The 57671-nt window shown below is 72.5% G+C and carries 48 protein-coding genes and 1 pseudogene (1 of these 49 only partly in view); 30 read left to right on the forward strand and 19 right to left on the reverse strand.

The features are described 5' to 3' along the window. The first annotated feature begins 200 nt into the window (after positions 1-200). Positions 201-866 carry a TetR/AcrR family transcriptional regulator gene (locus ACGFZK_RS35080; protein ID WP_393852875.1) on the forward strand — a complete coding sequence of 222 codons (666 nt, stop codon included), beginning with the start codon at positions 201-203 and terminating at the stop codon, positions 864-866. A gap of 101 nt (positions 867-967) precedes the next feature. On the opposite strand, the gene ACGFZK_RS35085 is transcribed toward ACGFZK_RS35080, so the two are convergent. After that, the gene (locus tag ACGFZK_RS35085) at positions 968-2677 is read right to left on the reverse strand and encodes an FAD-dependent oxidoreductase (RefSeq protein ID WP_393852876.1); all 1710 of its coding nucleotides are present in this window, start codon (positions 2675-2677) and stop codon (positions 968-970) included. A 146-nt stretch (positions 2678-2823) separates the two neighbouring features. On the opposite strand from ACGFZK_RS35085, the gene ACGFZK_RS35090 reads away from it, so the two are divergent. Together ACGFZK_RS35090 and ACGFZK_RS35095 are read left to right on the forward strand one after the other, a co-directional pair. Then, positions 2824-3993, forward strand: a complete 1170-nt coding sequence (locus ACGFZK_RS35090) for a SchA/CurD-like domain-containing protein (protein WP_393852877.1) — start codon at positions 2824-2826, stop codon at positions 3991-3993. 13 nt (positions 3994-4006) lie between these two features. Beyond that, the gene (locus ACGFZK_RS35095) at positions 4007-4258 is read left to right on the forward strand and encodes an acyl carrier protein (protein WP_052873145.1); all 252 of its coding nucleotides are present in this window, start codon (positions 4007-4009) and stop codon (positions 4256-4258) included. Positions 4259-4357: 99 nt separating this feature from the next. Here ACGFZK_RS35095 and ACGFZK_RS35100 read toward each other — a convergent pair whose 3' ends face one another. The 3 genes from ACGFZK_RS35100 to ACGFZK_RS35110 all read right to left on the reverse strand — a co-directional run bounded on the left by ACGFZK_RS35100 (position 4358) and on the right by ACGFZK_RS35110 (position 7388). Then, a complete protein-coding gene (locus ACGFZK_RS35100; RefSeq protein ID WP_393852878.1) occupies positions 4358-5416 on the reverse strand; it encodes a methyltransferase in 1059 nt (352 codons plus the stop codon). 36 nt (positions 5417-5452) lie between these two features. Then, the gene (locus ACGFZK_RS35105) at positions 5453-6670 is read right to left on the reverse strand and encodes a nitrous oxide reductase family maturation protein NosD (protein ID WP_393852879.1); all 1218 of its coding nucleotides are present in this window, start codon (positions 6668-6670) and stop codon (positions 5453-5455) included. A 196-nt stretch (positions 6671-6866) separates the two neighbouring features. After that, the gene (locus tag ACGFZK_RS35110) at positions 6867-7388 is read right to left on the reverse strand and encodes a DM13 domain-containing protein (RefSeq protein ID WP_393852923.1); all 522 of its coding nucleotides are present in this window, start codon (positions 7386-7388) and stop codon (positions 6867-6869) included. A gap of 292 nt (positions 7389-7680) precedes the next feature. Here ACGFZK_RS35110 and ACGFZK_RS35115 point away from each other — a divergent pair, with 292 nt between their 5' ends. Together ACGFZK_RS35115 and ACGFZK_RS35120 are read left to right on the forward strand one after the other, a co-directional pair. After that, positions 7681-8046, forward strand: a complete 366-nt coding sequence (locus ACGFZK_RS35115) for a hypothetical protein (protein WP_393852880.1) — start codon at positions 7681-7683, stop codon at positions 8044-8046. A 159-nt stretch (positions 8047-8205) separates the two neighbouring features. After that, positions 8206-12066, forward strand: a complete 3861-nt coding sequence (locus ACGFZK_RS35120) for a helix-turn-helix domain-containing protein (RefSeq protein WP_393852881.1) — start codon at positions 8206-8208, stop codon at positions 12064-12066. Positions 12067-12120: 54 nt separating this feature from the next. On the opposite strand, the gene ACGFZK_RS35125 is transcribed toward ACGFZK_RS35120, so the two are convergent. Both ACGFZK_RS35125 and ACGFZK_RS35130 read right to left on the reverse strand, forming a co-directional pair. After that, positions 12121-12465, reverse strand: a complete 345-nt coding sequence (locus tag ACGFZK_RS35125; RefSeq protein ID WP_393852882.1) for a cupin domain-containing protein — start codon at positions 12463-12465, stop codon at positions 12121-12123. A gap of 137 nt (positions 12466-12602) precedes the next feature. Then, positions 12603-12731: a hypothetical protein gene (locus tag ACGFZK_RS35130; protein ID WP_393852883.1), complete on the reverse strand. Its 129-nt coding sequence runs from the start codon at positions 12729-12731 to the stop codon at positions 12603-12605. Positions 12732-12928: 197 nt separating this feature from the next. Here ACGFZK_RS35130 and ACGFZK_RS35135 point away from each other — a divergent pair. The 7 genes and pseudogenes from ACGFZK_RS35135 to ACGFZK_RS35165 all read left to right on the forward strand — a co-directional run. Next, a pseudogene (locus tag ACGFZK_RS35135) lies at positions 12929-13105 on the forward strand (ABC transporter substrate-binding protein); the annotation flags it as partial. A gap of 44 nt (positions 13106-13149) precedes the next feature. Beyond that, a complete protein-coding gene (locus tag ACGFZK_RS35140; RefSeq protein WP_393852884.1) occupies positions 13150-13452 on the forward strand; it encodes a hypothetical protein in 303 nt (100 codons plus the stop codon). A gap of 162 nt (positions 13453-13614) precedes the next feature. Next, a complete protein-coding gene (locus ACGFZK_RS35145) occupies positions 13615-14820 on the forward strand; it encodes an LLM class flavin-dependent oxidoreductase (RefSeq protein WP_393852885.1) in 1206 nt (401 codons plus the stop codon). A gap of 61 nt (positions 14821-14881) precedes the next feature. Next, positions 14882-16258, forward strand: coding sequence for an NtaA/DmoA family FMN-dependent monooxygenase (locus ACGFZK_RS35150; protein WP_393852886.1), 1377 nt, complete (start codon positions 14882-14884; stop codon positions 16256-16258). An 11-nt stretch (positions 16259-16269) separates the two neighbouring features. Next, positions 16270-17406, forward strand: coding sequence for an LLM class flavin-dependent oxidoreductase (locus tag ACGFZK_RS35155; protein ID WP_393852924.1), 1137 nt, complete (start codon positions 16270-16272; stop codon positions 17404-17406). Between the two features lie 304 nt (positions 17407-17710). After that, the gene (locus ACGFZK_RS35160) at positions 17711-18262 is read left to right on the forward strand and encodes a streptavidin (RefSeq protein WP_393852925.1); all 552 of its coding nucleotides are present in this window, start codon (positions 17711-17713) and stop codon (positions 18260-18262) included. Positions 18263-18469: 207 nt separating this feature from the next. Continuing rightward, entirely contained in the window at positions 18470-19717 is a 1248-nt protein-coding gene (locus ACGFZK_RS35165; RefSeq protein WP_393852887.1) for a cytochrome P450, read from the forward strand. 51 nt (positions 19718-19768) lie between these two features. Here ACGFZK_RS35165 and ACGFZK_RS35170 read toward each other — a convergent pair whose 3' ends face one another. From ACGFZK_RS35170 to ACGFZK_RS35185, 4 genes are read right to left on the reverse strand one after another with little or no spacing between them, the layout of a single operon-like run. After that, positions 19769-20935, reverse strand: coding sequence for an 8-amino-7-oxononanoate synthase (locus tag ACGFZK_RS35170; RefSeq protein ID WP_393852888.1), 1167 nt, complete (start codon positions 20933-20935; stop codon positions 19769-19771). A gap of 15 nt (positions 20936-20950) precedes the next feature. After that, the gene (locus ACGFZK_RS35175; RefSeq protein WP_393852889.1) at positions 20951-22165 is read right to left on the reverse strand and encodes a beta-ketoacyl-[acyl-carrier-protein] synthase family protein; all 1215 of its coding nucleotides are present in this window, start codon (positions 22163-22165) and stop codon (positions 20951-20953) included. Continuing rightward, positions 22162-22404 carry an acyl carrier protein gene (gene acpP, locus ACGFZK_RS35180; protein ID WP_393852890.1) on the reverse strand — a complete coding sequence of 81 codons (243 nt, stop codon included), beginning with the start codon at positions 22402-22404 and terminating at the stop codon, positions 22162-22164. The genes ACGFZK_RS35175 and acpP overlap by 4 nt, the downstream gene beginning before the upstream one ends. A 40-nt stretch (positions 22405-22444) precedes the next feature. Beyond that, positions 22445-23668, reverse strand: coding sequence for an MFS transporter (locus ACGFZK_RS35185; RefSeq protein ID WP_393852891.1), 1224 nt, complete (start codon positions 23666-23668; stop codon positions 22445-22447). A gap of 786 nt (positions 23669-24454) precedes the next feature. Here ACGFZK_RS35185 and pabB point away from each other — a divergent pair. From pabB to ACGFZK_RS35255, 14 genes are read left to right on the forward strand one after another with little or no spacing between them, the layout of a single operon-like run. Further along, on the forward strand, positions 24455-26464 hold the full coding sequence (gene pabB, locus ACGFZK_RS35190; protein ID WP_393852892.1) for an aminodeoxychorismate synthase component I: 2010 nt from the start codon (positions 24455-24457) through the stop codon (positions 26462-26464). Then, the gene (locus ACGFZK_RS35195) at positions 26461-26937 is read left to right on the forward strand and encodes a GNAT family N-acetyltransferase (RefSeq protein WP_393852893.1); all 477 of its coding nucleotides are present in this window, start codon (positions 26461-26463) and stop codon (positions 26935-26937) included. Before pabB ends, ACGFZK_RS35195 begins: the two co-directional genes overlap by 4 nt. Further along, positions 26934-27869 carry a hypothetical protein gene (locus tag ACGFZK_RS35200; RefSeq protein WP_393852894.1) on the forward strand — a complete coding sequence of 312 codons (936 nt, stop codon included), beginning with the start codon at positions 26934-26936 and terminating at the stop codon, positions 27867-27869. Before ACGFZK_RS35195 ends, ACGFZK_RS35200 begins: the two co-directional genes overlap by 4 nt. Further along, positions 27866-28195, forward strand: a complete 330-nt coding sequence (locus tag ACGFZK_RS35205) for a chorismate mutase (protein WP_393852895.1) — start codon at positions 27866-27868, stop codon at positions 28193-28195. Before ACGFZK_RS35200 ends, ACGFZK_RS35205 begins: the two co-directional genes overlap by 4 nt. After that, positions 28192-28779, forward strand: a complete 588-nt coding sequence (locus ACGFZK_RS35210; RefSeq protein ID WP_393852896.1) for a hypothetical protein — start codon at positions 28192-28194, stop codon at positions 28777-28779. Before ACGFZK_RS35205 ends, ACGFZK_RS35210 begins: the two co-directional genes overlap by 4 nt. Next, complete coding sequence (locus ACGFZK_RS35215; RefSeq protein WP_393852897.1) at positions 28776-29936, forward strand: hypothetical protein; 1161 nt, start codon at positions 28776-28778, stop codon at positions 29934-29936. Before ACGFZK_RS35210 ends, ACGFZK_RS35215 begins: the two co-directional genes overlap by 4 nt. Then, entirely contained in the window at positions 29933-30745 is an 813-nt protein-coding gene (locus tag ACGFZK_RS35220; RefSeq protein ID WP_393852898.1) for a class I SAM-dependent methyltransferase, read from the forward strand. Before ACGFZK_RS35215 ends, ACGFZK_RS35220 begins: the two co-directional genes overlap by 4 nt. Further along, on the forward strand, positions 30735-31982 hold the full coding sequence (locus ACGFZK_RS35225) for a GNAT family N-acetyltransferase (RefSeq protein WP_393852899.1): 1248 nt from the start codon (positions 30735-30737) through the stop codon (positions 31980-31982). The genes ACGFZK_RS35220 and ACGFZK_RS35225 overlap by 11 nt, the downstream gene beginning before the upstream one ends. Further along, positions 31979-34078 (forward strand): aconitase family protein, encoded by a 2100-nt coding sequence (locus tag ACGFZK_RS35230; protein WP_393852900.1) that lies wholly within the window; start codon positions 31979-31981, stop codon positions 34076-34078. Before ACGFZK_RS35225 ends, ACGFZK_RS35230 begins: the two co-directional genes overlap by 4 nt. Next, positions 34075-35145: an isocitrate/isopropylmalate dehydrogenase family protein gene (locus tag ACGFZK_RS35235; protein ID WP_393852901.1), complete on the forward strand. Its 1071-nt coding sequence runs from the start codon at positions 34075-34077 to the stop codon at positions 35143-35145. The genes ACGFZK_RS35230 and ACGFZK_RS35235 overlap by 4 nt, the downstream gene beginning before the upstream one ends. 3 nt (positions 35146-35148) lie before the next feature. Then, positions 35149-36057, forward strand: coding sequence for an aminotransferase class IV (locus ACGFZK_RS35240; RefSeq protein WP_393852902.1), 909 nt, complete (start codon positions 35149-35151; stop codon positions 36055-36057). Beyond that, complete coding sequence (locus ACGFZK_RS35245; RefSeq protein WP_393852903.1) at positions 36054-37388, forward strand: hypothetical protein; 1335 nt, start codon at positions 36054-36056, stop codon at positions 37386-37388. The genes ACGFZK_RS35240 and ACGFZK_RS35245 overlap by 4 nt, the downstream gene beginning before the upstream one ends. Beyond that, positions 37385-38653 carry an MFS transporter gene (locus ACGFZK_RS35250; RefSeq protein ID WP_393852904.1) on the forward strand — a complete coding sequence of 423 codons (1269 nt, stop codon included), beginning with the start codon at positions 37385-37387 and terminating at the stop codon, positions 38651-38653. Before ACGFZK_RS35245 ends, ACGFZK_RS35250 begins: the two co-directional genes overlap by 4 nt. Before the next feature lie 52 nt (positions 38654-38705). After that, positions 38706-39902, forward strand: a complete 1197-nt coding sequence (locus tag ACGFZK_RS35255; protein ID WP_393852905.1) for a 3-deoxy-7-phosphoheptulonate synthase — start codon at positions 38706-38708, stop codon at positions 39900-39902. Between the two features lie 14 nt (positions 39903-39916). Here the strand turns inward: ACGFZK_RS35255 and ACGFZK_RS35260 are convergent, their stop codons facing one another. Beyond that, a complete protein-coding gene (locus ACGFZK_RS35260; RefSeq protein ID WP_393852906.1) occupies positions 39917-40654 on the reverse strand; it encodes a 4'-phosphopantetheinyl transferase in 738 nt (245 codons plus the stop codon). A gap of 131 nt (positions 40655-40785) precedes the next feature. Between ACGFZK_RS35260 and ACGFZK_RS35265 the strand changes: the two genes are divergently transcribed. Beyond that, a complete protein-coding gene (locus ACGFZK_RS35265; RefSeq protein WP_393852907.1) occupies positions 40786-42141 on the forward strand; it encodes a cytochrome P450 in 1356 nt (451 codons plus the stop codon). Positions 42142-42161: 20 nt separating this feature from the next. On the opposite strand, the gene ACGFZK_RS35270 is transcribed toward ACGFZK_RS35265, so the two are convergent. From ACGFZK_RS35270 to ACGFZK_RS35300, 7 genes are all read right to left on the reverse strand, one after another. Then, positions 42162-43850: an AMP-binding protein gene (locus ACGFZK_RS35270; protein ID WP_393852908.1), complete on the reverse strand. Its 1689-nt coding sequence runs from the start codon at positions 43848-43850 to the stop codon at positions 42162-42164. A gap of 17 nt (positions 43851-43867) precedes the next feature. Then, the gene (locus ACGFZK_RS35275) at positions 43868-48595 is read right to left on the reverse strand and encodes an amino acid adenylation domain-containing protein (RefSeq protein ID WP_393852909.1); all 4728 of its coding nucleotides are present in this window, start codon (positions 48593-48595) and stop codon (positions 43868-43870) included. Positions 48596-48638: 43 nt separating this feature from the next. Beyond that, positions 48639-49463, reverse strand: a complete 825-nt coding sequence (locus ACGFZK_RS35280; protein WP_393852910.1) for an SDR family NAD(P)-dependent oxidoreductase — start codon at positions 49461-49463, stop codon at positions 48639-48641. A 30-nt stretch (positions 49464-49493) separates the two neighbouring features. Next, entirely contained in the window at positions 49494-50645 is a 1152-nt protein-coding gene (locus tag ACGFZK_RS35285; RefSeq protein ID WP_393852911.1) for an MFS transporter, read from the reverse strand. A gap of 224 nt (positions 50646-50869) precedes the next feature. Further along, complete coding sequence (locus ACGFZK_RS35290; protein ID WP_393852912.1) at positions 50870-51457, reverse strand: streptavidin; 588 nt, start codon at positions 51455-51457, stop codon at positions 50870-50872. Between the two features lie 200 nt (positions 51458-51657). Next, the gene (locus ACGFZK_RS35295) at positions 51658-53223 is read right to left on the reverse strand and encodes a hypothetical protein (protein WP_393852913.1); all 1566 of its coding nucleotides are present in this window, start codon (positions 53221-53223) and stop codon (positions 51658-51660) included. 126 nt (positions 53224-53349) lie between these two features. Next, on the reverse strand, positions 53350-53544 hold the full coding sequence (locus tag ACGFZK_RS35300; RefSeq protein WP_393852914.1) for a hypothetical protein: 195 nt from the start codon (positions 53542-53544) through the stop codon (positions 53350-53352). A 470-nt stretch (positions 53545-54014) separates the two neighbouring features. Here ACGFZK_RS35300 and ACGFZK_RS35305 point away from each other — a divergent pair, with 470 nt between their 5' ends. Next, entirely contained in the window at positions 54015-54971 is a 957-nt protein-coding gene (locus ACGFZK_RS35305; protein ID WP_393852915.1) for a fibronectin type III domain-containing protein, read from the forward strand. Between the two features lie 62 nt (positions 54972-55033). Then, a complete protein-coding gene (locus ACGFZK_RS35310) occupies positions 55034-57130 on the forward strand; it encodes an ATP-binding protein (RefSeq protein ID WP_393852916.1) in 2097 nt (698 codons plus the stop codon). A 152-nt stretch (positions 57131-57282) separates the two neighbouring features. Here ACGFZK_RS35310 and ACGFZK_RS35315 read toward each other — a convergent pair whose 3' ends face one another. Continuing rightward, on the reverse strand, positions 57283-57468 hold the full coding sequence (locus ACGFZK_RS35315; RefSeq protein WP_393852917.1) for a DUF5999 family protein: 186 nt from the start codon (positions 57466-57468) through the stop codon (positions 57283-57285). A 155-nt stretch (positions 57469-57623) separates the two neighbouring features. Here ACGFZK_RS35315 and ACGFZK_RS35320 point away from each other — a divergent pair, with 155 nt between their 5' ends. Beyond that, positions 57624-57671 carry the 5' end (the start) of an SRPBCC family protein gene (locus tag ACGFZK_RS35320; RefSeq protein ID WP_393852918.1) on the forward strand. It continues 390 nt past the right edge of the window, so only the first 48 of its 438 coding nucleotides appear in the window; the start codon lies at positions 57624-57626; its stop codon lies off the right edge, out of view.

Below are 57671 nucleotides of genomic sequence, written 5' to 3' on the forward strand. Positions count from 1 at the left end.
CCCGCGGGGGGGGGCCCCGCCCCCCGGGGGGGGGCCAACCCGCCGGGCGCCCGGCGGGGGGGGGGGGCGGGGGGGGGGGGGGCCCCCCGCCGCCCCCCCCCCCCCCCCCGGCCGCCTTCCCCGGCCCCACGCACACCGCACACCGCACACCGCACACCGCACCCCGCACCCCGCACAGCACGGAACCGGAAGGAGCGCCCATGGCACGGATGCCGTCGGCCGAGCGACGCCGGCAGCTGACCGAGGCCGCGATCCGCGCGATGACCCGCGACGGCGTCGCCGGGACGACGACCAGGTCGATCTGCGCCGAGGCGGGCGTCTCGCTGAGCGTCTTCCACTACTGCTTCGACTCCAAGCAGGCCCTGCTCGAATCCGTGATCGGGGCGATCACCGATCACAGCGTCATCCGGGTGCAGGAGGCGATCCAGCCCAGGGCCACGCTGCACGAGACCGTCCGGGCGGGCTTCCAGGCGTACTGGGACCATGTGTCCGCCCATCCCGGCGAACACATGCTCACGTACGAGCTCACCCAGTACGCGCTGCGCCGCCCGGGCTTCGAACACCTGGCGCGACGGCAGTACGAGCGGTACTGCGACACCTACACCGAACTCATCGAGCAGCTCCGGGAGCACGTGGCCTTCGAACTCCGCGTGCCCGTGAGCGTGCTGGCCCGCTATCTGGCCGCGATGACCGACGGACTGACCCTGAACCACCTCGCGCTCGGCGACCCCAGGATCTCGGCGGACATCCTCGACATGATCACCGACCATGTCGCGGGCCTGATCGGCAAGACACCCCGCACGCACCTGCCGGGCCGCCTCGACCAGGTTCCAAGGGCGAACCAGCTGCCCGGCCGGAGTGGATGACGCTCGCCCCGAACTCCCACGAACATCGAAACTCGGCGCCCCGAAGGCCGAAGGGCGCCGTCCCGTGCGGTGATCCACGGGGCGGCGCCCTTCGCCGTCCGTCAGGCCCGGTCCAGCAGCGTGGTCAGGACCTCGTGGAGGACCGCTTCCGGGTCCGCCACCGCCTGCGACGAGCGCCAGGCCACGAAGCCGTCCGGGCGGACGAGGACCGCGCCCTCCCGGGTCGTGCCGTGTACCTCGGTCCAGTCGCCGCCGTTCGCGGGGATCAGGTCGGCCTCCGGCCCGGCGCCGATCGCGTACGCGTCCAGGGGCAGGCCCAGTTGGTCGGCGACGGACCGCGCCGCGGCGCGCCACGGCGTGTCCTCGGAGCTGAGCAGGACGAAGGAGCGCTCGTAGAGGTCCACGGTGGACTTCGGATCCGGGTCCCCCGGTCCGCAGAGCCACATGTGCGGAGCGCGCGTGCCCGGCTCTCCGCAGAGCCGCATCCGTTCGGGCACGACGGGCTGCTCGGGGTCGGCTCCGAGCACCGCGCCCCGGGGGTAGCGGTAGCCCATGGCCACGGAGAGGACCCCGCCCTGCCGGCCTGCGGCGCCGCGCGGGGCGGAGTCGGCCGCGGCCTCGGGCTCGGACAGCGGGAGGGGCGCCGGAACGGCCTCGGGAATGATTTCGGGGTCGGGCTCGTACCCCGGGTGACTGTGCTCCGCGGAGCGGGCCGAGGCGCGCTCGCCCGTCGCCCGGGCCACCGGCAGCCGCTCCGCCTCGTAGGTCTGCAACAGCCCCGGCCCCGCCGTACCGTTCAGCACGGCTGCGAGCTTCCAGGCCAGGTTGTGGGCGTCCTGGATGCCGGTGTTCGAGCCGAACGCCCCGGTGGGGGACATCTCGTGGGCGGAGTCACCGGCCAGGAAGACCCGGCCGGCCCCGTACCGCTCCGCGACCCGCTCGGCCGCGTGCCAGGGGGCCTTCCCGGTGATCTCGACGTCCAGGTCGGGCGCGCCGACGGCCCGGCGGATGTGCTCGACGCAGCGCTCGTCGGTGAAGTCCTCGAGCGTCTCGCCCCGGTCCGGGTGCCAGGGCGCGTGGAAGACCCACCGCTCGCTGTTGTCGACCGGCAGCAGGGCCCCGTCGGCGTCGGGCTTGGTCAGGTAGCACACGATGAAGCGCCGGTCGCCGACCACGTGGGCCAGCATCCGGGACCGGAAGGTGATGCTCACGTTGTGGAACAGGTCGCCGGAGCCGCTCTGGCCGATCCGGAGCTCCTCCCGTACGGGGCTGCGCGGCCCGTCGGCGGCCACGAGGTAGTCCGCGCGCACCGTGCTGTGCTCCCCGGTGTCCCGGTCCTTCACGATCGCGGTGACCCCGCCCGGATCCTGGTCGAAGGAGAGGAGTTCGGTGGAGAACCGCAGGTCGGCTCCGAGGGAGGGGGTCACGGACATCAGCACCGGCTCGATGTCGTTCTGGCTGCACAGACACCAGGACGACGGGCTGAAGCGCGCGAGCGCGCCGCCCGGGTCGATCTGCTCGAAGAGCCACTCCTGATCGTCTCCGGTCAGCGAGCCGCCCTGGAGGATGCCGTGGTTGTCCGCCAGGACCGAGGCGGCCTCCCGGATCCGGTCCTCGACGTCGGCGACCCGGAACAGCTCCATCGTCCGAACGTTGATACCGCGTCCGCGTGGGTGCATCGAGGTACCCGCGTGCTTCTCGACCACCATGTGTCCGATGCCATGCCGGCCGAGGAAGAGCGAGGTGCACAGACCCACCAGCGAGCCGCCCACGATGAGGACCGGGACGTGGTGGTCGACGTTTTCCTTCATGGCTCTTCCATGCCCTGTACGAGGCCGGTTCCCTCGCCCGTTCACCCGCTTGGTTCTCTCATCTCGCGCCGCAGGGATTACGGGACAACGATCGGTTCGGGTGGCGCCGCCCGTGGCGACCGTGTGGTCTCGAAGGAGTGTGAACGATGACAACCTTGTCGGAACGGATATCCCAGTCCGCCTTCGACGGCTCGAGGCTTCGGGTCGTGCTGCTGCTGGATCTGTACGACGGTGCGCAGAATCAGTTCCTGGAGGTGTACGAACATCTCCAGAAGCAGGTGTCCTCCGTCCCCGGACACATCAGCGACGAGTTGTGCCAGTCGATCGAGAATCCGTCGCAGTGGCTCATCACCAGTGAGTGGGAGAGCGCACCGCGGTTCCTGGCCTGGGTCAACAGCGAGGAACACGTCGCGTCGGTGCAGCCGCTCCACGGCTGCGTACGGGACACCCGCTCGCTGCGTTTCAGCGTGCTGCGGGAGACCGGCAAGAGCCCCAGCCCCGATTCCGCCGCCCTGACCGGCGCCCTCGCCTCCTCCGCCTTCCCGGGGGCCGCGGACCGGGCCCGGGGCCGCCTCCAGGCCGCACCGCGGCGCGGGGACGGCGTGGTCCGCCACGCGCTGACCTTCACCGTGAAGCCGGGCAGCGAGCCGGTGGTGGCGGAGCTGCTGGCCGGATACGCCTCCCCGCAGGCCCAGGTCGACGAGAGCACCCGGCTGCGCCGCACCTCCCTGTTCATGCACGGCAACCGCGTCGTCCGGGCGGTCGAGGTCGAGGGCGACCTCCTCGCGGCCCTGCGCCATGTGGCCCGGCAGCCCGGGGTGCGGGCGCTGGAGGAGGCCATCAACCCGTACCTGGAGCAGGACCGGGATCTCAGCGACCCCGGATCGGCGCGGATGTTCTTCACCCGGGCGGCCCTCCCGGCGGTGCACCATGTGGCGGCGGGTGGCCGCGCGCCCGCGGACGTCCGGCGGCACGCCCTCTTCTACCCCGCGAAGGACGGATGCGGCATGGCGCTCGCCCGGCTGCTCGCCGGGCAGGACGAGGCGGCCGTGGACGACCCGACGAGCCCGATCGTGGGCAGCACCGTGTTCCAGCGCGACGACATCGTCGTGCGGCTCCTCGATCTGCGCGGCCCGCTCGACGCGCGGCCCGCGCTGGCCCTCGGTGTCGAGGGCGGCCACAAGGCGGCCGTGCTCGCCCGGCTGCTCGACAGCGCCAAGGACGGCGTCCCGACCACGGACCAGGAGATCTCACGCTTCCTCGCGCGCTCTGAAATGCGCCTGATCACCGACCGGCGTACGCCGGCCCAAGCCTGAGGAGTTGTCCGACATGACCGCTCGACTGACCATGGAAGAACTGGCCGCCCTGATGAAGAAGGGTGCCGGGATCACCGTCGATCCCGCGGCCATGGCGAGCCGCCCCGACTCGGGCTTCGACGAGTGGGGGCTCGACTCCCTCGGACTCCTCGGCATCGTCGGTGAGCTGGAGAACCGGCACAGCCGGCCGCTGCCCGCCGACGCGGACCGGTGCAAGTCGCCGCGCGAGTTCCTCGACCTCGTCAACAACGCCCTGGCGGCCTGAAGACCAAGCGCCCGCACACGCCCTCGAGACCGGCCCGGTGCCGGTCCCGAGGGCGTGCCGCGTCGTGTCGCGCCGTGCCGAGTCCTATGCCGGCCGGCGTCACCCGGGCACGGTGCACTCGAAGGCGTGCAGGTACGCGTTGACCGGCCGGATCTCGCCGATCACCAGACCGGCGTCCTCCATGCGGGCGCAGAGGCTGGCCTTGGTGTGCTTCGCGCCACCGACGTTGAGGAGCAGCAGCAGGTCCATGGCGGTGGTGAACTTCATCGACGGGGTGTCGTCGACCAGGTTCTCGATGATGACGACCCTGGATCCGGGGCGGGCCGCGTCCACGACGTTCCGCAGGGTCCTGCGGGTGCTGTCGTCGTCCCACTCCAGGATGTTCTTGATGATGTACATGTCGGCATCGACCGGGATGGCCTCGCGGCAGTCCCCGGGAACGATGTCGGCCCGCCCGGCGAGCGGACCGCCGTCGCGCAGGCGGGGGTCCGCCTTCGCCGCCACGCCCGGCAGGTCGAGCAGGACGCCTCGTAGCGTGGGGTGCTTCTCCAGCAGCCCGGCCAGTACGTGCCCCTGGCCGCCGCCGATGTCCGCGACCACCGAGATCCCGGTGAGGTCGAGGAGTTCCGCGACGTCCAGCGCCGACTGCATGCTGGAGGTGGTCATGGCCCGGTTGAAGACGTGGGCCGACTCGTGGGCGTCCTGGTGCAGGTAGTCGAAGAACCCCTTGCCGTACAGCTCCTGGAAGACGCTGCCGCCGGACCGGACGGCGTCGTCGAGCCGCGGCCAGGCCTGCCAGGTCCAGGGTTCCGTGCACCACAGGGCGATGTAGCGCAGGCTCTGCGGGTCGTCCTCGCGCAGCATCCGCGACATGTCCGTGTGGACGAACTTGCCGTCCTCCGTCTCCGCGAAGATCCCGTAGCAGGACAGGGCGCGGAGCAGCCGTTGCAGGGGCAGCGGCTCGGAGTTCACGGCCACCGCGAGCTCGGCCGCGGTGGCGGGCGACTCACCGAGGGCGTCGGCCACCGCGAGCCGGGCCGCCGCTCGTACGGCGGCGGCGCAGGCCGCTCCGAAGACGAGCTCCCGCAGGCGCATGGCCGGCTGCGGGGTGTGCTGGGGAGCCGGGATCGGGGTCGGGGTGGGACTTACCGTGGTCATGAGGCCTCGATTCTGCTGATCGGAGGGAACAACGCGTCAGCACATCCCGGCCGGTACGGAGGATCCGCACCGGTTGTTGACGAACCGGTTGCCCGTTCCGGTCCCCTGGTTGGCCAGGTCCGCCGGCTTGTTGTCCCGCACGTCGTTGCCCTGGATGACGTTGTCGGTGTTCGTCGCGCCCACGAAGCTCTTGAACAGCAGGATTCCGCCCGACAGCGGGGAGGCTCCGACGTTGCCGCGGATGGAGTTCGACCGCACCACCGTTTCCTCCGCCCCGGTGAGGACGATGCCCACGCCCTGGATGTCGGGAAGGCGGCTGTTGCCCTTGCAGAACTTGTTGTTCTCGTGGATCCGGTTGCCGCGGATGGTCATGTCGCCGGCGCCGGGCTCGCCCTCGTCGCCGACGACGAAGACGCCGCCGCAGTTGCCGGTGACGGTGTTGCCGTAGACCGCGAGGTTCCTGACGCGCCTGACGGTGACGCCGATCCGGTTGCCGGTCAGCGTGTTCCTGCGGACCACGGCGCCCAGGGTGTCGGTGGCGCCGCCCTCCCGCTCGACGGTGTTGGCGATGAAGATGCCCGACTCGGCGTTGTCACGGGCGAGGTTGTCGCGGAAGAGCCCGCGGGTGGACCTCTCCTGGGCGATGCCCCAGGTGCCGTTCCGCTCGGAGGTCACCCGCTGGACGCTCAGCCGGTCGGTGTAGGAGGCCCAGATGCCGTTGCGCTTGAAGCCCGAGACCGTGAGGTTGCGGATGTCCACGTCGACGACGGGGTGCTCCGCCGTCCCCATGACGCAGATGCCGGTGTCGGCCTGTGAGCAGGCGAGTGCCCGTCCGGTCGCGGCCTGCGCCCCGGTCGCCACCGGTGTGCCGGGTGCCGGTGGCGTCCCGGGTGCCACCGGCGCCCCCGACGCGCCGGGTTCCGGCGTGCCCGGCGTCACGGGCGACACCGGGGTGCCCGGCGACACGGGGGTGCCCGGCGACACCGGCGTCCCAGCCGTGACCGGCGGCTTGATCACCGTCCCGGCACCCCACCCCCGCAGGGTCAGCCTCTTGGTGATCAGCACGTTCTCGTAGTAGGTGCCGGGCATCACGGTGATGATGTCGCCCGGCCTGGCGGAGTTCACCGCGTCCTGGATCGAGTCGCCCGGGTGCACTCGGCGCCCGGCGGCGGCAGCGGTCGGCGCGAGCACGCCGAGACCTGCGGCCATGACGACTGCGATGCACGTGAGGGACTTGATTTGTCGGTTCGTCACGATGCCGAAGTTATGGGCGATTCCGACCTATCGCCACACCGTGTGAGCGGATGGACACATCCCGTGGGCAAACGGCCGCATTTTGCCGTCCGGAGGAGTGGATAGTCGTACTCCGGACGACGGCCGAACGGGGTGACGCCCGATCAGCTCCGGCCCCACGGCGTGTCGCCCGGCCCGGCCACCCCCCTGGGACGCGTCACACGGCGGCGAGACCCGCCGCGCCGAAGGAGACGTCGAAGCGGTCGCACCAGATGGTGACGCTGCTGAATCCGGCCACGTCCACGTCGGCGGGGACGGCGTAGTTCTGGTCGCCCTTGTTGCCCTTGAGCTTGCCGAGGCTGACGTATTTGCCGTCGTCGAAGACGCGCCAGCCCGCCACGCCCTCCTTCACCGGAGCATCGGTCAGCCACACCCGCAGGTCCGGGCCGTTGCTGGTGTCGAGGTTCGTCAGGCGCAGGGTGTGGGACCCGTCGGGGAGCCGGATGAGCTCCACCTGGCCGGTGGTGCTGTGCTCGTGGCTGATGAGCGTCCCGCGGGCGACGGTCACCGGGGCGGCCGGGGCACCCGGTACGGCCGCGGGTGCGCCGGGGCCCGAGGGCGCGGCGGCGGCGGGAAGCGCCTCCCGGACGGTCTCGTCCTGCCACAGCTTCCACGGCTGCAACCAGTAGAGCCCCGCTGCCAGCACCACCGTCACCGCGATCGCCACTGCGGCCCACAGTCGTCCGCGCCGCCCTGTCCCTGCCACTGTCCTGGTCACTGCCGATCCCTCTTCCTCACTCTGTCCGTCCCCACGGATTGAACGCGGTCGGGACGCCGTGCGCCATGCCCGCTCCGATGAGAGAAGTCTTACGTCCCCGCCCCGGGCCGTTGCCCCCTGCTCGGCGTTCGGGCTGGTGGGACGGGGTTTCCCGGATACGCAGGGGATGGGCAACGGGCAACCCGTCGACCCCGGTGCGGGGCCGGGGCAGGCTGAAGCCGTCAGCACGAGGCAAGCACCACAAGGGGAAATCATGCGCAAGATGTTCCGCGGCGCCGCCGCGCTCGCCACCGCCGTCGTCGCCGTTCTCGCGCTCAGCGGAACGGTCGAGGCGAAGCCGGCCGACGCGTGGGCCGGCTGCCCGGACGGGGCGGTCTGCATCTACCCTCAGGACCAGAACCCCGCCGTCAAGCCGACGCACGTCTTCTACGCCTACGGGGCCCACAACCTGACCAACCAGTACGGGAACCACTGGGTCCTCAACAACCAGCACAGCGGTGCGACCGCAAATCTGTGCACGGGTTCCGGAGGCTCGGGCTGCGGCAGTCCCATCGCCGCCAAGACCGGTGTCTACGCCAACCTCACACCCGTCAACTCGGTCCGGCTGAACCGCCCCTGACCGTCCCGTCACGGCAGTTTCCGGAGCCGCCGGCCGGGCGGCTCCGCAAGCTCGTGTGCTGGTCGTACCGGCCCGAAGAGGCGGCCGTCCGTCCCACCCCCGCTGTAGCCTGGGCCCTGCCGTACCGCTGCCTGGGCGCGCGTTGCCATGGGGGATGTCGTGGGAGATCCGGACCGCCGGCGGAAGACCGGTCACCAGCACGCGTCCGACGACGCCGCGATGCCCTTTCCCGCACAGCTGAGACGTCTGCGGGTGCAACGCGGCCTGTCCCTCGCGGACCTCGCACGGCAGACGCACTACAGCAAGGGCTACCTCAGCAAGATCGAGACCGGCTCGAAGCGCGTCACCGTCGACGTCGCGCGGCGCTGCGACGACGTACTGCGGGCGGGCGGTGAACTTCTGCGGATGGTCCGGGAAACGGGTCCGCGCGGCGCCGACGGCGGCGCCGACGGCGACGGTGTGGGCATCGGCCGGGGGGACGCCGATGCCCACACCGGTCCGCAGGCGGACGGCGAATGCCCCTACCGCGGCCTGCCGGCCTTCACCGCGCGGGAGGCGCGGTGGTTCTTCGGGCGGGAGCGGGCGACGGCCGAGCTGATCGAGCGGCTCTTCGAGCGGATCGGCGACGGTCCGCTGATGCTGCTCGCCCCGTCGGGCGCCGGCAAGTCCTCCCTGCTCAACGCCGGTCTTGTACCGGCGCTGCGGCGCGGCGGCTTCCCCATGCCGGGCTCCGCCAGCTGGCCGGTGCTGCGGTTCACGCCCACCGCGCATCCGCTGGAGGAGCTGCTGGACTGCGCCGCCAAGGTCCTGGGCGGCGATCCGGGCGTCACCGCGGGTGAGGTGCGGGACCGGCCGGACGCGCTGCTCGAGGCCGTCCGGCGGCTGTCGCTCCGTCCGCCGGCGGACGGCCCGGACCGGACGTCGCCGCCCCCGCGTCCCGTGCTGCTCGTCGACCAGTTCGAGGAGCTGTTCACGCTCTGCTCCGACGAGGGCGAGCGGCGCGCCTTCGTACGGGTGCTCTGCGCCCTGGCGGCCGCCCCTGCCGAGCCGGACGGGCTCGACCCGGCCGTCGTGGTGCTCGGCGTACGGGCCGACTTCTCCGGGAACTGCCTGGACCTGCCCGAGCTGGCCCCGGTGTTCACCGGAGGGCTGTTCGTGCTGCCCCCGATGTCCCCGGCGGAGCTGCGGGAATCGATCACCCGGCCGGCCGAGCTGGCCGGTCTCACCCTCGAACCGGGGCTGTTCCCGCTGCTGCTGCGCGATGTCGGCCTGCGCGGCGTGGGCCTGCGCGACGATCCGCCCGACCGGACGCCCTCCGGGGTGCTGCCCCTGGTCTCCCACGCCCTGATGGCCACCTGGCGCCAGCGCGAGGGCGCCACCCTGACCGTCGCCGGGTACGAGCGCACCGGAGGCATCCAGGGCGCCATCGCCCGTACCGCCGAGGAGGTGTTCACCCGCCTGTACCCGGCCGAGCAGAACACCCTCCGCCGCGTCCTGGTGCGGCTGGTGCACGTAGCCGACGGTACGGGGGCCACGCGGCGCCGGATGAGCCGGACCGCGCTGATGGAACAACTGGCCGACGCGGGCCCCGCCGCGGCCGCCCTCGACACCTTCGTGCGGGCCCGCCTGATCACCATGGACAGCGACACCGTCGAGATCACCCACGAGGCCCTGCTGCACGCGTGGCCGCGGCTGCGCGGCTGGATCCGTGCCGACCGGGCCGGGCTCCTGATCCACCAGCAACTGGCCCATGCCGCGGCCGAATGGGAGCGCGAGGGCCGCGACCCGTCGGCGCTCCACCGCGGGACCCGGCTGGACACCGCCCGGGCCTGGGCCGAGGAGCACGACGGCCGGAGCCGGCTCGGCCCGCTGGAAGCCGCCTTCCTGGAGGCGAGCCGGGAGGCGCAGGAGAGCCGTGAGCGGCAGGCGGGGCGTCAGGTGCGGCTCAGGCAGTGGATGCTGGCCACGCTGGTCGTCCTGCTGGTCCTCGCCGTGGGCGCCGGGGGCCTGGCGTACCAGCAGCGAGCGGGCGCGCTCGGCCAGGAGCGCGTCGCGCGTTCGCGGGCGCTCGCCCTGCAGTCCGCGGCGCTGGCCGCGGGCCAGCCCGAGGCGTCGATACTGCTGGCCGGGGAGGCGTACCGGGCCTCGCCGACGAGCGAAGCGCGCGGGGCGCTGCTGAGCACCCAGTCCCAGCCGTTCATCGCCCGCCTGGGCGGGCACGACGGGCCGGTCAACGCGGTGGCCTTCGCCCCGGGCAACGGCGCGCTGGCGACGGCCAGTTCCGACGGGACGGTGACCCTGCGGCGGGTGGCCGACCGCCGGACGACCGCCACCTTCACGATGCCCGGGCGGGTGCGCGCGGTCGCCTTCAGCCCCGACGGCGGGATGCTCGCGGCCACGTCGACGGACGGGCCGACGCGCCTGTGGGACACCGCCGGCCACGGCACGCGGGCGCAGCTCCCGGCGAGGACGGCGGGCGCCCGGGCCGTGGCCTTCGCGCCCGACGGGCGGACGCTGGCCGTCGCCGGCGCCGACGGGACGATCGGGCTGTGGGACACGGCCGGGGAGCACCTCGCCGTCGGGTCCCTCACCGGCCACACCGGCCGGGTCAACGCCCTGGCGTACGCCGCCGACGGCCGGACGCTGGTGTCGGCCGGCGCCGACCGGACCGTACGGCTGTGGGATCCGGTGGACGCGCAGCCGCTGGCCGTCCTCACCGGGCACACCGACGAGGTCCTGGGGGCGGCCTTCGCCCCGGACGGCCGGACGGTCGCCACGGGGGGCGTCGACCGCACGGTACGGCTGTGGGACGTGGCCGGGCGGCGGACGACCGCGACGCTGACGGGGCACAGCGACGACGTCAACGGGGTGGCCTACACCCCGGACGGGACGACGGTCGTCAGCGCGGGCGGCGACGGTACGACCCGGCTGTGGGACGTGGCCGGGGGCCGGCCGACGGCGACGCTCGCCGGGCACACCGATTACGTTCTCGGGGTGGCCGTGGACAGCGGTGGCGCGGTGCTGGCCACCGCCGGGTTCGACCAGTCGGTGGTGCTGTGGGACCTGCGGGGCGCGGTGCTGGCCTCACGGCCGTTCACGGAGGTCTGGCACGCCGCGTACAGCCCGGACGGGAAGCGGCTGGCCACCGCGGAGGCCGATCACGCGGTACGGCTGTGGGACGTGGCGGGGCGCCGGGTCCTGGCCACGTTCGCGGGGCACAGCGAGACGGTGTTCTCGGTGGCCTTCGCCCCCGACGGGCGGACCCTGGCCTCGGCCGGCTCGGACGGCACGATCCGGCTCTGGGACACGGCGGCCCGCGGCCGGTCGGCCGTGCTCACCGGCCAGGGCGGGACGGTCTTCGCGGTGGCCTTCGCCCCGGACGGGCGGACCCTGGCCTCGGCCGGGTCGGACGGCTCCGTACGGTTGTGGGACGTCGCGGGGCGCCGCCCGCTCGCGGTGCTCGCCGGTCATACGGACTTCGCCAACGACGTGGCGTTCAGCCCCGACGGTCGCACGCTGGCGAGCGCCGGGGACGATCTGACGGTCCGTCTCTGGGACGTGGCGGGGCGCCGCCCGCTGACCACGCTCACCGGCCACCGGGGTGCGGTGCGCGGTGTGGCCTTCAGCCCGGACGGGCGGACGCTCGCGAGCAGCGGCAACGAGGGCACCGTGCGTCTGTGGGACGCCCGGCGGCACCGCTTCGTGGCGGCGCTGGCCGGGCACACCGGCTCCGCGCGGGGCATCGCCTTCTCCCCCGACGGCCGGACGCTCGCGAGCAGCGGCAACGACCGCACGGTCCGGTTGTGGGACGTGGCCGGGCGCCGGACGGTGGCCGCGCTGTCGGGTCACGCGAACGCGGTGTGGGGCGTCGTCTTCGCCCCCGACGGGCGGACGGTGGCCAGCAGCAGTACGGACGGCACCGTACGACTGTGGGACCTGGACGTCGGGACGCGGCTGGCGGCGATCGGCCGGCTGCGGGAGTCCGCCGGCTCCGAGGGGCGGGACGGGGGTCCGGCTTAGGCCGTGTCTTGCCGTCGGGCCGGGGGTCCGGCCTGATCGGCAGGAATCCCCGGGTCAGGCGTTCGCGATGACGAGCAGGGTGCGTGCGGCGGCCGGCCCCGACAGGCGGCAGCGGTGCGGGACTTCGCCCCGGTGGTGGGCGCTCAGGCCCGCGCGCAGGGTCAGCGGCTCCTCGCCCTCGATCTCCAGGACGATCTCGCCCTCCAGGACGTAGAGGAGGTCCTCACCGGGGTGTTCGAACCAGCCGCGCTCGCCCCGGCCGGGCTCGAAGTGGTGCTCGTACGCCTCCATCAGGGTGCTGCGCCCGCCGGGGATGAGCACCTGGGCGACCTGGCCCGCGGCCTCGTCCACCCGGATCACCTGGGGGTCGCGCAGTCGCCCCGGGACTGCTTCCCACACCGGGCGAGACCGCGGCGGCCCTGGCGGACAGCGCCCGCAGCGGCGCCCTGGCCGCCGACCTCGGCCAGCCTGGCCCGGGCCGGACAGGGCTTCGCGCTGGGCGCCGTCATCGGCAGCGCGCTCGGCTTCACCACCGGCTACCTGCCGAAGGTGTCCGCCGCCATCACGCCGGTGGTCTCCTTCCTCCGGCCGATCCCGGCCATCGCGCTGGTGCCGCTCGCGACCGCCTGGTTCGGCATCGGCGAGAGCGCCAAGCGGCTGCTCATCGCGTACGCCGTCCTGCTCGCCGTCTGGCTGTACGTCCACGACGGGGTGTCCCGGGTGCCGGTCTCCCCTCTGCGGGGCGGCCCGGTCGCTGGGGGCCCCGCTGCACCGGCGGTTCACCGAGGTGCTGCTGCCCGCCGCCGCTCCCGCCCTGCTCGCGGCGCTGCGCTACGGGGCCTCGGTGGCCCTGCTCGCGCTGGTGGCGGCCGAACTGGGCGGGCGTGAGCTGCGGGTCGTCGCCGGCCTGTCCCGGTTCTCCGACTGGCGGCTGCTCACCCGCACCGGCCGGCAGATCACCGGGTTCGCCGCGCTGAAGGGCCGCAAGGCCGGAGTCCCGCAGGGCACGAACGTCGAGTACGCGCTGTCGCGGATGCTCGCGTCGGCGCAGCTCACCGCGGCGGACGTCACCGTGACTCGCGGGTGCTGGAGCTCGACCCGCGCACCGGTGCGGAGGTGCGGTCGTGCGAGGACAACCCGCCGCAGAACTTCTTCAGCCCGTACATGTCCAGCGCTCAGCGCCTGCCCAACGGGAACACCTTCGTGGCGGAGGGTTCCTTCGGGCGGCTCTTCGAGGTGACCCCAGGAGGGGACGTCGTCTGGGAGTTCGTCGTCCCGCAGTTCCGGTCCTTCGGGGAGGGTGTGGGCCTGGAGTCCTCGGCCGGCGCCCAGAACCCGGTCTTCCGCGCCTACCGGTACGCCGCCGAGCAGTTCCCCTGGCTCTGAGCGCCGCCCGGGCAACATCACTGCCAACTTCTCTTAATATTCCGGTCATTGTATGGCATCGGTGCCGGGCGTAGCGTTTTCGGGAGAATTCGATGGCGGTCCGGAGACGTGACCCCGCATCGGCTTCCTTTCCGAACGCCGAGCAGGAAGGCGCTATTCCACGTGTCCGATTCCTCATCGCCCCCGGCACTCCTGCACCTCGCCGTCGCCCTCGACGGCGCGGGCCGGCACCCGGCCGCCTGGCGCGAGCCGGGTGCCCGGCCCGGCGAACTCTTCACCGCCCGCTACTGGGCCGGCCTCGCCGCCGAGGCCGAGACGGGGCTGCTCGACTTCGCCGTCTTCGAGGACGGCCTCGCCCTCCAGTCCTCCACGCCCACCGGATCCGACGAGCGCACGGACCGGGTCCGCGGGCGGCTGGACGCGGTGCTCACCGCCGCCCGTGTCGCCCCCCTGACCCGGCGGATCGGGCTGGTCCCGGCCGTGACGGCCACTCACACCGAGCCCTTCCACATCTCCAAGGCCGTCGCCACGCTCGACCACGTGAGCCGCGGCCGCGCCGGTCTGCGGATCCAGGTCTCCGGACTCCCCCACGAGGCACGGCACTTCGGGCGCCGGAGCCCTGCGCCCGCCGACGGGAAGCTGCACGGGGAGCTGTGGGGGGAGCTGTGGGGGGAGGCCGCCGACCACGTCGAGGTGATCCGGCGGCTGTGGGACAGCTGGGAGGACGACGCCGAGATCCGGGACGCGGCCACGGGCCGGTTCGTCGACCGCGACAAGCTGCACCACATCGACTTCGAGGGCCGCCACTTCAGCGTCCGCGGGCCGTCGATCACCCCGCGCCCACCGCAGGGGCAGCCCGTCGTCAGCGCGTCCGGCGACGGCGAGGCCTCGTACGCGCTGATCGCCCGGTCCACCGACGTCGGGTACGTGCCCGCGCACGACGGCGACCGTACGCGCGCCGCCGTAGCCTCGGTCCGGCGGGCGCGGGAGGCGGCCGGGCGCACCGCGGTCCCCCTGCACCTCTTCGGGGACCTCACGGTGTTCCTGGACGCGGACGCTCCGGCGGCCGTCGCACGGCTGGAGCGCCTGGACGCGCTCGCGGGTCTCCCGTACGGCGCTGAGGGCGCGGTCTTCGCCGGGAGCCCCGGGCAGCTGGCGGACCTGCTCCTGGAGCAGCGGGCGGCGGGTCTGTCGGGCTTCCTGCTGCGGCCGGGCGTGATCGCCCACGACCTGCCCGCCATCACCCGGTCCCTGGTGCCGGAGCTCCAGCGGCGCGGGGTCTTCCGCCGGGCGTACGAGGCGGACACCCTGCGCGGCCTGCTCGGGCTGGACCGCCCGGCCAGCCGCTACGCACGGTCGGCCGCCTGATCGCCGGCCCGTCCCGCCGCCCGACCCGCCGCCCGACCCGGACCCTCCGGAAGGACGAACCATGAGCAGCAAGCCGCTCAAGCAGATCCATCTCGCGGCCCACTTCCCGGGCGTCAACAACACCACCGTGTGGAGCGACCCGGCCGCCGGCAGCCACATCGACTTCGACTCGTTCATCCACTTCGCACAGACCGCCGAGCGCGCCAAGTTCGACTTCCTCTTCCTCGCGGAGGGGCTTCGCCTGCGGGAACAGGGCGGCGAGATATACGACTTGGACGTGGTCGGCCGACCCGACACCTTCACGGTGCTCGCCGCCCTGGCGGCGGTCACCGAGCGCATCGGCCTGACCGGCACCATCAACTCCACCTTCAACGAGCCCTACGAGGTGGCCCGCCAGTTCGCCACGCTCGACCACCTCTCGGAGGGCCGGGCCGCCTGGAACGTCGTCACCTCCTGGGACGCCTTCACCGGCGAGAACTTCCGGCGCGGCGGATTCCTGCCGCGCGAGGACCGCTACTCCCGCGCCCGGGAGTTCCTGGCGACCGCCACCGAGCTGTTCGACTCCTGGGACGGCTCCGAGATCGCCGCCGACGCCGGTTCGGGCCTCTTCCTGCGCGACGCCCGGGCCGGGGCCTTCGCGCACCGGGGGCAGCACTTCGACATCGAGGGCCGGTTCAACGTGCCGCGCAGCCCGCAGGGCCGGCCGGTGATCTTCCAGGCGGGCGACTCCGAGGAGGGCCGGGAGTTCGCCGCCGCCGACGCCGACGCGATCTTCGGCCGGGACGGGACCCTCGACGCGGGGCGGAGGTTCTACGCGGACGTCAAGGGCCGGCTCGCCCGGCACGGCCGTACGCACGACCAGTTGAAGATCCTGCCCGCGGCCACCTTCGTCCTCGGGGACACCGACGCCGAGGCGCGGGAGATCGCCCACGAGGTGCGGCGGCTCCAGGTCAGCGGGCAGACCGCGATCAGGTTCCTGGAGCACGTCTGGAACCGGGACCTGTCCGCCTACGATCCGGACGGCCCGCTGCCCGAGACCGACCCCGAGGTCGGGGAGAACACCATCGCCCTCGGGCGGGCGAGCGTCCGGCAGTTCCGCGACCCGCTGGCCACCGCCCGGCAGTGGCGCGAGCTGGCCCGGGCCAAGAACCTGTCGATCCGCGAGCTGGTCATCGCGACCACCGCCGACCAGACCTTCGTGGGCTCCGCCGCCACGGTCGCCGAGTCGATCAACGACCTGGTACAGGCGGACGCGGCCGACGGTTTCGTCCTGGTTCCCCACATCACCCCGGGCGGCCTGGACGGCTTCGCGGACTCCGTCGTCCCGCTGCTCCAGGAGCGGGGGGTCTTCCGCGCCGAGTACGAGGGCGCCACCCTGCGCGAGCACCTCGGCCTCACGGTCCCTGCCGTCCCGGCCGCCACCTCCCCCGTCCTCTAAGGAGTCCGGCCATTCCCGGCATCCCCCTCGGGGTCCTCGACCTCGTTCCCGTGTCGTCCGGCTCCACAGCCGCCGAGGCCCTGCACCGCAGCATCGATCTCGCCCGTCGCACCGAGGAGTTCGGCTACGCCCGCTACTGGTTCGCCGAGCACCATCTCAATCCGGGGGTCGCCGGGACCTCCCCGGCGGTCGTGCTCGCGCTGACCGCCTCCGCGACCTCGACGATCCGGCTCGGCTCGGGCGCCGTCCAGCTCGGGCACCGCACCGCGTTGTCGACGGTCGAGGAGTTCGGCCTGATCGACGCGCTGCACCCCGGGCGCATCGACCTGGGGCTCGGCCGCTCGGCGGGGCGGCCCCAGGCGCCGGAGGCTCCGGGCGGGCCGCCCGGCACCCCGGTCGTGGCCGGGTACACCACCAACGGGCTGCGGATCCCGGACCGCTTCTCCTTCGCCCATCTGCTGGGCCATCCGCGGGTGGCCCTCCAGCAGCAGCTGCTGAACCTGCCGGGGGCCCGGCCGCAGGAGTACGGCGAGCAGGTCGACGACGTGCTCGCGCTCCTGCGGGGCGAGTACCGCTCCCCGGAGGGGGTGGAGGCGCATGCCGTCCCCGGCGAGGGGGCCGACGTACAGGTGTGGATCCTGGGCAGCAGCGGCGGGGTGAGTGCGGAGACCGCGGGACGCAACGGGCTCCGGTTCGCCGCCAACTACCACGTCAGTCCCGCTTCGGTGCTGGAGGCGGCCGAGGGGTACCGGGCCGCCTTCAAGCCGTCGGCCGAGCTGGAGCGGCCGCATCTGACGGTGTCCGCCGACGTGGTGGTGGCCGAGGACGGGGAGACCGCGCGCGAACTGGCCACGGGGTACGGGGCCTGGGTGCGCAGCATCCGGACGGCCGAGGGGGCCGTCCCCTACCCCACCCCGGCCGAGGCGCGGGCCCTGCCCTGGACGGACGCCGACCGCCAGCTGGTGGCCGACCGGGTGGAGACCCGGTTCGTCGGTTCCGCCCGGACCGTCGCCGACCGCCTGGAGCGGCTCCAGGCGGCGACCGGCGCGGACGAACTGCTGATCACCACCATCACGCACGGCCACGCCGACCGGGTGAACTCCTACCGTCTGCTCGCCGAGGAGTGGCGTCGCCGAGAAGCGAGTTGACGAAGTCGCCGATGAAACCCGGCCATATTTTGGCCGAAATTCCTTTGCAGAAAATGTTGTTGAGAACCCCGTGATCGATAGTACGATTTACACCGAACATGTGGCCTTGGCAATCATCGACCGGGACCTCGACCGTCCAGTTCTACCGCCGAGAACACATGCCGCACCGATGTTTGTTCACCGACACCGCGAGGTGCACGGCCGAGGTCACAAACCTTGACGGGCGGGATGCGGACGGCGCGCGCCACATGCGCGTCACGCCTCCCGCCGGGCAACAACTACGGGAGTAATGTTCGTGTCTCACATGCGCAAGATCGCCGTTGCAGCCATCGCCGTTTCACTGACCACCGTCACGATTACGGCCAGTGCGTCGGCCGACTCCGCCAAGGACTCGAAGACCCAGGTCTCCGCCGCCGATGCCGGCATCACCGGCACCTGGTACAACCAGCTCGGCTCGACCTTCATCGTGACCGCGTCCGCCGACGGCGGCCTGACCGGAACCTACGAGTCGGCCGTCGGCAACGCCGAGAGCCGCTACGTCCTGACCGGTCGTTACGACAGCACCCCCGCCACCGACGGCAGCGGCACCGCCCTCGGCTGGACGGTGGCCTGGAAGAATAACTACCGCAACGCCCACTCCGCCACCACATGGAGCGGCCAGTACGTCGGCGGCTCCGAGGCGCGGATCAACACCCAGTGGCTGCTGACCTCCGGCACCACCGAGGCCAATGCCTGGAAGTCCACCCTGGTCGGCCACGACACCTTCACCAAGGTGAAGCCCTCGGCCGCTTCCATCGACGCGGCGAAGAAGGCCGGCGTCAACAACGGCAGCCCGCTCGACGCCGCCCAGCAGTAGGCGCGTCCGGGCACCCCACGGTCCGGGATCCCGGACCGCATGCGTGCGGGCCGCCCGGAGGCCTTCCTCCGGACGGCCCGCCGCCCGCGGATCCGCCCCGGGCGGCGTCCGCAGGAGAGGCGTCTCACACAGGTTCTTCCCCGGCCGGTATCAAGCGTGGTCACCGAGGCTCGATACCTCCGACCGGGGGAAGGTGGAATTCACGTGATGTCGGCAATACCCGTGGACAGTGTGGATCTGTTCGACCAGGGATACGCGCGCGACCCGTATCCGGCCATGGCGGCCCTGCGGGAGAACGAACCCGTGAAGTTCGACGAGAACACGGGGCTGTGGCTGATAAGCCGGTACCAGGACGTGCGGTCCATTCTTCTGGATCCGGAGAATTTCCTCCCGGACAATGCGATCGACGCGATCGGGCGATTCTCGGTACCCACGCTGCGCGTCCTCGCGCGGGTCAAGTTCGACCTCCCGCAAACGCTTGCAAACAACGGCTCCGACAGCCACGCCGGCTATCGGCGCATCATGACCAGGCTCTTCAACGCCCCGGCCGTGGCCGCCGCCGTGCCCATGGTCGAGAAGGTCGTGGCGGAGGCCCTCGACGACGTCGAGCGGCGGCTCGCCGCCGACGGCGTGTGCGATCTGGCGACCACCCTCGCGCGGGACGTTCCGTTCCGGGTGATGCTGCGGCTGCTCGATCTGCAATCCGCCGTCGACGTGGGCATCGACACCCTGTCCCGCTGGAGCGACGCCTCCCTGGAGCTGTTCTGGGGGCGGCCGCGGGGCGAGCGGGAGGTGGCCCTGGCCCGCGAGGCCGCCGCGTTCTACGCGTGGCTCACCGCCCTGGTCTCGAAGCCCGCGCCCGAGCCCGGCACGCTGCTCGGCGCACTCGCCGCGCACCGGCTGCCGGACGGGGAGCGGCTGGGCCTGAACCAGAAGGCCGCGGTGGTCTATTTCATGATCATCGCCGGTCAGATGACGACCACCCAGATGCTCGGCACCATGTGCCTCAGGGCGCTCCGGGAGCCCGGCCTGTGGCAGCGGTTCGCCGCGGAACCCGCGGCCGTGGCGCCCTGGACCGAGGAGGTGCTGCGGCGGGATCCGCCCATCACCACCTGGCGCCGGATCACCGGCCGGCCGGTGACCGTGTCCGGTGTGGAGCTGCCGGCCGGGGCCCCGCTGCTGCTGATGCTGGCGTCCACCGGCTCGGACCCCGAGGTCTTCGACGATCCCGGGCAGCTCTGTCCGTACCGGTCCAACGTGCGCAGGCACCTGTCGTTCGGCCTCGGACGTCACCGCTGCTCCGGGGCCGAACTGGCCCGGATGGAGGCCGATGTGGTGATGCGGATGACGACCGCCCGGCTTCCGCGGCTGCGGCTCTCCGCGCGGACCGCGCCCGAGATGCTGGCCCTGCTCTCCTTCCGCGCCCCGCTTCAGGTCCTGGTGGAGCGGGGCTGACCGGGCGCCCGCGCCGCGGGCCGACCCCGGCGGCCCGGCCGGGGAACCGCCTCACCAGGGGCTGTGCTCGAGCACGACGCGGATCGCCCGGTCGATCTCGGCGTCGGTCAGGTCGGCGCGCGAGGTGAGCCGGATGCGGGAGAACCGGTCGGGCACCGAGGGCGGGCGGAAGCACGCCACCTTGAGACCGTCGGCCAGGCAGTCCTGCGCCCACTGCGCGGTCTGCGCCGCGGAGGGCCCGCGTACGGAGACCACGGCCGCCTGCGCCTCGGTCGCCGGCAGTCCGGCCGCCGCCAGGCGTTCGGCGAGGGCCACCGCCACCGCGCGGGTCCGGGCCGGGCGGTCCGGCTCGTCGCGCAGGACCCGCAGCGCCGCCAGGGCTCCGGCGGCCGCGGCCGGGGCGAGTCCGGTGTCGAACAGGAAGCTCCGGGCCGTGTTCATGACGTGCTCGATCACCCGGCGGGGGCCGATCACCGCGCCGCCCTGCGCGCCCAGGGACTTGGACAGGGTCAGGGTGGTGACGACGTCGGGGCGGCCGGCCAGCCCGGCGGCGGCCACCGCGCCCTCTCCCCGCTCGCCGACGACGCCGAACCCGTGCGCGTCGTCGACGAGCAGGCCCGCGCCGTGCCGGCGGCAGACGTCGAGCACGGCCCGGAGGTCCACCAGGTCGCCGTCGACGGAGAACACCGACTCGGTCACCGCCACCGCGCGGTGCTGTTCCCGTGCCGCGAGCACCCGCTCCAGGGCCCGCGGCGCGCCGTGCTCGGTGTCGACCACGTCCGCGCCCGACAGCCGGTAACCGTCGATCAGGGAGGCGTGGTTGAACGCGTCGGAGGCGATCAGCGAGCCGGGGCGGGCCAGTACGGTCACCGCGCCGAGGTTGGCCAGGTAGCCGGAGGAGAAGACCAGCGCTGCCTCCGCCCCGGCGAACTCGGCGAGCTCCCGTTCCAGTTCGGCGTGCAGCTCGGTGGTTCCGGTCGCCAGCCGGGAGCCGGTCGACCCCGCGCCCCAGGTCAGCGCCGCGTCGGCCACCGCCCGGACCACGTCGGGGTGGCGGGTGAGGCCGAGGTAGTCGTTGCCGCCGAAGTCGATCGCCTGCGGCCGGGCGCCGCGGACCTGGAGGCGGCGGGTGAGACCCGCCCGGTCCCGGCGGCGCGTGCTGTCGTCGATCCACGCGAAGACGTCGTGCGGGCCGCGCGGCTGTCGCTCTGTTCCCATCGCCTCGCTCCCGGCCTATCCGGCGGGGCCGAGGACGAGGACGCCGTTGTGGCCGCCGAAGCCGAAGGACTGGGTGAGGGCCGGGCCGGGCTGCCACGTGCGGCCCCCGCCGGTCACCACGTCCACGGCGAGCGCCGGGTCGACCGTGGTGAGGCCGACGGTCGGCGGTATCAGCCCGTGCCGCATGGACAGCAGCACCGCGACCGCCTCGAACGCGCCGCCGGCGCCGAAGGCGTGGCCGCTGGCCCCTTTGGTGGAGGTCACCGGCGGGCACTCCTCGAACACCGACAGGATGGCGTTGGTCTCCGCCTCGTCGTTGCGCAGGGTGCCCGTGCCGTGGGCGTTGATCTGCCGCACGTCCTCGGGGCGCACCCCGGCGTCCTGGAGGGCGAGGCGGATGCACCGGGCGGCTTCGCCGCCGCCGGGGGCGGGCATGGTGATGTCGTACGCGTCGGCCGAGCCGAGCACCTCCCCGAGCAGGGTGGCGCCGCGGGCCACCGCGGTGTCCCATTCCTCCAGTACGAGCACCGCGGCGCCTTCGGCGATGGCGAAGCCGTCGCGTTCCGCGTCGAAGGGCCGGGTGCGGCCGGTGGCGGACAGGGCCCGCATATTGGTGAACCCGGCCACGACGGTGGGCGTGATGGCGGCTTCGGTGCCACCGGCGAGCACCCGGTCACAGATGCCGTCGGCGATCATCCGCGCGGCGTGTCCGATGGCGTGGGTGGCCGCTGCGCACGCGGTCGCCGGGCTCTCGCACGGACCCCGCCAGCCCTGGCGCATGGCCACCGTCGCGGCGGCGGCGTTGGCCATCATCATGGGCACGAGGAACGGGGAGACCCTGCGGGAGCCGCGCTCGTGGTGGATGACGCTGTGCCGTTCGAAGGTGCTGACGCCGGCCAGGGCCGTGGCGACGACGACGCCGCTGCGTTCGGCGTCGACCTCCGTGAGGCCCGAGTCGCGGTGGGCCATGTCGGCGGCCGCGACGGCGAACTGGGTGAACCGGTCGGTGTGCCGGGCCTCCCGGACCTCCATCCAGGGCGACGGATCCCAGTCCGTCAGTTCCCGGTGGCCGGTCGGCGGTACCCGGAAGAGGCCTTCCCAGAAGGCCTCGGGTCCCGTGCCGCAGGCGCTCACGACACCGAGTCCGGTGACGGCGACGCGGCGGCGTGCCCCGTTGTCCCCAGTGTCCCTGCTGTCGCTGCTGCCCCTGCCGTCCCTGTTGTTCATCATGCGAGGAGCGAGAGGATCAGGCGGTGCAGGTCGCCGACGGTCCGGATCTCCTCCACCGACTCGTCGGGCACCGAGATGCCGAACTCCTCCTCGATGGCCATGACCAGCTCCACCTGGATGAGACTGCTGGCGCCGAGGTCCTCGGTCAGGCTCGCGTCCGGGGTCACGGACTCGGGCTTGACCTGCAGGACGTCGACGGCGCAGGTGGTGAGCCGGTCGAAGACGTCGTTGTGAGCCACGATGGTCAACCTCCCCCAATATCGGATGAATTCTCTGGTTCTACCGCTTCGCGGGCTCCGGCGGCCCGCCCTCGAGCACCTGGGCCCGGTCCTTGCTGACCGCGGACCGCCCCGGCAGGACGACCAGGGCCAGGGCGATCAGTTCCAGGCCCGCGCCCGCCCACGCCAGGGCGGCCGGCGAGAGCCGGTCGAGCACCGCACCGCCCACGGCGCCACCCAGGGCCACGCCGAGGTACGAGGCGGAGCTGTTGACGGAGATGGCCACGCTCGGGGCCGTCGGCGCCAGGTCGAGCACGCGGTGGATGGCGGTGGGCGGTTCGGCCCAGTAGACCGTGCCCCAGGCGATCGTGACCGCGAGGAAGACCACCACCACGACCGTCGAGTGCGAGGCGAAGAAGCTGGCCAGCACGGCCAGCAGCACCATGGTCACCACGACGCCCGAGACCGAGCCGACGAAGGTGCGTTCCGCCCCGATGCGGTCGCTGAGCCGGCCGCCGATGGCACTGCCGAAGGCGCCCGCCACACCGAACACCAGCAGGACGATGCTCACCCGGGCGTCGTCCATGCCCGTGGTGGCGCGGGTGAAGGCGGCCAGGTAGGTGAAGACGGTGAAACAGCCCGCCACCGCGAACAGGTTGGCCAGGACGGACAGGAGCACCGGCCGCCGGGCGCCGATCCGCACCCGGTCGCGCATGCTGATCACCGGTGGCTGGGGCACGGCGGGCAGCACTCGGAACAGCCCGATGAACACGGGCAGGGCCAGCACCACGACCAGCGCCAACGTCAGGCGCCAGCTGCCGAGTTGGCCGATCAGCGTACCGCCGGGCACCCCGAGCGCGGTGGCCACGGTGAGCCCGCCGATGATCAGGGAGACCGCCCGGCCCCGGTACCGCTCCCCCGCGAGCGCGGTCGCGGTGGCCGCCGCCGTGTTCATGTACAGCGCGGCGCTGATCCCGGCCAGGATCCGGGCCGCCATCAGGACCCCGTACGTCGGGGCGAGGGCGCCCAGCACGTTGGCGAGCAGGAAGGCCGCCATCGAGCCGCGCAGCATGACGCGCCGGGACAGGCCGGCGGTCAGGGTCATCAGGACCGGGGCACTGATCGCGTAGCTCAGGGCGAACACCGTGACGAGCTGCCCGGCCACCGGTTCGGACACGTCCAGTTCACCGGCGATCCGCGGAAGGATCCCGCTGATGACGAAGCCGTCGGTGCCGACGGCAAAGGAGCCGATTGCAAGAAGCGCCAGAATCACCTTGTGGGGCATGACGCCTCCCGGGGACCGACCCTGCGCGGGATCACGCATGACAGGATCGCGAATTTCCCTGCCCCCCTTTCAGGTCGAGCCGCTCTTGTGAACCGGCTTTACGAACGGGGTTGTCCGGATCAACGTACCAGCAAGCACGTCACGGCAATAACGGCGCCGGCGTGAGGGCGATCACGTCGATAGCGCCGATCACTGGCCAGAAAACATCGGCGCACCGGTGGCCCGATACAGAAGGAAAGCCGATTTCCGGTCAGGCACTGTCCCGCCCGGAGTGGATGTGACTTGAATCTATCGGCTCAATGGTCGCATTCGGAGCGTTTGTCAACACCGAATTTGCGACGAAGTGCCGCCGGGCGGCCCGCTGGAGACCGGCTGACGGCCCCTCACCATTGCCTCGTGTCACCAGTCCTGCGAGTGGATCATTTACTCGAGTCACACCTCACGTAGTTATCGCAGGGCGCAGTGGGCTGAGTCACACGGGGATGCATATTCGGTCCGGCATGGCTAGCATCGACCGTCGGAACGACCTTCTCGGACCGGCATTACGGGGGCCAGCCGATGTCATTTTCATCCGCGTTGCCATGCGTATCCGCATCCACATCCGCGATCTCGATCGCGTCCGCGTGAGCATGCCGACGTGCGTTCAATTCAGCGCCACCGATTCACCTCACCGATGAATCACCACCGATGAATCACCACCGATGAATCACCACCGATAGAAAAGTCGGTCAGCCGGATCACCGTGCCCACAAGGCCGTTCCGGCCGTCAAGGAGCTCGACCACATCGTGAGAGACCTGCGGATCCTTCTCGTAGACAACTATGACTCCTATACGTGGAACCTCTTCCAGCTGCTCTGGAAGGTGGCGGGTGTGCGGCCGGTCGTCGTACGGAACGACGAGGCGACGGCGGACGAACTGCTGCGACAGGGCTTCACCCACGTCGTGATCTCCCCGGGCCCCGGCAGCGCGGCCAGGGACGAGGACTTCGGGCTCTGCCGGGCCCTCCTGGAGCAGGCCGCGGTGCCCGTCCTCGGGGTCTGCCTCGGCCACCAGGGCCTTGCCCTCGCCTTCGGGGGCGAGGTCCGGCACGCGCCGGAGATCGTGCACGGCCGGACCAGCGCGATCACCCACACCGGGACCGGCCTCTTCGCCGGCGTCCCGCAGGGCTTCCGGGCCGTGCGCTACCACTCCCTCGCCGTCACCGAACCGCTCCCGGCGGACCTCGTGGCGACGGCCTGGTCCGAAGGCGGCCTGCTGATGGGCCTGCGGCACCGCGAACGCCCCTTGTACGGCGTGCAGTTCCATCCCGAGTCGGTGGACAGCGAGTACGGCGAGGAGATCATCGCCAACTTCCTCGGGATCACGCCCACGCTCCGCCACAGCGAACTCGGCATCGACCTGGACGCCGAGGAACTGTTCCTGCGCGCCTTCGCCGACAGCCCGTACAGCTTCTGGCTTGACAGCTCGCGCACCGCCTACGGAATGGGCCGCCACAGCTACCTGGGTGCCTGCGCCGGAGACGGCCTGGAGGTGCTCCGCGCCTACGCGGGCGCCCATGTCGTCGAACGCGAGACCCACGAGGCCATGGAGCGCCTCCCCGGCACGGTCTTCGAGCACCTGCGGTCGGGCCTCGCGACCACGCCCGTCCCGGCCGGCTCCTCGCCCGTGCCGTTCGCGGGCGGCTACCTCGGCTATCTCGGCTACGGCATCAAGGGGAGCGTCGGCATCGGCCGGGCGGGCAGCGGCGAGCGGCCGGACGCGGAGCTGCTCCGGGTCGACCGCTTCGTGGCCTACGACCACGAGACCGGCCGGCGCCACCTGATCACGGTGGGCCTGTCCTCCGAGCAGCACGACGCCTGGTGCGAGGAGGTGCGCGCACTCGCCCGTCGCCCCCTGGTGCCCCGGCCCCGGCGGGAGGCCGCCCCGGCCTTACTGGAGCCCGGCGTCGACCGGGAGACGTACCTGCGGCACTTCGACACCGTGCAGCAGTGGCTGCATGACGGGGACTCGTACGAGGCCTGCTACACGTACCAGATCAGCGGTACCAGCGAGGCGGACCCGCTGGAGACCTACCTGCGCCTGCGGGCGGCCAGCCCGGCGCCCTACGCCGCGTACGTCCGCCTCGGCGAGCGCTCGCTGCTGAGCTCCTCGCCGGAGCGGTTCGTCACGGTGACGGGCAACGGCGAGGTCGAGGCCAAGCCCATCAAGGGCACCGCCGCGCGACACGCCGACCCGGTGGCCGACGAGGCCGCCCGCGCGGGTCTGGAGACGGACCGCAAGATCCGCAGCGAGAACCTGATGATCGCGGACCTGCTCCGCAACGACCTCGGGCAGGTCTGCGACACCGGCACGGTGCACGTGCCCAAGCTGATGGCCGCCGAGTCCTACGCCACCGTGCACCAGCTCGTCACCACGGTCCGCGGGCGGCTGCGCGCCGACCGGGACGCGGTCGACTGCGTGGAGGCGCTCTTCCCCGGCGGGTCGATGACCGGCGCGCCGAAGAAGCGCACGGTGGAGCTCCTGGACGAACTGGAGCCGGAGGAGCGCGGGGTGTACTCCGGCAGCCTCGGCTACTTCGGTTTCGACGGGGCGGCGGACCAGTCCATCGTCATCCGCACGATCGTCTGGGAGGGCGACCGCGTGCGCATCGGCGTGGGCGGCGCACTGATCGTGCTCTCGGACGGCGAGGAGGAGTTCCAGGAGACACGGCTCAAGGCCCGTGCGCTGCTGCGGGCCCTCGGCGTCGAGGAGCCCTGCGAGGCCACATCGGGAACGGCTGCGAGGTACCGGGGATGAGCACGGTGGAATTCGAGACCGGGCCGGCGAAGCCCGGGGAGGCGCCGGCGGTCGCCGAGGCGGTGACCGCCCTCCTGCGGGAGCTGCGCCAGGACGACTCCCACACGATCCCCGGCCTGGACGCGGCCGTCGCCGGGGCCATCGCCGGCCGGGACGGCTCCGGGGTGCTGGTTGCCCGGGACGGTCAGGGGCGCGTGGTCGGCGTACTGGGGTACACCATCCAGACCGCGCTGCGGCTCGCCGCGCCGTACCGCCACGTTCAGGAGCTGTGGGTGGAGCCGGCGCTGCGGTCCCGGGGCGTTGCGGCCCTGCTGCTGGACGCCCTCGACGGACTGTGCGCCGCCGACGGCGTGCGACGGGTCGAAGTCTGCCTGCCCGCCGAGCAGTTCCCCTCGTACCCGCGGACCCTGGCGTTCTACGAGCGCTCCGGTTTCCGCGTCATAGGCCCGCGCGTGATCAAGGATCTGTCATGACGCTGCACGTGGTGGTACCCGAGGAGTCCGAGGCGCTGCCGTTCACGGTCGAGCCCTCCGGCGCCCGGGTGGCCAGCAAGGAGACCCCCGAGCGGATCCACGAGATCCTGGCCGGGCTGCACGACGGGGGCGCGGTGGCCGCCCCGCCCGGCACGGACGCTCCGGACCGTGCGGAGCGGCTGGTCGGCGCCGTGCACGACAAGGAGCTGCTGGACCACCTGCGCCACGGGGTGCCCGAAGGGGCGCAGTCGGTGCTCGACAGCGCGTTCGCGGCCCCCGGCCTGGAGCAGGAGACCCCGGTCACCCGCGGGGTGTGGCCCGCGGCGCTGGGCGCGGCGGCCGCCGCCGTCCGGGCGGCCGGGCTGACGGCCCGCCGTGGGGAGAACAGCTACGCGCTGGTGCGGCCCCCGGGCCACCACGCGGGCCCCGGCTGGTACGGCGGCTACTGCTTCCTCAACAACGCCGTCGTCGCCGCCCGGACGCTGCAGGAGGAGGGCGTGGCCCGGGTCGGCATCCTCGACGTCGACTACCACCTGGGCAACGGCACCCTCGCCCTCGTCCGGGGCGATCCCACGCTGCCGTTCGCCTCGGTGCACTCCGGCGACCCGAAGGACTTCCCCTACACCTTCGAGCCGGGGCCCGGCCTGTTCCCGGTGGAGTCCGATCCGGGTGCCCGGCGGTTCCTGGCGCTCGTCGCCGACGCCCTGGCGCACCTGCGCCGCGAGAACGCCCAGGCGCTGGTGGTCTCCGTCGGCTACGACGTCCTCGCCGGCGATCCGCACGGCTCCTGGACCCTGGCGCCGGAGGTGTTCGGACCCGTCGCCGCGCTCGTCGCCGAGCAGCGGCTGCCCACCGTGTTCGTCCAGGAGGGCGGATACGGACTCCCGTCCCTGCGCGCCGCGGCGCGCGCCCTGGCATCGGAGGCCTCGTGACGCACGCGAACGCGACTCCCGAAGAAGTCCTCCGGCCGTTCCGGGAGCGGCTGGAGTCACTGGACCAGCAGCTTGCGGAGCTGGTGGCGGCCCGCCTGGCGATCTGCTGCGAGGTGGCCGAGGTCAAACGGGCCCACGGCATCCCGATGATGCAGCCGCAGCGGGTCACCGCGGTCCGCGAGGCGTACGCGGCCCGGGGCGAACGGCTGGACCTCGCCCCCGACTTCATGCGCTCCCTGGCGACCCTGCTGATCGACGAGGCCTGCCGCCTGGAGGACCGGATCATCGACGGTCCTCCCGCGACGACCGTGGAGGTACGGCGATGACCCTGACGTTCACCACCCTCGGCCCGGCGGGCAGCTGCCACGAGAACGCCGTGGAGCACTACTTCAGGTTCCAGGGCATCGAGGGCGAGGCCAGGACCGACCTCACCGTCGACCTGCACGACGGTCTGGAGCGGGTGCGCCGCGGCGAGAGCGACTACCTCGTGCAGTGCAGCGCGCACCCCGAGGTGCACCTGCTCACCGAGCGGTACTTCGACGAGGTCAGGGTGGTGGACACCTTCGTGTACCCCACCAAGGAACTGGTGCTGCTCAGCCGTGCCGACGTGGAGCGGCCACGGTCGCTGGGGCTGGTTCCGGCCACCGCCGGCTACGTCGACGTGTCGCAGTGGGAGGAGGTCGTCCGCGAGCCGTCCAAGCCGGTGGTCGGCGCCCACCTGCTGGCGGGGGCCTATGACTCGGGCCTCACCCACCTGGAGTACCTGGAGCGGTCGAACGGGGCGCTGCGCCTCGACCGCTACATCGGCGCGGTGACCACCACCTGGGTCGTCTACGGACGCCGTCCCAGGTTCTCGGGCGAAGTGATCGGCACCCAGTGCCGCGAGTACCTGTTGGGAGAGGGCGCATGACCGGGACCGCATCCGCGACGAGGAGGATCCTCGTCTGTGACACCACGCTCCGCGACGGCGAGCAGACCTGTGGGGTGGCCTTCCGGGTCGAGGAGAAGGTGAGGATCGCCCGGCTCCTGGACGAGATGGGCGTGGACTGCATCGACGCGGGCTTCCCCGCCTCCTCGCAGGCCGACCAGGACGCCGTGCGCGGGATCGCCGCCCTGGGCCTGAACGCCCGTGTGGTGGCGTTCTGCCGGCCGAACCGCGGCGAGATCGATCTCGCCCGGGCGTGCGGCGCCGACTCCGTCTACACCTTCGTGCCGACCTCCGACGTGCACATGCGGGTCAAGTTCGGCGGTGCGGACCGTGCGGTGCGCGACCGGCTGAAGCGGGAGATGGCCGACGGCATCACGTACGCCAAGGACCTCGGCTTGTTCGTCGGCTGCGGCGCCGAGGACGCCACCCGGACCGCGTACGACTACCTGGAGGAGGTCCTCCTACTCGCCCAGGAGAGCGGGGCGGACCTGGTGGGTGTGGCGGACACCGTCGGCTCGACCACCCCCGACGCCTTCCGCACCCTCATCTCGCGGCTGCGGTCGCGGATCCACGTGACGCTGTCGTTGCACTGCCACAACGACTTCGGTCTGGCCACGGCCAACACGGTCGCGGGCATCCTGGGCGGCGCGGACGAGGTCCAGTGCACCGTCAACGGTCTCGGCGAGCGGGCGGGCAACGCCTCCCTGGAGGAGGTGACGGTGGCCCTCACCCAGCTGTACGGCTTCGACGCCAACGTCGACCTGTCGCGGCTGAGGCCCATGTCGGAGCTGATCGCGGGCCTGTCGGGCATCGAGGTCAGCCCGATGAAGCCGATCGTCGGCGGCAACGCCTTCTCGCACGAGTCCGGTCTGCACGTGTCCTCGGTGATGAAGGACTCCACCGCCTACGAGCCGCTGCGGCCCGAACTGGTGGGCCACACGCGGCGGATCGTCATGGGCAAGCACTCCGGCAAGGGGATCATCTCCCACGTGCTGGACGCCCATGGGCTCCCGTACGACGACGAGGTCCTCGGCTCGGTGCTCCGGCAGGTCAAGGAGGTCTCGGTGCTGTCGAAGTCCAGCGTCACCGAGGCCCAGGTCGTGGAGATCTACCACGAGCGAACGGCCCTGTCGGTATGAACACGGAGCAGGAGAAGAAGAAGGGGAAGAGGGGCGGACAGGAGCCGGACACCTCCGCCTGGTTCGAGGACCAGGCGTTCTGGAACGACTTCTACCCGCACCTCTTCTCCCCGGAGCGCGCCGCGCAGGCGGTGCGGATCGTGGAGCGGTCCCCGCTGTTCCGCTTTCCTGCCGGGGCCCGTGTGCTCGACCTGTGCTGCGGGCCGGGCCTGTTCACCGTGCCGCTCGCCCGCGCGGGCCACGCGGTCACCGGGGTGGACCTCAGTGCGCCGATGCTCGCGCGCGCCCTGACCTACTGTCAGGAGGCGGGGGTGAAAGCCCGGTTCGTGGAGTCGGACATGCGCGCCTTCGCCGAACCGGGGGTGTTCGACACCGTCATCAACATGTTCACCTCCTTCGGGTACTTCGACCGGCTCGAGGACAACGTCCAGGTGCTGCGCAACGCCCACACCAGCCTGGCGCCGGGCGGGACCCTGCTGATCGACGTCGTCGGCAAGGAGATCCTCGCGCGGCTCGACGAGCGGGTCTCCCTCTCCGAGCGGGACGGAAGGGTGCTGGTCCAGCGCGACACCGTGCTCGACGACTGGACCCGGCTGCGCAGCGACTGGTACGCGATCGAGGGCTCGCACGCGGCCCGGGGTTCGATGACGCTGTTCCTCTACAGCGCCGGCGAACTGCGGGACATGCTGGGGTCCGCCGGTTTCACCGACGTGCGGTTCCACGGGGACTACGACGGCGCGCCGTACGACCACCGGGCCGAGCGCCTGATCGCGGTCGCCTCGAAGGGCGTGGACGTCCGTGGGGAATGAGGTCGTCGTCGTACGGTCGGCATCCGGTGTAGACCGCCGTGAGTGGGACGCGCTCGTCCCCCCGGCGCAGGTGTACCTCTCGCACGACTGGCTGCGCGCGGTCGAGGAGTGCTTCGGCTTCGAGCTGGTCCTGTTCCTGCTGCGGGACGAGGGGCGGACGGTGGCCGCGGTGCAGGGCCTGCTGGTCCGCGACCCGGACGCGTTCCCGTACCACGATCCGACGGGCGCGCTCTTCGGCGCGTACGAGATCGACCACCTCACCCGCGCCCTGGCCCGTGACCGTTCGCCGCAGGAGTCCGCCGAGGCCGCGGCCCTGCTCGCCGCCGTCGTGCGCACGGAGGCCGCCCGTACGCGTGCGGCCGGCTATCCGGCGCTCGTGATGACCAGCCCGTACGGGTACGCGAGCGACGTCCTCACCCGGCCGGGCGCCGACCGGCGGGAGGCGATCGGTGAACTGCTTCTCGCCATCGAGGAGTTCTGCCGCGACGAGGCGATCCCCTCGCAGTCCTTCCTCTGGGAGTCCGGCGGGGACCGGGAGCTGCACCGCGCCCTCGCCGACCACGGCTACCTGGAGTTCCTCTCCGACGTGGAGTACGAGCTGCGACCCGGCCCCTGCACCTCCCTGGAGGAGTACCTGGGCACGCTGGAACGCAAGCGCCGCAACGTCGCCCGGGCCGAGATCCGCAAGTTCGCCGAGGCCGGGATGCGGGTCGAACGGATCAGGGACCCTGACCCGGCGGCGATCGCCCGCTGCGCCGGGCTCTGTGAGGGACAGCAGAAGAAGTACGGCCTGCCGGTCGACCGGGCGGCGATGGAGCGGCTGTTCACCGCGCTCCTCGGCTCCCCGCGGCTGGGGCCCGCACTGTACGTGGTGCGCCGCCGGGGGACGCAGGGGGCCGATTTCGGGGGCTTCCTGCTGTGCCTGGAGGCGGGCGGCGTCCTGCATCCCAAGTTCCTCGGCTTCGACGACGCGGCCGTCGGGCACACCTGCGCCTACTTCAACCTCGTCTTCCACCACCTCGTCGAACTGGCCGTCACCGGCGGCCCCCACCGCATCGCGTACGGCATGGGTTCGGCGGAGGCGAAGCGCCTGCGCGGCTGCCGTCCGGCCCCGGTGCGCGGCTGGATCCGGTTCTCCTCACCGGCGGCGCAGCGGCGGATCGAGCCGTACGTCGCCGTCTTCGACTGCCTCAAGAAACAGCTTCTCGGCCACCAGGATGGAAGCGTTCCGCGATGACACTCGTACGACAGCTCTTCGAGCACAAACTCGGCCGTCCCGTCAGCACCGGCGAGGTCGTGGACCTGCCGTTCGACCTGTGCTGGGGCAGCGAGATGACCGTCAAATGGGCCCTGGACATCCTGCGCGACTCCGGATTCGACGACGCGTACATCGCCGCCGGCATCGCCGCGCAGCGCGAGAGGACCGTCTTCGTCTTCGACCACGTCGTCCCCACCCACACGGCCTCGATGGCCTCGATCCTCGTCGAGCTGCGCCGGTTCGCCCGGGCGCACGGCATCAAGGTGTTCGACGTCGGCTACGACGGCGGCATCCAGCACAAGATCCTCATCGAGCAGGGGCTGATCCGCCCCGGTGACGTGGCGGTCGGCGCCGACTCGCACAGCTGCACCGCGGGCGCGATCGGCTCGCTCGCCACCGGCATCGGCTCCACCGACCTGGCCATGGCCATGGTCCGGGGCAGCGTCTGGATGCGGGTGCCCGAGGCGACGCTGGTCCGCTTCCACGGGAGCCTGCGTCCGCACGTGCAGGGCAAGGACGTGGCGCTGTACCTCTGCGGTCTGATCGGGGTGCACGGCGCCGTCTACCGCAGCCTGGAGTTCGGCGGCCCCGGCCTCGCCTCGCTGGCGGTCACCGACCGGCTGTCGCTGAGCAACATGGCGGTGGAGATGGGCGCCAAGTACGGCCTGTTCCCCACGGACGGCGTGCTCGCCGACCACCTCGGCGACGGGGCCGGGTACCCGGACTTCGCCATCGACGAGGACGACGCCGAGTACGTCGACGTGATCGACGTCGACCTGGGCCTGATCGAGCCCACCGTGGCGCTGCCGTTCTCCCCCGACAACGCCATCGGCACGCACCAGCTCCAGCACCTCCTGCGGCACTGGGACGAGTACGCGGACCGCACGGACCTGATGACCGGGGTGGCGCCGCTGGCCCGGCGCGCCGACGCCGACGGCGGGATACCGGTCGACCAGGTCTTCATCGGCTCCTGCACCAACGGGCACCTGGAGGACCTGCGGGTCGTCGCGGACGTGCTGCGCGGCAAGCGGGTCAAGGACGGCGTGCGGACCATCGTCATCCCCGCCTCCCAGAAGGCCTACCGGGCGGCGATGAAGGAGGGCCTGATCGACGTCCTGCTGGAGGCGGGCTGCTACGTGGAGTCCTCCAGCTGCGGTCCCTGCATCGGCATCAAGTCCGGTGTGCTCGGCAAGGGCGAGGTCGCGGTCTTCACCTCCAACCGCAACTTCCGCGGCCGCTGCGGCGACGTGGACGCCAGTGTCGTACTGGCCTCCCCGGCGATCGCGGCGCGGGCCGCGCTGACCGGCACGCTCGCCCCCATCGGCGACCGGAGCGACTACTACGCCGACGAGGACGCGGTGCGCGGCGCCATCGACGAGCTGTTCGCGCTCCACTCGGCGCGCGAGGGCCGGGCGCCCCTGACCGGCGCGGCGGACGAGTTCTCCTCGGCGGCCCCGGGCACCGGCGTGGCGACGGGCACCGGCGTGGCGACGGGCACCGGCGTGGCGACGGGCACCGGCGTGGCGACGGGCACCGGCGTGGCGACGGGCACCGGAAGCCTCGCCTGGGTCTTCGGCGACCACGTCAACACCGATGTGATCCTGCCCGGCGTGTTCTGCCAGATCCCCGACCCGGCCGAGTACAAGAAGCACATCATGGCCCACGCGGGCAACGGGCCGTTCCTCGACCACTACGCCGGCACCGGGTACGACCTGAGCGGATCGGTGATCGTCGGCGGGATGAACTTCGGCTGCGGCTCCTCCCGTGAGAACGCCCCGATGGGCATCAAGGCCTCCGGCGCGCCGTTCGTCGTCGCGCACAGCTTCGCGCGGATCTTCTTCCGCAACGCCCTCAACATCGGCCTGCGGCTGGTCGAGGTCGGGGACTTCGCCTACGGGATCCGGGAGGGCGACCGGCTGGTCGTCGACGACGAGCGCGGCGAGCTGGTCAACGTGACCCGGGGCACGTGCGCGCCCATCACCCCGCCCTCCCCGTTCGAGCGCGAACTGCTCACCGCGGGCGGCCTCGTCGCGTACGCCGGTGAGCAGGTCCGGGCGCAGGCGTCGGCCGGATGAGCACCCTCGCGGTCGTCCCCGGAGACGGCATCGGTCCGGAGGTCATGGCCGAGGTGCTGAAGGTGCACGCGGTGGTCGAGGACACCTTCGGCACCGGGCTGAAGACCGACGTACTGCCCTACGGCGCCGACCACTTCCTGGAGCACGGGGACGTGGAGATCGACATCCCGGCGATCGGCAGCACCTACGCCGCGGTGCTGCTCGGCGCGCTCGGCGATCCCCGTGTCCCCGACAACCGGCACGCCGTCCGGATCATCGGCGGACTGCGTCAGCAGCTCGAACTGAGCGTCAACCTGCGCCCGGTCCGCCTGCGCACCCTGGCCCACTGCCCCCTCAAGCACGTGCGCTCGGCCGGGGACGTGGACCTCGTCGTCGTGCGGGAGAACACGGAGGACGTGTACGTCGGGGTCGGCGGCACGGTCCGGGGCGGGCGCCCCGGCCACGTCGCGATGGAGGTCGGCGTGCACACGCGGTGGGCCGTGGACCGGGCCCTCACGGCCGCCTTCGAACTCGCCCGTTCCCGCCCGCGCCGCCGGCTCACCCTGGTGGACAAGAGCAATGCGATGCCGAGCGCCGGCCCGCTGTGGCAGAGCCGGTTCCGTGCCCTCGGCGCGTCCTACCCGGACGTGGAGCGCGACCACCTGTACGTCGACGCCGCCGCCATGGAGCTGATCCGCAACCCGGCCCGGTTCGACGTGCTGGTGGCGAGCAACCTCTTCGGGGACATCCTCAGCGACGAGGCCGCCATGCTCGCCGGCGGGCTCGGAGTGGCGCCCTCGGCGAGCTACGACCCCGAGGACACCTCGTTCTTCGGCGTCTTCGAGGCGGTGCACGGCAGCGCGCCGGACATCGCCGGCACCGGGCGCGCCAACCCGATCGCCTCGGTGCTGAGTTACTCCCTGATGCTGGACCGGATGGGGCTGCACGCGGCCCACGCCGCCGTGGAACGCGCCGTGGACGAGGTGCTGCACGGGGACCTGCTGACACCCGATCTGGGCGGCACCGCACTCACCGGCGAGGTGGGCGACCTGATATGCCGGGCGGTCGCCCGGCACGACAAGGACTGAGAGATGAACGAACCAGCGAAGCTCATGTGGTGGCAGGGCGCCGTGGTCCCCGCCGGCGACACCGCGCTGACCCTCGCCAACCACAGCCTGCACTACGGACTCTGTGTCTTCGAGGGCATCTCCGCCTTCCCCTCCGGGGACGACGGCCACCACCTCTTCCGGCTCCGGGAGCACACGTCACGCTTCGTCGAATCGTGCCGCCTGGTGGGGATGACGCTCGCGCAGTCCCCCGCCGAACTCGCCGCGGCGTGCCACGAGACACTGACCGCCAACGGCCTGCGCCGGGCCTATCTGCGCCCCCTCGCCGTCCTCGGCGACGGGGTACTCGGCCTGGCCGCTCCCGGTGCGCAGGCCCAGGTGGCCGTACTGGCCTTCGACGTCTCGGGCTTCGACTCGGTGATCCGCGCGCAGCAGCCCCGCCTCGCCCTGTCCGAGGTCACCCGGCTGAGCCCGCACGCCTTCCCGGCCAAAGCGAAGGTGTCGGCCGGCTATCTGGGCTCCAGGATCGCCTGGATGGACGCCCAGCGGCGCGGCTGTGACGACGCGCTGCTGCTGGACGACACCGGCTTCGTCGCCGAGTGCACCGTGCAGAACGTCTTCGGGGTACGCGGTCGCACGCTGCTGGTGCCCGACTCCCCCGCCGCCCTGGACGGGATCACCCTGGCCTCCGTCGTCGAGCTGGCCGCCGGCCTCGGGTACGCGGTGGACCGCGGCCCGCTGGCCCCGGCGGACCTGCTGGCCTGTGACGCGCTGTGCGTGGCGAGCACCGCCGGTGGTGTGCGCCCCGTTCGGAGCGTGGACGGGACCGCGTTCGACACCGGCAACGCCGTGGTCGCCGAGCTCGTACGGGCCTATCGGCAGGCCGAACTGGGGCTGCTCCCCGGCTATGCGAAGTGGGTGTCGGCCGGATGAGCGACGCCCTCGTGGTCGATCTGTACGACACCCTCCCCGGCGCGCTGCGCGAGCGCCTCGACGTGCTCGGCCGGGACCACTGGCGCCGGGCGAACGCCGGGGTACCGCGCCTCGCGGACTCCTGGTGCCCGACCCGGCCCCTCGTGCTGGGCGCCGGGGCCTACGAGCGGGTCGGCGCGGTCGCGGACCGCGCGGCGGGCCTGGTGCTCGACGCGTGCCTGCGCCGGGTGAGCACGGCCGGCGGGCTGCTCGCGGCGCTCTCCCTGCCGCAGGAGCAGTACCCGCTGCTGGACCCGGCGGAGCCGCTGGGCGAACATCTGCTGACGTCCCTGCGCGCCGACGTGATGGTCGAGCGGGGCGTGCCCCAGGTCGTCGAGCTCAACATCGACGGGGCGATCGGCGGGGCCATCGAGGCCGACCTGATCGCCACGCAGTTCCACGAGGTCTACGCCGACCCGGGCCCCCTGCGGGCCCCGCCCTCCGCCGTCGACGCCTTCTTCACGGAGCTGGTCTCCTTCCTCGGCCTGGCCCAGGGCAGCACGCTCGTGGTGCCCGTCTTCCGCGAGGACGGCCTGGGCCACCTGGCCGACCCGGACGAGTTCATCTCCTACCTCGGCCCCATGGGCGCACACGGCACGGCACACGGCATCACCGTCGTCGGGTATCCGCTGGACCGGCTGACCCTCGACGACCGGCAGCGGCTGCGCGCCGGCGAGCAGATCGCGCACGGGGTGTTCCGGCTCTTCCTGCCCGTCGAGCAGAGGGGTCCGGGGCTGGACGCGCTGGGCACGGCACTGCGGGCGGGCACGGCCCGGATGTACACCCCGGAGGCGACCAGCCCCGTCAGCGACAAGCGGGTGCTGGCCTGGGTCTGGGAAGACCTTGCTCTGCTGGACCCGGCCGACCGGGACTTCGTACGCCGGCACATCCCGCGCACCATCCCGGCCCGGGCCGACGCACTCGGCAAGGACCGGACCTCGCTGGTGCTCAAGCCCGGTGACGGCTACGGCGGCGCCGGGGTGGCCATGGGCCGCTCGGTGACCGAGGAGGAGTGGCGGGAGCTGGTCCTGAAGGCCGCCGGGATGGGCGACCACGTCCTCCAGCGGGTGGTGGACCCCGACCTCGTCACCCTCGGGTTCGCGCACGGCACGACCGGGGAGATCCGCAGCGCCGCCGTGCCCTGCGTCCTGGGTCCGATGATGTTCGGCCGCGCGCTCTCGGGCATGTACGTCCGGCACGCCACACCCGGCAGCGGCGCACTCGTCAACACCCATCAGGGCGCTGCCGCCAACAGCGTGCTGATCGTGGAGAGTCCGACGGTCGGACCGTGAGCGTCGACGGCACCCGGGCACCCACCCTGCTGGACCCGCTCCGGCAGCGGAACTTCCGCTGCCTGGCGGGCGGACGGATGGCCACGTACTTCGCCAACGCCATGGCACCGATCGTGCTCTCGTTCGCGGTGCTCGACCTCACCGGCTCCCTGATCGACCTCGGGATCGTGGTCGGGGCGCGGTCGGTGGCCAACGTGGCGCTGCTGCTGTTCGGCGGGGTGATCGCCGACCGGCTGCCGCGCCGGCTGGTGCTCCAGGGGTCGAGCATCGCGGCCGGGCTGGCCCAGGCGGCGATCGCGGCGAGCGTCCTGCTGGGCTTCGCCTCCCTCCCCGTACTGGTCGTCATCAGCGTCGTCAACGGCATGGTGTCGGCGGTGTCGCTGCCGGCGGCGGCCGCCCTCGTGCCGCAGACCGTCCCGACCGGGTTGATCCGGCCCGCCAACGCGCTCGTCCGGATGGCCGTCAACGCGGGCATGGTCCTCGGCGCCTCGACCGGCGGCCTCGTCGTCGGCTTCGCGGGCCCCGGCTGGGGCATCGCGGTCAATGCGGCGGTGTTCCTGCTGGCGGGACTGAGCTTCGCCGGGCTCCGGGTGGCGAAGACGCCCTCGGCGGCGGGCGGCCCGGCCCGGCCGCTGGCCGAACTGCGCGAGGGCTGGTCGGAGTTCACCTCCCGCTCCTGGGTGTGGGTGGTGGTGCTCCAGTTCCTGGTCATCAACGCGGTGGTCGCCGGGGGGCTGCAGGTCCTCGGGCCGACCATCGCCGACCAGTCCTTCGGCCGGACGACCTGGGGGCTGCTGCTCGCCGCGCAGACGGGGGGCGCGTTCGCGGGCGGCATCATCGCGGCCCGCACCCGGCCGCGGCACGCGCTGCGGATCGGCGCGGCCGTCGGTGCGTTCGAGGCGGTACCGCTGCTCGCCCTCGCGACCAGCTCGCACACGGCGCTGCTGCTGGCCGCGATGTTCATCAACGGTGTGGCGCTCGAACAACTCGCGGTCGCCTGGGACGTGTCCCTGCAGGAGAACATTCCTCCCGAGCGGCTCGCCCGCGTCTACTCCTACGACGCGCTCGGCTCGTTCGTGGCCATCCCGGTCGGCGAGGTGGCGGCGGGTCCGATCGCCCTGCACGTGGGCATCGACACGACCCTGGTGGCAGGCGCCGTACTGATCGTCACGGCCACCGGCCTCGCGCTGTGCAGCGCGGGCGTGCGCGGCCTGACCGTCCGCGCCGCCGCACCGCGCCTGCCGGCCGGGGACGCGGCCACATGACCACCACCACCGAACCGACGGCAAGAACAGCACCGCACACAGGGGGAGCACCATGCCGCACGGCGCATTTCTCGTCGACCAGTCCCTTTCGGCCGGCGCACTGGAACACCTGGCCGCGCTGCCCGCGGCCCAGCAGCCCGACTGGGCGGATCACCCGGCGCTCGGCGCGGCCGTCGCGGAACTGCGCGCCGCGCCGGGGCTGGTCGGCCCCCGCGACATCAGCGGGTTCGGCCTCCTGATCGCCGGGGCCGCACAGGGCGGGGTGAACGTTCTGCAGGCCGGTGACTGCGCCGAGGACCCGGCCGACAGCACGCCCGGGGCGGTACGCGACAAGGTCCGGATGCTCGACGTCCTCGCGTCGGCGCTCTCGGAGATCACCGGGAAGCCGACGGTCAGGGTGGGCCGCATGGCCGGCCAGTACGCCAAACCGCGCTCCCGGCCGACGGAGCGGCACGGGAACCGGGAACTCCCGGTCTTCCGGGGCCACATGGTGAACCGGCCGGAACCGGACGCGGCGGCCCGCGCACACGACCCGCGCCGGCTCACGGACTGCTACCGGGCCGCGCGCCGGGTGCTGCGGACCCTGCGCGCGGACACCGGATGGGACTTCCGGAACACCTGGACCAGCCATGAGGCGCTCGTCCTCGACTACGAACTCCCCCTGATCCGGGGGGACGGGTCGGGGCGGGCGTTCCTGTCGTCCACGCACTGGCCCTGGATCGGCGAGCGCACCCGCTCCGTGGAGGGGGCCCACGTACGCCTGCTCGCCGCGGTGGACAATCCGGTGGCCTGCAAGATCGGGCCGACGACGACCCCCGCCGGGCTGCTCGAACTGTGCGCCCGCCTCGATCCGGAGCGCCGGCCCGGCCGGCTGACCCTGATCGCCCGCCAGGGCGCCGCCGCGGTGGGGCGGAACCTGCCCGCCCTCGTCGAGGCCGTACGCCGGGCGGGGCATCCCGTGGTCTGGATGTGCGATCCGATGCACGGCAACACCGTGACCACCCCGGACGGCCGCAAGACCCGCTTCGTCGAGGAGATCGTCCGGGAGGTACGGGGCTTCCGGCAGGCGGTGGAATCCGCCCGCGGGACCGCCGGCGGCCTCCACTTGGAGGCCACTCCCGACGAGGTGCTGGAGTGCGTCGCCGACAGCGGCGGCACGGGCGGACTCGCCGGCCGGGCCGCACCGCTGTGCGACCCCCGGCTGAATGTGGAACAGGCCCTCGAGGTCGTTTCCGCCTGGCGCGGCTGAAAAGGACCGACCGGTCAACGCGCAGGTGAATGCGCGCGGGAATGGGGACCGGACCCGATGGCGAAATCCGGACCATTATCGACCGGTATCACGACGGCAGCGAGAAGCATCCCCCCGGCGACCGTCCAGCGCCCTTCGAAGACCGAGGGAACGGACATCTCCCGGAGGTCTTTCCCCCTCCCCCGTTCGGTGATCTGCGCACGGAAGGTCCCGGCCCCGGCCACCCCGTCGAAGGAGACCGATGCGTCCCCGAAACCCAGTCGGCGCCGCACCATCGGGAACCACGCCTTGTACACGGCCTCCTTCGCGCAGAACAGCAGCCGGTCCCAGTGCACCTGCGGGCACCCGGCGGCGAGGACGGCCAGCCGCTCCCGCTCCTCGGTGCGGGAGACGGCCCCCAACACCCCGGTGGGCAGGGCTTCGTGGGGCTCGGCGTCGATTCCCACGGCCCGCACCCGCCCGGCGGAGGCCACCGCCGCTGCACGGTACCCGGTGCTGTGCGTCATGCTGCCGACCACTCCGTGCGGCCACACCGGCGCCCCCCGCTCGCCGGGCAGCACCGCCACGGGCGGCACGCCGAGCTCGGCCAGGGCCCGCCGGGCGCAGTGCCGGACGGTGGTGAACTCCCGTCGCCGCCCCTCGTGACGCGCTGTCCCCAGCGCTTCCGATTCCGCGGGAAAGAGGGTGGATTCCGGTACGTCGACAAAGCTCTCGGCGCACGCCACGGCGGCCGGAAGGATCAGTTCGAGCACCTGAGGACCCTCACGACCGGAATCCTGCTTCCGCCGTTTATGCCGGTCCTTCCGGCTGCTAGCGTGAGGAAGGACCGGCAATTACCGCAAAAACAAGCGAAGTTGTTCGTCCACCGAGGGGGATTTCGACCATGACCAGCGGTAGCGATGACGTGCCGGCCGCCGTGACCGCGGCCGGAGGCGGTTCGACGAAGCGGCCGCCCGGCCTGCGCCTGCCCGCGGTGGTCCAGACCCTGTTGTTCGCCCAGTACCGGCACAAGCTGTTCCCCGTGCTGCGCCGCAGGCACGGGGACGTCTTCACGCTCCGGCTCACCACTCCCACCCGCCATCTGGTGATCCTCACCAGGCAGGAGGACATCAGGACCGTCTTCGGCGGTCCGGTGGACGTCCTGCACGCGGGCGAGGGCAACGCGATCATGGGACCGGCCCTCGGCGACCACTCGGTGCTCCTCACCGACGAGGACGAGCACCGCAGGGCCCGTCGGCTCCTGATGCCCGCCTTCACCGGGGCGGCGCTGGCGGGCTACCGGCAGATGGTCGGCGAACTGACCAAGGCGGAGGTGGACGGCTGGCCGGAGGAGACCGTCTTCAGCTCCCACCGGCGGATGCAGGCCCTGACCCTGGAGGTGATCCTCCAGGTCGTGTTCGGGGTGACCGAAGAGGCGAGGCTGAGGCGCATGCGCCCGCTCGTGCGCGGCATCGCGGACATCGGCCCGGTCACCCTGCTCGGCCTCCCCTACCCCCTCCTGCAGCGCTTCGGGCCGTGGCGCCGCCACATCGCCCTCCAGCGGGGTCTCGACGAGCTGCTGTACGCGGAGATCACCGGCCGGCGCCGCGCCGCCGACCTGCACAGCCGGACCGACGTGCTGTCCCGCCTGCTCCAGGCCGCGGAGAACGAGGAGGGCGGCGGGTTCACCGACCCGGAGCTGCGCGACCAGCTGATCACGTTGCTCCTCGCCGGGCACGAGACCACGGCCACGGGTCTGGCGTGGGCGCTGCACGAACTGGTCCGTGAGCCGGAACAGCTGCGGCGGGCACAGCGCGCCGCGGACGAGGGTGACGACGCCTATCTCACGGCCGTCGCCAAGGAGGCGCTGCGGCTCAAGCCCGTGGTGTACGAGGTGGCCAGGCAGCTGACGAAGCCGCTTACGGTCGGCGGGTACCGGCTGCCCGCCGGTGCCACCGTGATGCCCGCCATCGGCATGGTGCAGTCGGACCCGGCCTACCACCACCAGCCCGACGAGTTCCGTCCCGAGCGCTTCCTCGACGGCCAGCCGCCGGCCCACACCTGGATACCGTTCGGCGGTGGCGCCCGGCGCTGCATCGGCGCCGGTTTCGCGCTGCTGGAGGCGACGGTGGCGTTGCGCGAGGTGCTCCAGCGGTACGACATCCGGCCGGACCGGCCCGCCCCGGAGGAGCAGAAGGCCCACCACGTGACGCTGATCCCCGCGCGGGGTGCGCGTCTCGTGGTGAGCCGTCGCCGCTGATCCGGCCGGTCCGGTCCGGGTCAGCGGGCTACTTCCGCCAGGACCTCCAGGCGGCCCGTCAGGTAGCGCTCCCGGCACAGCCCCCGCTGCACCTTGCCGGAGGAGGTGCGCGGGATCGCGCCCTTGCCCAGGGCCACGACCTTGTCGGGGGCGTGGCCGAGGTGCTCGCGCAGGCTCCTCATCACCTGCGCCGCGATCTCCTCGTGCCGCTCGAAGCCCTTCGCGGACTCGAAGACCACGATCATCCGCTCGGTGTCCGGCACCGCGAAGGCGGCGCACGCCGGCCGTACGCCCGCCACCTTGGCGGCGACGTGCTCGTAGTCCTCCGGGTACAGGTTGCGGCCCGATACGATGATCATGTCCTTGGCCCGGCCGCAGATCACCACCCCGCCGTCCTCGGTGCGGTAGCCCAGGTCGCCGGTGTGCAGCCAGCCGTCGCGCAGGACGGCCGCGGTCGCCTCCGGGTCCTGCCAGTAGCCCTGCATCAGCGAGGGGCCGTGCACACAGACCTCGCCGACCTGCCGCTCCCCGAGCGGCTTGCCGTCCGCGTCCCTGATCTCGATGCGCACTCCCGGCACCGGGGGTCCGCAGACCGCCAGCGCGCGGGCGCCGGGGGCGCCGGCGGGCACCGGACGGGCCACCGCGCCCGCCTGGAGGCCGTCCCGCGACACGTGGTCCCAGACCAGCGGCCGACCGGCCTCGCCCATGGCCACGGCGAGGGTGGCCTCGGCCAGCCCGTACATCGGGGTCATCACCTGGGGCCGGAGCCCGTACGCGGCGCCGGCCCGGACGAACTCGTCGAGGGTGGCGGCCCGGATCGGCTCCGCGCCGTCCCCGCACACCTCCAGGGCGGACAGGTCGAGCTCCCTCGGACGCAGCCGCATGCCCTGGGCGGCGAGCCCGTAGGCGAAGTTCGGGGCGACCGTGCTGGTGGCCCGGAACAGGGACAGGGCGTCCACCCAGGAGTCCGGCCTGGCCAGGAAGTCCTCCGGCGGCTGGAGCACCAGCTTGATCCGGTAGGCCATCGCGGAGAGCACGGAGATCAGGCCCATGTCGTGGTAGAGCGGCAGCCAGCTGACGTGCACGCTACGGTCCCGCTCCAGTGCGAACCGCTCGCAGCAGACCGCGGCGTTGGTGAGCATCTGCCGGTGGGTGAGCGCGACCGCGCGGGGCAGACCGGTGGTGCCCGAGGTGAACTGCAGGTACGCGAGGTCCTCGGGTGCGACCGGGACCGGACCGCTGATCTCCTCCCGCTCCGCGGCCAGTTCACCGCAGGTCAGCACGGGACGGTCGCCGGTGATCCGGCCGGTGACGAAGTCACCGAAGGCATCGGCGACCACCACGCAGCGCGCGTCCACGTGGTCGAGCCGGCGGTCGATCTCGGCGACGAACTCCGGCAGGTCCGACAGCCGGTGCGGCAGGGGCAGGACGACGGGGACGGCGCCCGCCCGCCAGGCGCCGAAGAGACTGAGCAGGAAGCCGGGCGAGGTGGAGGAGACGATGGCGACGCGGTCCCCCTTGACCACGCCCGCCCCGGCCAGCCCGCCGGCCACCCGCCGTGCTCCGGCGGCGAGCAGCGCGTAGGGCAGCGGGGTCCGGTCGAGCCGCCGGTTCACGACGGTGATCCCGCGTGGTGTGGTGGCGGCGAGTTCCAGCACCTCGGGCACGGTCACCGCGCCGAACACGTCCTCGGGACGCGGGTGGTCCACGGTCCTCTCCTCCCCGTTCATCCGGCGCTCCGCGCCAGCGTGTGCAGTGCGCCGGTGAAGCGGTCGGCCAGCGCCCGGACCGTCGCTGCGGTGTGGAGATCGGCGCTGTAGGTCCACACCAGCCGCAGGGTGCCGTCGGCGGCCATCGCCATCAGGTCGAGCGTCCGGGTCCGGTGGCCCCGGTCGCTGCGGTGGTGACCGAAGGAGGCGGCCACCGGGCGGGCGTCGCCGGTGAAGTACTCGCTGACGTCGCCCCAGTAGTTGAAGCCGATCTCGGGCACGGGGACCCCGGCCATGCGCGCCCGGACCGCGGGGTCGGGGTGCAGGTACCGCAACAGGCCGTATCCGACGCCCTGGTGGGGCGTCTCGCGGATCTGCGCGCGCACCGAGGCGAGCTCGCCCGGGCGCAGGACCAGCGGCGACAGTGTGGAGAACCGGGCGACCGTACGGGAGACGTCCAGCCCGTCGAAGGCCCGCCGGCGTCCGTGCCCCTCGACCTCGACGACCAGTTCCGGCTGCCCGGTCCAGTCGGTCACGGCCCGGGCCAGGGCGGTCAGCAGCACCTCGCGGACCTCGGTCCCGTCCCGGCGCGGGATCCCGGTCAGCACGGCGTCCGCGGTCGCCCCGGTCACCTCGGTGAAGTGGCGGACGGCGGAGGCCTGTGCGTTGGGGCCCAGCCGGTGGTCCACGGGCAGGGGTGCGGGCGTGAGCTCGGCGAGCCCGCTCCAGTACGGGAGTTCGGCCGTGACCTCCTCGCTCGTCGCGTGGGCGTGGAGCTGCTCCGCGGCACGCGGCAGGGAGGCCGTCTTGGGCGGCAGCACCGGTGTGTCGCCCCGCTCGAGGGCGAAGTAGGCCGTGCGCAGGTCCTCGTAGAACACCCGGGAGGAGTAGTAGTCCATGACCAGCCAGTGCGCGCTGACCAGGAGCCTGGGACGGCGCCGCGGACCGAGGCCGAACTGGGTGAGCCGGACGGTCTCGCCGGTGGCCAGGTCGAGCCCGCTGTTGCGGAGGGCGGCGTGCCGGGCGATCTCCGCCTCGATGTCGGCGTCGGCGACGTCACCGAGGTCGACCTCGGTGACCCTGGACGCCTCCAGGGGACGCGCCGCGGGCAGTTCCGCGTGGGGCCCGCCCTGCGCCTGCGTGCGGAACACGGCGCGCAGCCCGTCGTGGTGGGCGAGCACGGTGGCGAGGGCCTCGCGCAGCGGTCCTGGGTCCAGCCGCCGGTCCAGCTCGAAGACGGGCCACATGCCGTTCCAGTGACCGGCGTCAATGAAGTCCTGCTCGAAGAACCAGAGCTGACTGGGCGACAGACCGGCGCGGCCGGTGATCTCCCGCTGGTCCGCCGCGGCCGTGGGGCGGTCCGTCGCGAGGGCGGCCTGTCCGGCGATGGTTGGGTGGGCGAAGAAGTCCGCGAGGGTGAGGTGGAGACCCTGTTCGGCGGCCCTGGCCACGGCGCGCACCCCGAGGAGCGAGTCCCCGCCGAGCGCGTTGAAGTCGTCGTGGCGCCCGATCCGTTCCACCGGGAGTACGGAGGCCCAGGCGCGGGCCAGGGTCTCCTCGGCCGGGGTGGCCGGCGGCTCGTCGGCCGGTGCGGTGGACGGCGGCGCCGGCAGCGCACGCCGGTCGAGCTTTCCGTTGGCGCCCGTCGGCAGCCGGTCCAGGGTCACGACGACCGCAGGAACCATGTACGAGGGGAGTTTGGCGGCGAGGTGGGTGCGCAGCTCCTGGTCCGCGAGGTCGGCCCCGCTCTCCGGTACGGCGTAGCCGATCAGCCGCCGGGCGTCCTGGGCCACGACGACCGCGGTCCGCACGCCGGGGTGAGCGCCGAGCACGGCCTCGATCTCGCCGAGTTCGATCCGGTGGCCGCCGATCTTGACCTGGAAGTCGTCCCGGCCGAGGAGTTCGAGGGTGCCGTCCGGCCGGTAGCGGCCGAGGTCGCCCGTGCGGTACAGGCGCTCGCCGGTGACCGGGTGGGCGGTGAACTGCGCCGCGGTGCGCTCCGGGTCCCCCCAGTAGCCCTGGGCCACTCCCACGCCGCCGATGTAGAGGTCACCGGTGACATGGTCCGGCTTGTCGGTGAGATCGGCGTCCAGGACATGGAAGGTCTGATTCCGTAGCGGCGTGCCGTACGGAATGCTGCGCCACTCGGGATCGATCCTCTCGATCGGGTGCCAGATGGACCAGATCGCGGCCTCGGTCGCACCGCCGAGGCTGATCAGCTCGGGCGCTCCGGCGGCGACGGCCCGGACCCGGCCGGGCAGGCTCAGCGGGATCCAGTCGCCGCTGAGCAGTGCCGTCCGCAGCGATCGCGGGAAGCCGGCGCCCTGCTGCTCGCAGTGCTCCACCAGTAACTCGAGCAGCAGCGGGACGGTGTTCCACAGCGTCACCCGGTGCTCGTCCGCCAGGGCGGCCCAGCGGCCGGGGTCGCGGTCCTCGCCGGGCGCGGGCAGCACCAGCGCGCCGCCCGCTCCGAGCACGCCGAAGACGTCGTACACGGAGAGGTCGAAGCTCAGCGAGGACAGGCCGAGGACGCGGTCCTGCGGGCCGACGGCGCAGCGGGTGCCGATGTCGTCGACCGTGTTGACGGCCGAGCGGTGGCTGATCATCACGCCCTTGGGGCGGCCGGTCGATCCCGAGGTGAAGATGACGTACGCGAGGTCTCCGGGGCCGGTGGCCGCCGCCTCCACCGGCCCGTCCGGCACGTCCGGCTCGCCCTCCCCCGGCTGCCGGTCCACCACCAGGGCGGTGACGCCCGCCGGGACGTGGCCGCCGGGCTGGACGAGGGCCACCCCCGCTCCGCCCGCCGCGATCAGCTGGTCGATCCGCTCCTGCGGCAGGCCCGCGTCCACCGGCAGGTAGGCCGCGCCGGAGCGGAGCACGCCCAGGACGGCGGGGATCTGCTGCCAGCCCTTGTGCATGAGGACGGCGACCAGCGTGTTCGGCTCCGCGCCGAGCGCCCGCAGCCGGTGGGCGATCCGGTCGGCGATGCGGTCGAGTTCTCCGTAGGTGAGCGTGGAGTCGGCCGTGATCACGGCCGGTGCCTCGGGGTGGGCGGCGGCCCACCGGCCCACGGCCGCGTGCAGCAGCTCGTCCGGCAGCGGCCCCGCGGTGTCGTTCACGGCCCCGCGTACGGCGAGCTGCTTCGCCGGCGGGGTGACCGGGGGCGGCTCCTCGCGCTCGGCGATCGCCTCCACCAGGTCGAGGTAGGCCGCGAACATGTCGTCGAGCACGCCCTCGGGGAACATCTCCTCCACCGCGTCCCAGCTGATCAGCAGATCGCTGCCGCGGGCCACGACCTGGTTGTCGAGGTAGACCTGCGGGGTCTGGGAGACGGCGTACGCGGTCTCGAAGACCACGCCTTCGAGGGATCCGAGGCTGTCCTGCTCACGCAGCAGGCTGGTGAACACGACGGGCATCCGCGCCTGCGTGGCGTCGCCGCGGCGGCGGCCCAGCTCGCGCTGCACCTCGACCCCGCTGAACCGGGCGTGCGCCAGGTCCTGCCGCAGCTGTGCCTGGAGCCGATTCGCGACGCTCGCGAGGTCCGGCGCGCCCCCGAGATCGCACTCCAGCAGGATCGTGCCGGTGAAGTCGCCGACCAGCCGGTCGATGTCGGCGTGCCAGCGCGGCCGGTCGGCGAGCGTCAGGTTGAGGGTGAACCGGGAGGTACGGCTCCAGGTGCGCAGGACCTGCGCGTACGCGGCGCACAGCAGCACGGAGGGGGTGACGCCCAGGGCGTTCGCCCGGTCCCTCAGCTGCCGCCACACCCGGCCGGTCAGCCGGCGCTCGCGGCGTACGAAGGCGGGCGCCACGGCATCGGCGAGGGTGCGTACGGGCAGTTCGGGAGCGGGCGGCAGCGTGTCGAGGCGTCCCCGCCAGTACGTGCGGGCCCGCTCGTGGCCGGGCTGCGCACGGTGTGCGGCGACGCCTTCGAGGTAGTCGCGGAAGCTCGGTCCGGGCGCCGGCCCGAGCGAGTCGGGGTCGAGGACCAGCCGGATCCACTCGGCCAGCAGCACCTGGATGCTGCCGGCGTCGACGAGCAGCAGGTCGATGCTGATGTGGAGGCGGAGCCGGCCCGTGTCCAGCCGGTGGGTGCGGATGTCGAACAGCGGCCAGGTGTGCGGGTCGAAGACCTGGCCGGCCATCTCCTCCCGGGTCTCCTGGAGGCGACATCGGCCGTCGGCTTCCGGGACCCCGCTCAGGTCGCCGTGGCGCAAGCGGTAGTACGGGACCTCCCGCGCGACCTGCTGGCGGCCGTCGGGGAGCAGGGCCGCCCGCAGCATGCCGTGGCGGCCGATGAGGGTGTTGAACGCCTCCTCGACGCGATCGCGGTCCGCGGCGAACAGGTCCACCTCCCCGTAGAAGTGGGCGGAGCGGCCGCCGAGGTCGAAGCCCCGGCTGCCCAGCCAGTACGCCTGCTGGACGTCGGTGAGGCCGAAGGGCTCGTGGTCGTGCTCGGGCGCCGGAACCAGCTGTGGGAGCGAACCGCGGTCCGTACCGTGGTTGAGCAGCGCCTCGGTGAGCGTTTCGAGGGTGCAGTGGCCGAAGAACACCTCCAGCGGGAGGTCGGCGGTGCACGCGGTGTCGATGGCGGACTTCAGCCGGACGGCGTCCAGCGAGTCGAGGACGAGCGGTTCCTGTGGGTCGATCCAGCGGTCGTAGTCGCTGTCGACCGCGGCGAGCAGGTCTCGGATCTGGTTCAGGCCCTGGTCCCGGTCGGGAATGGGCGCAGCGGATATCTCGGACATCGGTCCCCCGTATCAACCAGCCGGTCATGCTGGTTTCAGCGTGTTATTGCGATGTGGCCTGCGCATCGGCAACCTTGCGCAGGTACGAATAGATGCCACCGTTTCGGGCGATCCAGGCGGTGAGCCGGGGAGAGAGGGCGCTGACCACGTCCGCGACCTTCTCCAGGACGGGAGCCACGGTGATCTCCACCCTGTTCTCCCGGATGCACTTCAGCACCGCGCGCGCGACTTCGTCGGGCCCGACCCGGCCGAGCATCGGCGGGCGCCGGCCCGCCTGCCAGCCCGCGGAGATCCCGACATCGGCGATCAGCGTGGGATACACCGCCGACACCCCCACACCGGTCCCCCGCAGCTCCTCGCGCAGGGACCAGGTGAAGCCGACGAGACCGTGCTTGGCCGAGGAGTTGATCGTGGCGTAGGGATAGGCCGTACGCCCGCCCACGGAACCGATGTTGACCACGTGGCCGCGTCCCGCCTCGAGCATGTGCGGCAGCACCAGTCTGGTCATCGCCTCGGCCCCGAAGAGATTCACCAGCAGGACCTTCCTGATGGTCTCGATCGAGGCGTCCTGGAACCGGGTGACGCATTCGATCCCGGCATTGTTGACCAGGATTCCGGGCGGCCCCAGTTCACGCCTGACCGTTTCGACGATCCGGCGCTGCGCCGCCTCGTCGGAAACGTCGCCGGGCACCACGAGCGGCTCGGGCCCGAAGCGTCCGATCCTTTCGGCGGTGGCCCGCAGGCCCTCCTCCGACCGGGCGACGAGGACCACGTGGACACCGGCCCTCGCCAAATGCCCGGCGATGTGCGGGCCGACCCCGCGCGAGGCCCCCGTGACGATTCCCACCACATCGTTCAACTCGCGCATGAACATCGTCCTTTGCCGGGAGGGAGAGGGTCAGGGGGACGGCTGTGGAGCGCCGCGCCCACCGGACGACAGCTGGACCACGACCGCGACACAGCACAGCAGTGCCCCGGTCAGTGCCACCGCGCCGATGCCGACGTGATCGAGCACCGCACCGCCGATGACGCCGGACAGTCCGATGCCCAGGTACAGGGCCGAGGCGTTGAGCGCGAGCAGCAGGCTGCCGGCGCCCGGCGAGAGCTCGAGCAGCCGGCGCTGGACCGGCGGATTGAACGCCCAGCTCGATACGCCCCACACGAACAGCAGCACGGCCGCGATCGCGGTGCTGTGCACCACGGACAGCGCCGAGAGCGCGATCACGCTGCCGGACACGGCCACCAGCAGCGGCATCCGGTAGCCGTACCGGTCGGCCGCGACACCGCCGATGACGTTGCCGACCGCGCCGCCGATGCCGTACCCGAACAGCAGCAGGCTCAGCCCGGTGCCGTGCGCGCCGACGGTGTCGGCCAGCACCGGGGCCGCGTACGTGTACACGGTGAACACCCCGAGGCTGGCCGCCAGGGTGATCCCGAGGACCGTGACGACGCGTACGTCCGAGGCGACCTCGACGCGGCGGCGCAGTGTCACCCGCGCGGGCGCCGCGACCTCGGGCACGGCCACCGCCACGGCTGCCGCCGAGAGCGCGCAGAACCCGGCGACCAGCCAGAAGACGCCCCGGTAGCCGAGCGGGCCGACCAGCAGCGTTCCGGCGGGGACTCCCACGATGGTGGCGGTCACCAGGCCGCCGAACACCCAGGCCGCGGCGCGTGCCCGGCGCTCCGGTCCGCTCAGTTCGGCGGCGACCGCCGTGGCCGCCGGGGTGAAGACCGCTGCGCCCACGGCCGTGACGATCCGGGCGGCCATCAGGGCGCCGAAGTCCGGCGCGAGGGCGGCGAGCGCGTTGCCGGCCGCGGCCACCAGCAGGGCGGCGACGATCAGCGGTCGCCGGCGCCGTCCGCCCAGGGCGACGGCCAGCAGCGGGGAGCCGATCGCGTACGCCACGGCGAAGGAGGTGGTCAGCAGCCCCGCCGTGGAGAGGGACACCGACAGTTCCCCGCTCAGCTGCGGCAGTACGCCGGTGACGACATAGCCGCTCGTCCCCACTGCGAACGCCCCGAGCGCGAGCGTAAAGACCTTGCCCAACACGAAACGAACCCCCTGCCTCCGGCCGGTCGGTGCCGAAAGTGATCGTGGCACGGGCCGTGAAGACCACGCGAACCGGAGTCGACACCACACTCCCACAACAGAAGTTGCAGGCCAACGGGGGATTCGCGCCAAGATCTACCGGCCTGCGCCCGAAGCCGTGAGAGCCGCCCGCCGCAAGGGGCGCCTTGCGAGGAGCGGGTCACGTGTGCGGTCCTGCGGTCGGATCATTCCTGGCCGGAAGCCGACGGATTCGCAGAGGCTACGCCCGACCGCCGGGCTTTCTCGATGTCGGCGGCGGAGGGTTTGACCCGGCTGAACTCGTCGTGCCCGACCACCGTGGACTTCCACTGGTCGGCGGCGGTGGTCCCGTAGCTCAGCAGCCACTGGGTCACGATCCGTTCCTGGCCGCCCCCGATGTACTGGCCGCTCCAGGTGGCCACGGAGTGCGCGTTGCGGTAGGCGTTGCGGTAGGCGACCGTCCAGCCGATGGCGGTCCCGCTGCCGTCGGTGGCGGGCGCGCTGTCGTAGCGGCCGGTCATGACGTAGCGCTTCTCGGCGTTGCCGACCGCCGATTCGTAGGTGCCGGCGAACCCGCCGTTCGCCGCCTTGGTCACGACCATGGTGGAGCCGAGCTGGTTGTACCAGGTGCCGAGGACGGACGGGCGGCCGCTCGCCCCGTCCTCGCCGCCCGCGACGTCGGCGGCCCCTGCGGAGGCGGTCACCGGGGTGTCCGCGGAGGCGCTCGCGGAGACGGTGGCGAAGGTCAGGAGCGTTGCGCTGAGCGCGATGAGGACATGACGTACACGCGTCATGAGGTCTTTCCCCCTGTACGGGCCGAAGGCCCGGTCGGCGTACCGGTGATGGTGGAAGTCAATGGCGCTTTCGGGGGAAAGCCTAGGGTCGGTTTCGTCCCTCGGACGGGGCTCCCGCCGCGAATGTCGGAGTTCGTTCGGGAGTCGGCGCAATTCGTTCGCCCGCCTGCCCCCGGGGAATTCCGGAGGCAGGCGGTGCGTCAGTTGTCGCGGACCGCGACGATGCCGTTGAAGACACCGACGTACGCGGTGCCGTCGGGGCCGAGGGTGATCGGGGCCCAGTTGTTGTCGTAGAGCGGTCCGGTGCCGGTCAGCTGCCGCCAGCGGCGCTCACCGGTACGGAAGTCCACGGCCGTGAGGTACCAGGCGTCGATGCCCCAGAAGTTCGGCTCCTTCTCGTAGAAGTAGAGCAGCCCGTTCGCCGTGGAGAGCTTCGGGACCACGGAGGGAGCGCGGATCTCGCTCTGCCAGACCGTGTCGCAGCCGCTGCCGTCGGCGCGGACGTCGATACGGGTCACTCCGCCCACGACGGACTTGCCCAGCAGCAGGGTGGTGGGGTTCTCGTAGCCGTAGTTGTTCTCGACGACGATGCTGTTGCCCCAGGTGATGAGGGAGTTGTCGGTGGTCGAGGCACCGGAGCCGAACACCGGCACCTTGCAGACCAGCCGCCGGTCGGCGGGGACGTCCACGCCGCGCCGGTAGACCAGGACGTTCATCCGGTCGTCTGCGTTGTCGGTGATGGCGACGTAGCCCTGGCCGAAAAGGTCCGGGGTGGTGCCCGAACCCTGGTTGACGGAGCCGGGCTTGGCGGCGGTCCCCCGGTCGTACGTCTGGCGCCACCGCACCTCGGGGGTGCCCTCGGCGGCCGCGTGGAAGCTGTAGAGCGCATGGTCGGTGACGATGGAGACACCGTCCTCGGCGACCGAGAAGGAGTTCTGGATCTCCTCGCCGCGCAGGTGGACCGAGCGGATCCGCGAGGTCGCGGGATCCACCGTGCCGACCCTGCCCTGGCGGGTGACCCACCAGATCCGGCCGTTCCAGTCGGGCATCACGGAGGTGACGGGGTCACAGGTTCCGCTCGGCCACAGGTTGGTCCAGGTGACGCAGTCGTGCGGGACGTGCCCGGTGAGGTCCCAGTCGTTGTCGACGGTGAACTTCCAGCTTCCGTCGGGGTTCTGGGAGTGGGCGAGCCGCAGGATGTGCTGCCGGGAGTCGGCCAGCACCGCCCGGTCCTGGTTGTCCAGGTAGAAGTAGGCGCCGCCCGAGGTGTCCTTGAAGATCTTCGCGAAGTCGAGCGAGGTGATCGCCTCGACCGTCGAGGAGCGCTGCGGGAGCGGGTACTCCGCGAGCGTGGCGAGCGTACGGGGCTCCAGGAGCTTGACCTTGAAGCCGGAGAAGGTGCCGCACACCGTGACGAGCCAGCCGGCCGAGTCGAAGGTGGCGGTCGCGCACTCGCCGCCGAGGGCGGCGATCCTCTCGCTGGTCACCTTCGGGTTCCTGCCGAGCGGTCCGGACCAGGGGGAGGTGGCGCTGCCCGCCGCGTCGGAGTGCATGCCGCTGCGGCCGTTGGGCGCGAGGAAGGGGTGCTGCGGCGGCGCCTCGCCGGGCAGCGGGGCGGCGGCCGCGGGGCTGCCTTCGTAGTGGGTGACGAGACGGTGACCGGGGGCCTTGGGTATCTCCTCCGCCTGGGCCGGCGAGCCGCCGTACATCACCGTGAGTGCGGCGACGACGGGCAGCACGGCGCAGTTCAGCGATCTTCGGAACATCCGGACTCCTCCATCTCTCAGCGTTGTTGACATTGCGTCTGATGTCGCGCCGCCGCCAGACGCTAGATCGCAGTGCCCGAGGAGTCCATGGACGAGCCGGATGATTCACGAAGGCGCAACAGTCGATCAAGGATCGAGGCTGGAGACCACGTGCGCGGTGGCGGTCAGGCCGTTGTGGATGGTCGTGGCCATGCTGCTGCTCGCGAGGTAGAAGCCGAGCAGCACACAGACGACGGCGTGCGAGAACTTGAGCCCGCCGCTGCGCAGGAAGATCCAGGCCAGCACGATGAGCAGGACGACCACCGAGAGGGAAATCACCATCGAAACCTCCTTACTCGCCGCCATGGTGGCGCAGGAGGGGGTGCCTTCGGGCGAAAGGCGTGTCCGCCGTACGGGTGTTGACCGTCCGTGACGGCCGGTCGGTCCTTGACGATCTCGTCGCAGGCCGGCCAGGGCGGACGCAGCGCCAAGGGCCGGGCCGGGCAGACAGGTTGCGGCGGTCCGTCGCCGGCCTCGTGGGGCGGCGGGCGGGCCGATCGGTGCCGAGGCCGGCCTTCGGCGCGAACTCCGCGGGCCCCGGATCCACTTCGCCGCGTCGGCCCGCCGCACCCTGCGGTTCGGCATCGGCTGCTGCAAAGACCTGGCAGCAAGGCCGGACGGGGGCAGAAGAACACGAACCCGGCACCCCCGCGGGTCATCGGCCGCACGGGTCTTGTCGTGCTCCCGCCCCTCGTGCCATATATGTCTAGACCTTTAAGGAAGTCCAGGAAGCCGAGGAAGGCACCCACCCCGTGCGACGCAGCGCCCCCACGCTCTCCCTCCGCCTGGCCGCCCTGAGCCTCACCGCCCTCACGGCCTGCACCGCGCCCGACACCGAGCCCCCGCCCGCCCCCGCCGGGCTGACCGCCCAGGCCGGCAGCGCCACCAGCGTCCACGTCATGTGGGACGCGGCGGCCGGGAAAGACGGGGTGACCGGCTACCAGGTCTTCGAAGGCGACCATCTCGTCCGCGAACTCCCGGCCGAGAAGACCATGGTGGACATCACCGGTCTCACCCCGCAGACCGGTTACGCCTTCACGGTCCGGGCCGAGGACGCCTCCGGGAACCTCTCCGGCCCGGGACCCGCCGTCCGCGTGACCACCCCGGTGGCCAAGGCCGAGGACCGCACGCCCCCCACCGCCCCGGCCACCACCACCGCCCGGGCGAGCGGACCCCGCTCCGCCCAGGTGTCCTGGACACCCGCCACCGACGACACGGGCGTGACGGCCTACGACGTCTACCAGGGCGGCGTCCGCATCCACACCGCCGGCCCCGGCGAGAGCGGCACCGCACTCACCGGCCTTCAGCCGGACACCGTCTACACCCTCACCGTCCGGGCCCGGGACGGGGCGGACCATTCCTCCCCCGACGGCCCGGCGGTGGACGTGACGACCCCGCCCGCCTCCGGCGACGGCCCGGGTACGGCCCCCTCCGAGTTCGCCGCGACCGCCTCCCCCGGCACGGTCAGCCTGACCTGGACCGCCCCGGTCACCGGCCGCGAGACCACCGAGTACGAGCTGTACGTCAACGGACTGCCCACGACCGTCATCCAGTTCGGAGCGGGCGCGGTGCCCACCGGGCGGGCGGAACACCGGCTCACCGTGACCGAGCCGGCCGGCACGGTGTGGACCCTGAAACTGCGGGCCAGGCTGCCCGACGGCAACTGGGGATCCTTCTCCGCGGAGCGGCGGATCACACTCGTCGGGTGAAAGAAGCCACCGATCCGGCCCGAACGGCGCGGCCGCCCAGGGTGATCGCGCACAATACATCCGTGTTCGGTGAGTACTCGTTCAATGACAATCAGGCAGGTTCCGCGGACGGCGATCCCGGTCCGGGTCCCTGCCCGGCTTCCGGCAACCTGCCGCCGGAGCCTGCGAGCTTCGTCGGACGGGAACGCGAACTCCTGTTACTTGACGGCCTGTTGCGCGAGCGGAGACTGATCACCCTCACCGGAGTGGGGGGCGTCGGCAAGTCACGCCTCGCCCTGCGGGCCGTCGCCGCCGCCCGCCAGGCGCGGCCCGACGGCGTCTGGTGGGTGGAACTGTCGCCCCTGCGCGATCCGAGCCTGCTCACCGCCACCGTCGCCCACACGGTCGGCCTCGCCGACCACTCCCCCCGGCCACCCGACGAGGAGCTGTGCGCGTGGATGGCCGACAAGGAGCTCCTCCTGGTGCTGGACACCTGCGAGCACCTGGTGGCCGATTGCCGCCATCTGGTCGGTGAACTCCTGCAGTCGGCGCCCGGGTTGACGATCCTGATCACCTCACGCGAACCGCTCGGCATGCCGACCGAGGAGGTCGTCGAGGTCCGGCCACTGCCGTGCGAGGGGCCCGACAGCGACGCCCTCGCCCTCTTCCGGGCCCGCGCCCTGGCCGCGACCCCGCAGGCGGCGGCCGTCTTCACCGACCCCGCCCGGACCCAGGTGGCCGCCGAGGTGTGCCGGCGCCTGGACGGCATCCCGCTCGCCCTGGAACTCGCATGTGCTCGCATGCGGTTGTGGACGCTGGAGCACATGGCCGAGCGGATCGGCGAACGTCTCGAGGTGCTCTCGGACGCCAGGGCCGCACTGCCGCGCCGGCACCAGACCATGCGCACCACGATCGGCTGGAGCCACGAACTGTGCGAGCCGCTGGAGCGGTTGCTGTGGGCCCGGCTCTCCGTCTTCACCGGTGACTTCGACATCGCCGCGGCGCGCGCCGTGTGCTCGGGCGGCCCGCTCCCCGCCGCCCGGGTGGAGCGGGTGCTGGCGGGCCTGTCCGCCAAGTCCGTGGTCCTGCGCACCGAGGAACGCGGGGCCGGGGCCCGCTACCGGATGCTGGACACGATCCGCGAGTACGGGCAGGACTGGCTGGGCGAGCTCGGCGAGGTGGGCATCGTCACCGACCGGCACGCCCACTGGTACGCGGCGCTCTGCCAGGCCGCCGACCGGGGCTGGATGGGCCCGGGGCAGGTGGACTGGTACCGCAGGATCACCGCCGAACACGCGCAGTTGCGTACCGCCCTGGAGCACCTGCTGGCCGCCGACCCGACGGCGGCGCTGGAGATGGCCGGGGCCCTGTGGTTCTACTGGTTCGCGTGCGGGCACGTGCACGAGGGCCGCGGCTTCCTGGAACGGGCCCTCTCGGCCGCACCGCGCACGGGCGGCGCATACAACCAGGCCCTGTGGGCCCTGGGGCTCACCGCGCTGCTCCAGGGCGACATGGACGCGGCCCGGCAGCTCGGGGACGAGTGCACGCGGGACGCGGCCCGGCTCGCGGACCCGGAGCGGGAGCTGCGCGCGGCCTATCTGACGGCGTCCTCGGTGCTCATGCCCGGCGACCCGGTACGGGCCCTGCGGCTGGCCGGTCCACGGGCCCGGGCGGGCCACGGCGGACGGACGAGCGGTACGGGCTGGCTCATGTGCCGGCTGGCGAACAGCTACTCCCTGTGCGACCTGCGGCGCTTCGAGGAGGCCACGGACGAGGCGCGGGCCCTGCGGGAGGCCTGCGCGGAGCTGGGCGAGCGCTGGCTGCGGGCGTACGCGGACTACGTCCTGGCAGTGGCCGCGCTGGGTCTGGGGGACCACGGGGAGGCCGCCCGGCACGTACGGGCCATGCTCTCCGGGAAACGGCTGCTCGGCGACCGCTTCGGCATCGCACTGGGCCTGGACCTGCTGGCCGCGGCGGTGGCCGGACTGGGCGACGGGGAACTGGCGGCGCGGCTGCTCGGCACCGCGCACGCCTGGTGGCGCACGGTGGGCCGGCCGCAGATGGGCTCGCCCTCGCTGACGGCCCTGCGGGACCAGGGCGAGCGGCAGGCCCGCGCGGCGATCGGGGACGCCGCCTACGAGACGGCGTTCCTGGGCGGCGCGGCGGCGCCCACCGGCTGATTCACGGCCGGTGGGCCTGAAGAAAGGCCTAAATCCTGGGCTCCCGTCAGTACGGGAGGGGTCTGCCCGACGGGGTGCGCAGATCCAGGTCTCGGGGGGCGGGCTTCGGGACGGGCTTACGGATCAGCTGCTGGCGCATGCTGCCTCCTCGCTCAGACCAGGGCCGGGCGGCGTGGTTCCACCGTGCGGCTGTCGGGGAGCAGTTCACCGGTGTCGTCGAACAGCACGACTCCGTTGCACAGCAGGCTCCAGCCCTGTTCCGGGTGGGAGGCCACGATGCGGGCGGCGTCGTGATCGGCGCTGTCGGCGGTAGGGCAGGGTGGCTGGTGGGAGCACATGGCGCACCTCCTCGCAAAGTGGGGCGGGAGCGCCGGTGGTCACCCGGTCGAATCCGCGATCCACGGTGGCGGTGAGTATTACTGATCGCCGCCCCCGGACGGAACCCATATCCGCCGTCCAGTTCAGGGTGTGTATGCCCGATTACGATGCGCTCATGCCCGCTATCCGGATCATTCACCGCACGTCTTCACCGCCGGTCGAG

Origin of the sequence: Streptomyces sp. NPDC048257 (assembly GCF_043201855.1) — a bacterium.
In the GTDB taxonomy this organism is placed as follows: Bacteria; Actinomycetota; Actinomycetes; order Streptomycetales; family Streptomycetaceae; genus Streptomyces.

Excerpts from the sequence above, each read along its gene's own strand:
- ACGFZK_RS35170 (WP_393852888.1), bottom strand. The coding sequence starts at position 20,935 with ATGGGAACAGAGCGACAGCCGCGCGGCCCGCACGACGTCTTCGCGTGG.
- ACGFZK_RS35080 (WP_393852875.1), top strand. The coding sequence starts at position 201 with ATGGCACGGATGCCGTCGGCCGAGCGACGCCGGCAGCTGACCGAGGCC.
- ACGFZK_RS35215 (WP_393852897.1), top strand. The coding sequence starts at position 28,776 with ATGACCGGGACCGCATCCGCGACGAGGAGGATCCTCGTCTGTGACACC.
- ACGFZK_RS35220 (WP_393852898.1), top strand. The coding sequence starts at position 29,933 with ATGAACACGGAGCAGGAGAAGAAGAAGGGGAAGAGGGGCGGACAGGAG.
- ACGFZK_RS35085 (WP_393852876.1), bottom strand. The coding sequence starts at position 2,677 with ATGAAGGAAAACGTCGACCACCACGTCCCGGTCCTCATCGTGGGCGGC.
- ACGFZK_RS35300 (WP_393852914.1), bottom strand. The coding sequence starts at position 53,544 with ATGGTGATTTCCCTCTCGGTGGTCGTCCTGCTCATCGTGCTGGCCTGG.
- ACGFZK_RS35165 (WP_393852887.1), top strand. The coding sequence starts at position 18,470 with ATGTCGGCAATACCCGTGGACAGTGTGGATCTGTTCGACCAGGGATAC.
- ACGFZK_RS35255 (WP_393852905.1), top strand. The coding sequence starts at position 38,706 with ATGCCGCACGGCGCATTTCTCGTCGACCAGTCCCTTTCGGCCGGCGCA.
- ACGFZK_RS35160 (WP_393852925.1), top strand. The coding sequence starts at position 17,711 with ATGCGCAAGATCGCCGTTGCAGCCATCGCCGTTTCACTGACCACCGTC.
- ACGFZK_RS35245 (WP_393852903.1), top strand. The coding sequence starts at position 36,054 with ATGAGCGACGCCCTCGTGGTCGATCTGTACGACACCCTCCCCGGCGCG.
- ACGFZK_RS35280 (WP_393852910.1), bottom strand. The coding sequence starts at position 49,463 with ATGCGCGAGTTGAACGATGTGGTGGGAATCGTCACGGGGGCCTCGCGC.
- ACGFZK_RS35095 (WP_052873145.1), top strand. The coding sequence starts at position 4,007 with ATGACCGCTCGACTGACCATGGAAGAACTGGCCGCCCTGATGAAGAAG.
- ACGFZK_RS35090 (WP_393852877.1), top strand. The coding sequence starts at position 2,824 with ATGACAACCTTGTCGGAACGGATATCCCAGTCCGCCTTCGACGGCTCG.
- ACGFZK_RS35290 (WP_393852912.1), bottom strand. The coding sequence starts at position 51,457 with ATGACGCGTGTACGTCATGTCCTCATCGCGCTCAGCGCAACGCTCCTG.
- ACGFZK_RS35185 (WP_393852891.1), bottom strand. The coding sequence starts at position 23,668 with ATGCCCCACAAGGTGATTCTGGCGCTTCTTGCAATCGGCTCCTTTGCC.
- ACGFZK_RS35275 (WP_393852909.1), bottom strand. The coding sequence starts at position 48,595 with ATGTCCGAGATATCCGCTGCGCCCATTCCCGACCGGGACCAGGGCCTG.
- ACGFZK_RS35100 (WP_393852878.1), bottom strand. The coding sequence starts at position 5,416 with ATGACCACGGTAAGTCCCACCCCGACCCCGATCCCGGCTCCCCAGCAC.
- ACGFZK_RS35195 (WP_393852893.1), top strand. The coding sequence starts at position 26,461 with ATGAGCACGGTGGAATTCGAGACCGGGCCGGCGAAGCCCGGGGAGGCG.
- ACGFZK_RS35235 (WP_393852901.1), top strand. The coding sequence starts at position 34,075 with ATGAGCACCCTCGCGGTCGTCCCCGGAGACGGCATCGGTCCGGAGGTC.
- ACGFZK_RS35295 (WP_393852913.1), bottom strand. The coding sequence starts at position 53,223 with ATGTTCCGAAGATCGCTGAACTGCGCCGTGCTGCCCGTCGTCGCCGCA.
- ACGFZK_RS35115 (WP_393852880.1), top strand. The coding sequence starts at position 7,681 with ATGCGCAAGATGTTCCGCGGCGCCGCCGCGCTCGCCACCGCCGTCGTC.
- ACGFZK_RS35315 (WP_393852917.1), bottom strand. The coding sequence starts at position 57,468 with ATGTGCTCCCACCAGCCACCCTGCCCTACCGCCGACAGCGCCGATCAC.
- ACGFZK_RS35150 (WP_393852886.1), top strand. The coding sequence starts at position 14,882 with ATGAGCAGCAAGCCGCTCAAGCAGATCCATCTCGCGGCCCACTTCCCG.
- ACGFZK_RS35230 (WP_393852900.1), top strand. The coding sequence starts at position 31,979 with ATGACACTCGTACGACAGCTCTTCGAGCACAAACTCGGCCGTCCCGTC.
- ACGFZK_RS35200 (WP_393852894.1), top strand. The coding sequence starts at position 26,934 with ATGACGCTGCACGTGGTGGTACCCGAGGAGTCCGAGGCGCTGCCGTTC.
- ACGFZK_RS35175 (WP_393852889.1), bottom strand. The coding sequence starts at position 22,165 with ATGATGAACAACAGGGACGGCAGGGGCAGCAGCGACAGCAGGGACACT.
- ACGFZK_RS35130 (WP_393852883.1), bottom strand. The coding sequence starts at position 12,731 with ATGAGCAGCCGCTTGGCGCTCTCGCCGATGCCGAACCAGGCGGTCGCG.
- ACGFZK_RS35265 (WP_393852907.1), top strand. The coding sequence starts at position 40,786 with ATGACCAGCGGTAGCGATGACGTGCCGGCCGCCGTGACCGCGGCCGGA.
- ACGFZK_RS35240 (WP_393852902.1), top strand. The coding sequence starts at position 35,149 with ATGAACGAACCAGCGAAGCTCATGTGGTGGCAGGGCGCCGTGGTCCCC.
- ACGFZK_RS35210 (WP_393852896.1), top strand. The coding sequence starts at position 28,192 with ATGACCCTGACGTTCACCACCCTCGGCCCGGCGGGCAGCTGCCACGAG.